The sequence below is a fragment of the Streptomyces sp. NPDC058812 genome (assembly GCF_042744565.1).
Lineage (GTDB): Bacteria > Actinomycetota > Actinomycetes > Streptomycetales > Streptomycetaceae > Streptomyces > Streptomyces thinghirensis.
The window spans coordinates 112900-170570 of sequence record NZ_JBHYOB010000007.1 but is presented as its reverse complement, the minus strand read 5'-3'; the positions used below and the strand labels follow the sequence as shown (position 1 = coordinate 170570).

45 protein-coding genes (2 of these 45 only partly in view) are annotated in these 57671 nt (G+C 71.8%); 19 read left to right on the top strand and 26 right to left on the bottom strand.

The features are described from left to right. The 16 genes from ACFW48_RS16535 to ACFW48_RS16460 all read right to left on the bottom strand — a co-directional run. A protein-coding gene (locus ACFW48_RS16535; protein ID WP_386315215.1) for a TatD family hydrolase crosses the window boundary here: on the bottom strand, window positions 1-486 show its 5' portion. The gene continues 363 nt to the left of window position 1, outside the view; 486 of the gene's 849 nt are visible here — the first part of the coding sequence; its start codon is at window positions 484-486; its stop codon lies beyond the left edge, outside the window. Further along, window positions 486-1223, bottom strand: a complete 738-nt coding sequence (locus ACFW48_RS16530) for an EboA domain-containing protein (protein ID WP_386315213.1) — start codon at window positions 1221-1223, stop codon at window positions 486-488. Before ACFW48_RS16530 ends, ACFW48_RS16535 begins: the two co-directional genes overlap by 1 nt. A gap of 16 nt (window positions 1224-1239) precedes the next feature. Further along, window positions 1240-2124: a sugar phosphate isomerase/epimerase family protein gene (locus tag ACFW48_RS16525; RefSeq protein ID WP_386315680.1), complete on the bottom strand. Its 885-nt coding sequence runs from the start codon at window positions 2122-2124 to the stop codon at window positions 1240-1242. A 326-nt stretch (window positions 2125-2450) separates the two neighbouring features. After that, window positions 2451-3530, bottom strand: a complete 1080-nt coding sequence (locus ACFW48_RS16520; RefSeq protein WP_386315211.1) for an SCO3242 family prenyltransferase — start codon at window positions 3528-3530, stop codon at window positions 2451-2453. Continuing rightward, on the bottom strand, window positions 3527-4702 hold the full coding sequence (locus tag ACFW48_RS16515; protein ID WP_386315209.1) for an inositol-3-phosphate synthase: 1176 nt from the start codon (window positions 4700-4702) through the stop codon (window positions 3527-3529). Before ACFW48_RS16515 ends, ACFW48_RS16520 begins: the two co-directional genes overlap by 4 nt. A 112-nt stretch (window positions 4703-4814) precedes the next feature. Continuing rightward, window positions 4815-8456, bottom strand: coding sequence for a ThuA domain-containing protein (locus ACFW48_RS16510; RefSeq protein WP_386315678.1), 3642 nt, complete (start codon window positions 8454-8456; stop codon window positions 4815-4817). A 359-nt stretch (window positions 8457-8815) separates the two neighbouring features. Continuing rightward, window positions 8816-9814, bottom strand: a complete 999-nt coding sequence (locus tag ACFW48_RS16505) for a sugar phosphate isomerase/epimerase family protein (protein ID WP_386315207.1) — start codon at window positions 9812-9814, stop codon at window positions 8816-8818. A gap of 16 nt (window positions 9815-9830) precedes the next feature. Further along, a complete protein-coding gene (locus tag ACFW48_RS16500; RefSeq protein WP_386315205.1) occupies window positions 9831-11108 on the bottom strand; it encodes a Gfo/Idh/MocA family protein in 1278 nt (425 codons plus the stop codon). Between the two features lie 88 nt (window positions 11109-11196). Next, the gene (locus tag ACFW48_RS16495) at window positions 11197-12240 is read right to left on the bottom strand and encodes a substrate-binding domain-containing protein (protein WP_386315204.1); all 1044 of its coding nucleotides are present in this window, start codon (window positions 12238-12240) and stop codon (window positions 11197-11199) included. 17 nt (window positions 12241-12257) lie between these two features. Beyond that, the gene (locus ACFW48_RS16490; RefSeq protein ID WP_386315202.1) at window positions 12258-13277 is read right to left on the bottom strand and encodes an ABC transporter permease; all 1020 of its coding nucleotides are present in this window, start codon (window positions 13275-13277) and stop codon (window positions 12258-12260) included. Further along, window positions 13274-14791 (bottom strand): sugar ABC transporter ATP-binding protein, encoded by a 1518-nt coding sequence (locus ACFW48_RS16485; RefSeq protein ID WP_386315201.1) that lies wholly within the window; start codon window positions 14789-14791, stop codon window positions 13274-13276. Before ACFW48_RS16485 ends, ACFW48_RS16490 begins: the two co-directional genes overlap by 4 nt. Before the next feature lie 150 nt (window positions 14792-14941). After that, window positions 14942-16123, bottom strand: a complete 1182-nt coding sequence (locus ACFW48_RS16480; protein WP_121750103.1) for an ROK family protein — start codon at window positions 16121-16123, stop codon at window positions 14942-14944. A 239-nt stretch (window positions 16124-16362) separates the two neighbouring features. Further along, a complete protein-coding gene (locus tag ACFW48_RS16475) occupies window positions 16363-17040 on the bottom strand; it encodes a GntR family transcriptional regulator (protein WP_386315200.1) in 678 nt (225 codons plus the stop codon). Between the two features lie 170 nt (window positions 17041-17210). After that, window positions 17211-18158, bottom strand: a complete 948-nt coding sequence (locus ACFW48_RS16470) for a beta-ketoacyl-ACP synthase III (protein ID WP_386315198.1) — start codon at window positions 18156-18158, stop codon at window positions 17211-17213. Window positions 18159-18304: 146 nt separating this feature from the next. After that, window positions 18305-18448, bottom strand: a complete 144-nt coding sequence (locus tag ACFW48_RS16465; protein WP_167355245.1) for a hypothetical protein — start codon at window positions 18446-18448, stop codon at window positions 18305-18307. Continuing rightward, window positions 18417-19757 carry an OFA family MFS transporter gene (locus ACFW48_RS16460; protein ID WP_386315197.1) on the bottom strand — a complete coding sequence of 447 codons (1341 nt, stop codon included), beginning with the start codon at window positions 19755-19757 and terminating at the stop codon, window positions 18417-18419. Before ACFW48_RS16460 ends, ACFW48_RS16465 begins: the two co-directional genes overlap by 32 nt. Window positions 19758-19960: 203 nt before the next feature. Between ACFW48_RS16460 and ACFW48_RS16455 the strand changes: the two genes are divergently transcribed. The 6 genes from ACFW48_RS16455 (at window position 19961) to ACFW48_RS16430 (ending at window position 28502) form a co-directional block, all read left to right on the top strand. Next, window positions 19961-20932 carry a 2-dehydropantoate 2-reductase gene (locus ACFW48_RS16455; protein WP_386315195.1) on the top strand — a complete coding sequence of 324 codons (972 nt, stop codon included), beginning with the start codon at window positions 19961-19963 and terminating at the stop codon, window positions 20930-20932. After that, window positions 20929-22851: a molybdopterin oxidoreductase family protein gene (locus ACFW48_RS16450; RefSeq protein WP_386315193.1), complete on the top strand. Its 1923-nt coding sequence runs from the start codon at window positions 20929-20931 to the stop codon at window positions 22849-22851. Before ACFW48_RS16455 ends, ACFW48_RS16450 begins: the two co-directional genes overlap by 4 nt. Then, window positions 22832-24670, top strand: coding sequence for an NADH-ubiquinone oxidoreductase-F iron-sulfur binding region domain-containing protein (locus ACFW48_RS16445; protein ID WP_386315191.1), 1839 nt, complete (start codon window positions 22832-22834; stop codon window positions 24668-24670). The genes ACFW48_RS16450 and ACFW48_RS16445 overlap by 20 nt, the downstream gene beginning before the upstream one ends. Then, complete coding sequence (locus ACFW48_RS16440; protein WP_386315189.1) at window positions 24667-25527, top strand: 2Fe-2S iron-sulfur cluster-binding protein; 861 nt, start codon at window positions 24667-24669, stop codon at window positions 25525-25527. The genes ACFW48_RS16445 and ACFW48_RS16440 overlap by 4 nt, the downstream gene beginning before the upstream one ends. A 21-nt stretch (window positions 25528-25548) precedes the next feature. Beyond that, entirely contained in the window at window positions 25549-26397 is an 849-nt protein-coding gene (fdhD, locus tag ACFW48_RS16435; RefSeq protein ID WP_386315187.1) for a formate dehydrogenase accessory sulfurtransferase FdhD, read from the top strand. A gap of 218 nt (window positions 26398-26615) precedes the next feature. Beyond that, window positions 26616-28502, top strand: coding sequence for an exo-alpha-sialidase (locus tag ACFW48_RS16430; RefSeq protein WP_386315185.1), 1887 nt, complete (start codon window positions 26616-26618; stop codon window positions 28500-28502). 16 nt (window positions 28503-28518) lie between these two features. Here ACFW48_RS16430 and ACFW48_RS16425 read toward each other — a convergent pair whose 3' ends face one another. After that, window positions 28519-29550, bottom strand: coding sequence for a bile acid:sodium symporter family protein (locus ACFW48_RS16425; RefSeq protein WP_386315183.1), 1032 nt, complete (start codon window positions 29548-29550; stop codon window positions 28519-28521). Between the two features lie 141 nt (window positions 29551-29691). Here ACFW48_RS16425 and ACFW48_RS16420 point away from each other — a divergent pair, with 141 nt between their 5' ends. From ACFW48_RS16420 to ACFW48_RS16410, 3 genes are all read left to right on the top strand, one after another. Beyond that, window positions 29692-30573: a LysR substrate-binding domain-containing protein gene (locus tag ACFW48_RS16420; protein ID WP_386315181.1), complete on the top strand. Its 882-nt coding sequence runs from the start codon at window positions 29692-29694 to the stop codon at window positions 30571-30573. Window positions 30574-30825: 252 nt separating this feature from the next. After that, window positions 30826-32652, top strand: a complete 1827-nt coding sequence (locus tag ACFW48_RS16415; RefSeq protein WP_386315179.1) for an AMP-dependent synthetase/ligase — start codon at window positions 30826-30828, stop codon at window positions 32650-32652. Window positions 32653-32735: 83 nt separating this feature from the next. Next, a complete protein-coding gene (locus ACFW48_RS16410) occupies window positions 32736-33572 on the top strand; it encodes an aldo/keto reductase (RefSeq protein ID WP_386315177.1) in 837 nt (278 codons plus the stop codon). Window positions 33573-33627: 55 nt separating this feature from the next. Here the strand turns inward: ACFW48_RS16410 and ACFW48_RS16405 are convergent, their stop codons facing one another. The 3 genes from ACFW48_RS16405 to ACFW48_RS16395 all read right to left on the bottom strand — a co-directional run bounded on the left by ACFW48_RS16405 (window position 33628) and on the right by ACFW48_RS16395 (window position 37231). Next, window positions 33628-34329 carry an SDR family oxidoreductase gene (locus ACFW48_RS16405; protein WP_386315175.1) on the bottom strand — a complete coding sequence of 234 codons (702 nt, stop codon included), beginning with the start codon at window positions 34327-34329 and terminating at the stop codon, window positions 33628-33630. A 100-nt stretch (window positions 34330-34429) separates the two neighbouring features. Next, window positions 34430-35338, bottom strand: a complete 909-nt coding sequence (locus ACFW48_RS16400) for a class I SAM-dependent methyltransferase (RefSeq protein WP_386315173.1) — start codon at window positions 35336-35338, stop codon at window positions 34430-34432. A gap of 150 nt (window positions 35339-35488) precedes the next feature. Beyond that, on the bottom strand, window positions 35489-37231 hold the full coding sequence (locus ACFW48_RS16395; RefSeq protein ID WP_386315171.1) for a glycoside hydrolase family 6 protein: 1743 nt from the start codon (window positions 37229-37231) through the stop codon (window positions 35489-35491). 510 nt (window positions 37232-37741) lie between these two features. Here ACFW48_RS16395 and ACFW48_RS16390 point away from each other — a divergent pair. From ACFW48_RS16390 to ACFW48_RS16380, 3 genes are all read left to right on the top strand, one after another. Then, a complete protein-coding gene (locus ACFW48_RS16390; protein ID WP_386315169.1) occupies window positions 37742-40663 on the top strand; it encodes a glycoside hydrolase family 48 protein in 2922 nt (973 codons plus the stop codon). A 247-nt stretch (window positions 40664-40910) separates the two neighbouring features. Beyond that, complete coding sequence (locus ACFW48_RS16385; protein ID WP_386315167.1) at window positions 40911-43565, top strand: cellulose binding domain-containing protein; 2655 nt, start codon at window positions 40911-40913, stop codon at window positions 43563-43565. 137 nt (window positions 43566-43702) lie between these two features. Beyond that, window positions 43703-43948, top strand: coding sequence for a hypothetical protein (locus tag ACFW48_RS16380; protein ID WP_386315165.1), 246 nt, complete (start codon window positions 43703-43705; stop codon window positions 43946-43948). A gap of 15 nt (window positions 43949-43963) precedes the next feature. On the opposite strand, the gene ACFW48_RS16375 is transcribed toward ACFW48_RS16380, so the two are convergent. From ACFW48_RS16375 to ACFW48_RS16365, 3 genes are all read right to left on the bottom strand, one after another. After that, a complete protein-coding gene (locus ACFW48_RS16375) occupies window positions 43964-45838 on the bottom strand; it encodes a rhamnogalacturonan lyase (RefSeq protein WP_386315163.1) in 1875 nt (624 codons plus the stop codon). Window positions 45839-45925: 87 nt separating this feature from the next. Next, complete coding sequence (locus tag ACFW48_RS16370) at window positions 45926-46666, bottom strand: class I SAM-dependent methyltransferase (RefSeq protein WP_386315161.1); 741 nt, start codon at window positions 46664-46666, stop codon at window positions 45926-45928. Window positions 46667-46671: 5 nt separating this feature from the next. Next, window positions 46672-46977, bottom strand: coding sequence for a 4a-hydroxytetrahydrobiopterin dehydratase (locus ACFW48_RS16365; RefSeq protein ID WP_386315159.1), 306 nt, complete (start codon window positions 46975-46977; stop codon window positions 46672-46674). Window positions 46978-47099: 122 nt separating this feature from the next. Between ACFW48_RS16365 and ACFW48_RS16360 the strand changes: the two genes are divergently transcribed. Beyond that, entirely contained in the window at window positions 47100-47915 is an 816-nt protein-coding gene (locus tag ACFW48_RS16360) for a helix-turn-helix domain-containing protein (RefSeq protein WP_386315158.1), read from the top strand. On the opposite strand, the gene ACFW48_RS16355 is transcribed toward ACFW48_RS16360, so the two are convergent. Next, window positions 47897-48322 carry a hypothetical protein gene (locus ACFW48_RS16355; RefSeq protein WP_386315156.1) on the bottom strand — a complete coding sequence of 142 codons (426 nt, stop codon included), beginning with the start codon at window positions 48320-48322 and terminating at the stop codon, window positions 47897-47899. The genes ACFW48_RS16360 and ACFW48_RS16355 overlap by 19 nt on opposite strands. Window positions 48323-48540: 218 nt before the next feature. Here ACFW48_RS16355 and ACFW48_RS16350 point away from each other — a divergent pair, with 218 nt between their 5' ends. The 6 genes from ACFW48_RS16350 (at window position 48541) to narI (ending at window position 56960) form a co-directional block, all read left to right on the top strand. Then, window positions 48541-49404, top strand: a complete 864-nt coding sequence (locus tag ACFW48_RS16350) for a helix-turn-helix domain-containing protein (protein ID WP_386315154.1) — start codon at window positions 48541-48543, stop codon at window positions 49402-49404. A 120-nt stretch (window positions 49405-49524) separates the two neighbouring features. After that, complete coding sequence (locus tag ACFW48_RS16345) at window positions 49525-50340, top strand: SAM-dependent methyltransferase (RefSeq protein ID WP_386315152.1); 816 nt, start codon at window positions 49525-49527, stop codon at window positions 50338-50340. Window positions 50341-50451: 111 nt separating this feature from the next. Continuing rightward, entirely contained in the window at window positions 50452-54147 is a 3696-nt protein-coding gene (locus tag ACFW48_RS16340) for a nitrate reductase subunit alpha (RefSeq protein WP_386315151.1), read from the top strand. Beyond that, on the top strand, window positions 54147-55742 hold the full coding sequence (gene narH, locus ACFW48_RS16335) for a nitrate reductase subunit beta (protein WP_386315149.1): 1596 nt from the start codon (window positions 54147-54149) through the stop codon (window positions 55740-55742). The genes ACFW48_RS16340 and narH overlap by 1 nt, the downstream gene beginning before the upstream one ends. A gap of 4 nt (window positions 55743-55746) precedes the next feature. Next, complete coding sequence (gene narJ / locus ACFW48_RS16330) at window positions 55747-56241, top strand: nitrate reductase molybdenum cofactor assembly chaperone (protein WP_386315147.1); 495 nt, start codon at window positions 55747-55749, stop codon at window positions 56239-56241. Continuing rightward, complete coding sequence (gene narI, locus ACFW48_RS16325; RefSeq protein WP_386315146.1) at window positions 56238-56960, top strand: respiratory nitrate reductase subunit gamma; 723 nt, start codon at window positions 56238-56240, stop codon at window positions 56958-56960. The genes narJ and narI overlap by 4 nt, the downstream gene beginning before the upstream one ends. A 4-nt stretch (window positions 56961-56964) precedes the next feature. On the opposite strand, the gene ACFW48_RS16320 is transcribed toward narI, so the two are convergent. Both ACFW48_RS16320 and ACFW48_RS16315 read right to left on the bottom strand, forming a co-directional pair. Further along, entirely contained in the window at window positions 56965-57390 is a 426-nt protein-coding gene (locus ACFW48_RS16320; RefSeq protein ID WP_386315144.1) for an OsmC family protein, read from the bottom strand. Window positions 57391-57476: 86 nt separating this feature from the next. Next, a protein-coding gene (locus ACFW48_RS16315) for a hypothetical protein (protein ID WP_386315142.1) crosses the window boundary here: on the bottom strand, window positions 57477-57671 show its 3' portion. The gene runs 1608 nt beyond the window's last position; the window shows 195 of its 1803 coding nt (coding positions 1609-1803); the start codon falls outside the window, past its right edge; the stop codon is at window positions 57477-57479.

The following is a 57671-nucleotide window of genomic DNA, read 5'->3' as shown; positions in this document are numbered from 1 at the left end:
CCGGTCCGTGGGCAGCGCGGACTCGCGCACCACGTCCATGGTGCGCCGCAGCCCGGCCAGCTTGTCGCGGTGCGGGGTGTGCACGAGGGCGGGCAGGCCGTGTTCGGCGGCGAGCTGGAGCTGGGTGGCCAGGGCGGTGTCCTCGGCCGGGGTCATCGAGTCGTAGCCGATCTCACCGACCGCCACCACGCGGTCCTTGACGAGATAGCGGGGCAGTTCGTCGAGGACGGGCAGGCACCGGGGGTCGTTCGCCTCCTTGGGGTTGAGGGCGATGGTGCAGTGGTGGGCGATGCCGTACTGGGCGGCGCGGAAGGGCTCCCAGCCGAGCAGGGCGTCGAAGTAGTCGCGGAAGGAGGCGGGAGAGGTGCGGGGCTGGCCGAGCCAGAAGGAGGGCTCGACGACGGCGCGGACACCGGCGGCGTGCATGGCCTCGTAGTCGTCGGTGGTCCGGGACGTCATGTGGATGTGGGGGTCGAAGATGCGCATCAGGACTCCTTGCCGTGGGGGTCGGCCGTGCCGTGCGAGGAGCGCGCGGGCTCGGTCAGGGCCAGGACGCGGTGCAGGTCTACGGGGACCGGGCGGCCCGCGGCGGTGCGTTCGGCGGCGTAGTCGGCGAGCATGCGGGCGAGTTCGGCGTCGGCGCGGGCCCGCCGGTCGAGGTCCGCCACGTGGGCCACGGGGACGCCGGTGAACAGGCACTTCAGAACGGCGTGCCGCCACTGGTGCGGATCCAGGTGCCGGGCGGCGTACGGGCCGAGGGCGGCGGCGACCAGACGGGTGTCGTTGGTGCGCAGGGCGTCCTCGACGAGCGGGAGGGCCTCGGGGCCGGGCACGAGGTGGGGCAGCGCGTACAGGACGGCACGGCGTTCGTCGGCGGTGCCCTGGGAGTAGACCCGGGCCAGCGCCTCCGGGTCGGCGTGGGCCGCGTGCAGGACGAGGACCCGGGCGGCGTCGGCGTGGGCGGGTCCGCAGCGGCGGCCCGCCTCGGCCAGGCGCAGCTCCCACACGGAGATGGGGCCGTGGCCGCCGGGGTGGGCGGCGGCCTCGTCCAGGGCCTGGTCCAGCCAGGCCCGGGCGGCTCCGCCGAGTTCGGCGGTGAGGGTGGCACGCAGGTCGGCCGGTGGGACGTGGGCGGGGGTGGTGCCCTGAATGTCCCGTCCGGCGGGGGTGCCAGCCGCGTCCTGGGTGCTCGGGGTGACGTGGGCGGCATGGGGCTGCGTCATGGGTGTGGCTCTCCCTTCAGTGGGTGGCGGAGGGCTCGCCGGAGCGGTTCGTGGGACGGGTCGCGGTCGCTGCCGCGGCCTCGCGGAGGAAGGGGAGGGAGCGTTCGGCGAAGTGGGGGCCCGCATGGGAGTGGCGCGGCAGTTCGACGACGGTCAGGCCCTGGTAGCCGGTGGCGGCTAGGGCATCGAGGACGGGCGGGAAGTCGATCTCGCCGTCACCGAAGGGGAGGTGTTCGTGCACGCCGCGGCGCATGTCCTCGATCTGTACGTGGCGCAGCCAGGGGGCGGCGGCGCGCACGCAGTCGGCGGGAGGGAGGGGTTCGAGGCACTGGCAGTGGCCGATGTCCAGGGTGAGGCCGAGGTGCTCCCGGTCGCCGAGGGTGCGCCGCAGTCGGTGGAAGTCGGCGAGGGTGGCGAGGAGGTGGCCCGGTTCGGGTTCGACGGCCAGGGGGACGCCCTCGGTGGCGGCGGCGTCCAGGACCGGGGAGAGGGACTCGGCCAGCCGCTTCCATGCCGTGTCCTCGTCCGTCCCGGCCGGCGTGATGCCGCTGAAGCAGTGCACGGCGTGGGCACCCAGGTCGGCGGCGACCCGGACGGCGCGGACGAGGAGGTCGGCGCGGCGGGCCCGGTCGTCCGGGTCCGGGTCGAGGAGGGAGGGGCCGTGCTTGCGACGCGGGTCGAGCACATAGCGGGCGCCCGTCTCCACGGTGACGCCCAGCCCGAGCGCGTCCAGCCGGTGCGCGACCCGGCGGGTGCGGGCGGCCAGGTCGTCGGCGAGCGGGTCGAGGTGCATGTGGTCGAGGGTCAGGCCGACGCCGTCGTAGCCGAGGTCGGCGAGGAGGGCGAGGGCGTCGTCGAGACGGAGGTCGGCGAGGCCGTTGGTGCCGTAGCCGAAGCGGATAGGGGGCGGAGGGTCACCGTCCGGGGTGGCCCGCGGGCCTGCGGACGCGGAGACGGATGTGGCCGTGGAGCCGCGGGCGAGCGCGGGCCCGGAGCCGTGGGCGAGCGCGGGCCCAGAGCCGTGGACGGGCGCAGGCCCGGAGCCGTGAGCGGACACAGACCCAGAGCCGTGGACGGGCGCAGACCCAGAGCCGTGAGCGGACACAGACCCAGAGCCGTGGACGGGCGCAGACCCAGAGCCGTGAGCGGGCGCAGGCCCGGACGCAGAGGCAGGCATGGACGCGAAGGCGGACGTGGCCGCGTTCGCACCCTGGTGCGGGTTCCGGCTCACGTGATGCTCACCTTCCTCATGGCCGCCCTTCGCGCGAACATCCGGCCGGCCGGGGCCAGGGCCGCGACCAGGAGGGACGTGGCGGTCGCGCCGGAACGGGCGGCGAGCGCGGCCTGGAGCGGGATCGTGGCCCGGATGCCGCCGCCGACGGCCCGTTGGGTGAGTGGGGGCGAGGGGTTGAGCGTGGCGTGGAAGTAGGGGCGGGCGGCCGTGGCGGCGTAGGCGGCACCCAAGGCGGTGGCAAGGGCGCCGCCGGTGCCTCGGGACGGACCCCCGGCGGGGCTGGAGCCCGGCAGGCCGGGGGCGGCTGCTGCCCACCGGCCTGCCGGGAGTCGGGTGCGGCGGTGGGTGACCAGCCGGGTCAGCGCCCCCGTCGTCGCGAGGGCCGCCAGCGGGGCCAGGACCGAGCCGCCGGTGGTCTCCCGGCGGGAGACGGCCGTGACCGCGAGGGTGTGGCTGCCGAGCAGTGCGGCGGAGGGCAGTGCGGCCCGGGTGCCGCCACCGGTCGCGGCCGCGCCCAGGAGCAGGTCCAGTCCGCGGGCGGCGGCCATGGCCGCGGGACCGGCCGGCGTGTGCTTCAGCCCCAGGTCGTAGGCCCAGACGGTCGCCGCCAGCGGTGCGGCCACCGCGAGGGCGGGCCGGCCGGCGCGGGCGGCGAGCAGCAGGCCGACGCCGGTGAGGCCGCAGGCCGCGGTGAGGGCGGCGGCCGGGCGGACGCGGCCGGACGGAAGCGGGCGGTGCGGGCGTTCCACGGCGTCCTCGGCGCGGTCCGCCCAGTCGTTCAGGGCCATGCCGGCCTCGTACAGGCACAGGGAGGAGCCGATGGCGAGCAGGGTGCGGGGCCCTGGGCGCGCGCCGGCCGCCGCCGCACCGGCCAGGGCGTCACCGGGGACGGTGAACAGCGCGGGCAGGCGCAGCAGTTCGGCCCAGGCACCCGCGCGGCCGGAGCCGGTCGGGCGGGGCGCGCGGGGCGTGCCGCCGCCGGGGGTCGAGGCGTCGTCCGCGCCGTCCGGGCCGCGCCCCGCGGCTCCGGCGCGTGCGGACGCGTCCCGCGCCACGGTGACCGTGCGGCTCACCGCTGCGCCCCGGGGTCGTCGGCGCCGTCCCGCAGCCGCTCGGCGAAGCCCACCAGCTCCGCGTACTGCTCGGCCAGTGACGACGGGCCATGGCCCACCGGGTCCTTGAAGTAGAAGCCCAGTTCGCCCTGCGGGCCGGACAGGCCCCTTTCGTGGGCGCGGGCGACCAGCCGCGCCAAGTCGAGTACGAGCGGCGCGGCGAGCGCCGAGTCGCAGCCCTGCCAGGTGGTCTGGAGGACCATGCGGGCGCCGAGGAAGCCGTCGAAGGCGATGTGGTCCCAGGCGGTCTTCCAGTCACCGAGCGCGGGCACGTCGTCGATGTGGACCTCGCCCTCGGGCGCGGCGCCGAGGGTGTCGGCGAGGACGCGTTCCTTGCCCGCGTTCTTGGCGGCGGCCGCCGCGGGGTCGGCGAGGGCGGCGCCGTCGCCGCCGCCCAGGAGGTTGGTGCCGGACCAGGCGCGCACGGCGAGGGCGCGTTGCAGGAACATCGGGCCGAGTACTGAGCGCAGCAGGGTCTGCCCGGTTTTACCGTCGCGGCCCGCGTAGGGCACGCCCGAGGAGTCGGCGAGCGGGGCCAGCACCGGGTGGTGCAGGCCCGTGGAGGGGGTGAAGTTGACGTAGGGGCAGCCGGCGCGCAGGGCGGCCGCCGCGTAGAGGGAGCTGGGCGGCAGCGTGCCGTCGGTGGGGACGGGTTCGGTGGAGGCGACGTTGACCACGACGGCGCCCGCGAGGCCCTGGCGCCGCACGAAGTCGCTGATGTCGGCCGCGAACACGTCGATCCACTCGTCCTGGGTGCGGTCCGGGCCGCCGTCCGCGCCCCCGGGGTGGGGGCCGCCAGGCCTGATCTCCTGGTCGGCGGCGACGAGTTCGGCGTGTACGGCGGACGGCAGGCCGTGCGGCAGGACGCCACCGGCGGCGAGGTGCTCGGCACGCTTGGGCAGCGGGCAGTCGACGGTGTCGTGACCGCCGAAGACGAGGGACGACAACGATGGCAGACCGCACGAGGCGAAGGGTGCGGTCTCGGTGACCATCCCGGTCGGCGGATGGAGCCCGGCGGCGACGGCCGCGCAGCCCGCGACAGCGGTGGTGGCCACGGAACCGCGCGCACCGATGAGCCAGACACCGAGGCGGGGGGCCGAGGAGGGGGTGGGCAGGGACGGTTCGGCGGACATGGGCAGCCTCCTTGTCGTACGCGAACCGGGTGCGAGTGCCGGAAGCGGGGCCCGGGCGCGGTGCCCGGCGAGACGGCGGGCGGAGGTCCGGCGTCCTCCGCCCGCCGCCGTTCTAGTCGCCCTTGGCGGGCAGTTCCTTCAGCTGGATGTCGCGGAAGGAGACCTGGTCGTCGGCGCCGTGGTTCTGGAGGCCGATGTAGCCGTCGGTCAGGCTCCGCTCGGGGTCCTTGTTGGTGAAGTCGTTGATCTTGACTCCGTTGAGGAACACCTGGAGGCGTTCGCCCTGGACCTTGATCTCGTAGGAGTTCCACTGGCCGGGCGGACGCAGGACCTGGTCACGGGCCTTGATGTTCGCCGACTTGAAGGAGTAGACGGAGCCCGTGGTGCGGTCGGGCGCGTCCGTGGCGTCGATCTGGATCTCGTAGCCCTTGTTCACCGCGGACCAGGGGTCGTCGGAGGCCGGGAAGCCCACGAAGATCCCGGAGTTGTCGTCCCCCCGCATCTTCCAGTCGAGCTTGAGGGAGTACGACTCCAGCTCCTTGGCCTGGTACCAGAGCAGGCCCATGCCGCCCTCGGACTCCAGGGCGCCGTCCTTGACGTCGAACGTGCCGGGGCCGGCCTGCTTCCAGCCGTCCAGGGTCTGGCCGTTGAAGATGTCCCGGTAGCCCTTGTCCGGCTTGCAGTCCGCCTTGACCTGGCCGGTGGCGTACTGCATGCCGCCGAGCAAATGGGTGCGGAAGGCCTCGTCGGCGTACGACTCCTTGGTGTGGCCGCCGCCGGTGTAGAAGGAGCGGCCGCCGCCGTAGCTCTGGCACCAGGCGATGGGGTGGTCGCCCTTCATGGTGCCGCCCTCGTAGGTGGTCTCGTCGAGGGTGGCGAGGACCTTGGCCTGCTCGCGCGGGTTGGTGCGGTAGTTGTACCACTCGTCGGTGCGCTCCCACGCGTCGTCCAGGTGCGCGGTCGACGGGTGGTCGTGGTCCTCGACGCGCACGGTGGCCTTCTGGATGGCCGGGTGCGAGGCGAAGTGGGCGCCGACGAGGCCGCCGTAGAACTCCCAGTCGTACTCGGTGTCGGCGGCGGCGTGGATACCCATGTAGCCGCCGCCGTTCTTGACGTAGTTCTCGAACGCCTTCTGCTGGTCGGCGTCGAGCACGTCACCGGTGGTGGACATGAAGGCCACCGCGTCGTACTTGGCGAGGTTGGCCGTGGTGAACTGCCTGGCCTCCTCGGTCGCGGTGACGGAGATGCCGGCCGGGGCGCCCAGCTCCTTCAGCGCGGCGACACCCTCCGGGATGGAGTCGTGCCGGAAGCCCGCCGTCTTGGAGAAGACCAGGACCTTCTTGCCCTTCTTGGACGGCTCCTTGGAGAACTCGAAGTCGTCCACGTCGTACAGCGCGCCGTCGCCGCCCCGGAAGACCAGGTAGATCTCCGTGGTGCGCTTCGGCAGCGACCGCAGCGGCACGTCGATGTTCTGGAACGTCTCCCAGCTGCCGGTCGGCGGGATGTACGCCGAGCCGTGCAGCTTGCCGGTGGGCGAGCCGGTGCGCAGTTCGACGAAGCCGCCGGCGCCGCCGGAGGAGGCCCGGACGGTCAGCTTCTTCTGCCCGTCGAACCTGTAGGGGCTGAAGGAGATCCAGTCGCCGTCGTCGATGTCGCCGACGGTCTTGCCGCCGTTGGCGCCGGTCTTGTCGTACGTCTTCACGCCCGACTGGGTGGTGAAGTGTTCGGCCTGGCGGTGCAGCGGCTGGATCACGGTGCGCGCGGTGCCGGTCAGGGCCTCCTGGCCGCCTGCCCCGCCGTCGGTGTAACTGGCGCCGACGACGCCGTAGATGTTGGCGTTGGGGTCGTGTCCGCCGTCGCCCGGCGGCGGCTTGAGGGTGCCCTCACAGCCCATCTCGCTGGTCAGCTCGTGGGCGTGGGAGTCGTGGCCGAGGCTGTAGGCGACCTTGACCTTCGAGCAGTCGACCGTCTCCTCGGGATCGGTGACGGTCACCTTGAAGGGGACGGGCTCGCCGAAGGCGGCCAGGCTGCCGTTGCCCGGTACCTCGATCTTCACCTTGGGCTCGGTGTTGCCGACCACGATGCGGACACTGGCGCTGCCGGTGTTGCCCTCGGGGTCCTTCGCGGTGAAGGTCGCGGTGTAGGTGCCGACCTTCTTGTACTTGTGGGTGGGGGTGAGGCCCTCGCCCTCGGTGCCGTCGCCGAAGTCCCAGCTGTAGGTGAGGTCCGGGGAGTCGGCGTCCTTGACGGAGGCGGTGAACTTGACCTTCAGACCGGCGGCGCCGGACGTCTTGTCGGCGCTCACCTCGGCGATCGGGGAGAAGCCGTCCTCGGCGTTCTCGATCCGGTAGAGCGCGGAGTTCTCGTCGCCCTGGAACCAGGAGACGCCGTAGTCCAGCACGTAGAGCGCGCCGTCGGGGCCGAACTCCATGTCCATGATCTGGGTGCCGGTCCACGGGAAGTCGTTGATCTTCGCGACCGTCCCGTCGGCGTTCTGCTCGATCCGCTTGATCCAGCGGCGGCCGAACTCACCCGCGAAGAAGTCGCCGTCGTACGCCTCGGGGAACTTCACGGAGGAGTCCAGCTCGGGGTCGTAGCGGTAGACCGGGCCGGCCATCGGGGACTCGGAGCCGGTGCCGAACTCGGGCACGCTGCCGTCGTCGTAGGGGATCCAGGCGGCCTGCGCGGGCGGCAGGTCGACGAGGCCCGTGTTGTGCGGCGAGGTGTTCTTCGGGGCGGCGCAGTCGAACTTCTCGCCGGAGGTCTTGGTGGCGAAGTCGTAGTCGACGTAGGCGTCGTTGTCGCCGGTGCAGAACGGCCAGCCGAAGTTGGCGGGCTTGGTCACCTTGGCGAACTCGACCTGTCCCGCCGGGCCCCGGTTCGGGTCGGCGGCACCGGCGTCGGGGCCGTAGTCACCGACGTAGATGGTGCCGGTCTTGTCGTCGACGCTCATCCGGAACGGGTTGCGGAAGCCCATCGCGTAGATCTCGGGACGGGTCTTCTCGGTGCCCGGGGCGAAGAGGTTGCCCTCCGGGACGGTGTACGAGCCGTCCTCGGCGACCTTGATGCGCAGGATCTTGCCGCGCAGGTCGTTGGTGTTGCCGGAGCTGCGGCGGGCGTCGAAGGCCGGGTTGCGGTCCGGTCGCTCGTCGATCGGCGTGAAGCCGTCGGAGGCGAAGGGGTTGGTGTCGTCGCCGGTGGACAGGTAGAGGTTGCCCTCGGCGTCGAAGTCGATGTCGCCGCCGACGTGGCAGCAGGTGCCGCGGGAGGCCGCGACGTCCAGCACCTTCTTCTCGCTGGCCATGTCCAGCGTGCCGTTGGCGCCCAGGACGAAGCGGGAGAGGCGGTTGACGCCGTCGAACTTCTCGAAGTCCTCGGCGGTGCCGGTCTCGGGGGCGTCGCCCGCGGGGGTGTCGAGCGGCGGGGCGTAGTAGAGGTAGATCGCCCGGTTGTTCTTGAAGTCCGGGTCGATGCCGACGCCCTGCAGCCCCTCCTCGTCGTGGCTGTAGACGTCGAGCTTGCCGGCGACCTTGGTGACGCCGCCCTGGTCGGTGAGGCGCAGCGTGCCGTCGCGCGAGGTGTGCAGGACGCTGCGGTCCGGGAGCACGGCGAGCGACATCGGCTCGCCCATCTCGGGTTCGCCCTTGGCGAGCGGTACCTGCTGGAACTGTCCCTCGGCGGCTGCCGGTTCATCGTGTTCCGGGTGGCCGGGGTGGGCGCCGGCGACGGTCGCCGGGGTACCCACGGCCAGCATCAGGCCGGTCAGCAGGGCGAGGGTGGTGCGAAGCCTGGTGGGTTTGGACTTTCCGAGTCTGCTTCGGTGCACGAAGTCCCTCCGGGAACGGGATGGGCCGTACGGGATGGGTGCGAAGACGTGCCGTGCGGGCGCCGGGGTGCGCCGTCACCCCGGAGGTATGGGTGTCCTGAACACTTCAGGGACGGTAACCGCGTTCTTCCGGGGCCAACACCCCTTGGGCCAGGACTGATTCAACTTTTGCCCAATGCGGGACAAAGTAGGATTCGGGCAGGTCGGACCGGGGACCGGCGGACATTCCGGCCCCCGCCCCCGACCTGCCGTGGGGCTGCGTGTATCAGCTGTCGACGCGCCCCGGCTCAGCTGTTGAACGCGGCGTCGAAGGACGCGCTGGGCGGCTCGAAGTCGAAGGCCTTGAGACGGGTGAGAGCCTCGGGGGCCCCCTGGAGCCGGTCCATGCCGGCGTCCTCCCACTCGACGGAGACGGGACCCCGGTAGTCGATGGAGCGCAGCATCCGGAAGACGTCCTCCCAGGGCACGTCACCGTGGCCGGCCGACACGAAGTCCCAGCCGCGGCGCGGGTCGCCCCACGGCAGGTGGGAGCCGAGCCGCCCGTTGCGGCCGTCGAGACGCTTGCGGGCCTCCTTGCAGTCGACGTGGTAGATCCGGTCGCGGAAGTCCCACAGGAAGCCGACGGGGTCGAGGTCCTGCCACACGAAGTGGGACGGGTCGAAGTTGAGGCCGAAGGCGGGCCGGTGGTCGACCGCCTCCAGGGCCCGCTGGGTGGTCCAGTAGTCGTAGGCGATCTCGCTGGGGTGGACCTCGTGGGCGAACCGCACGCCCTCGGCGTCGAAGACGTCGAGGATCGGGTTCCAGCGGTCGGCGAAGTCCTGGTACCCGCGCTCGATCATCGACTCGGGGGCGGGCGGGAACATGGCGACCAGGTGCCAGATGGCCGACCCGGTGAAGCCGATGACGGTGTCGACGCCGAGGCGTGCCGCGGCCCGTGCGGTGTCCTTGATCTCGGCGGCGGCGCGCTGCCGCACGCCCTCCGCGTCGCCGTCGCCCCAGATGCGGCCGGGCAGGATGGCCTGGTGGCGTTCGTCGATGATGGCGTCGCAGACCGCCTGGCCGACGAGGTGGTTGGAGATCGCCCAGCACTTCAGCCCGTACTTGTCGAGCAACTGGTGGCGGGAGTCCACGTAGGAGGGGTCCGCGAGGGCCTTGTCGACCTCGAAGTGGTCGCCCCAGCAGGCGAGTTCCAGTCCCTCGTAGCCGAAGTCGCGGGCGAGGCGGCAGACCTCCTCCAGGGGCAGGTCCGCCCACTGGCCGGTGAAGAGAGTGAAGTTGCGCGGCATGTCGCTGCCAGCCTCCTCAGAGGGCGATCGGGGTGTAGACGGAGTTCTTCTCGGCGCTCTCCTCCACCGCCGCGAGCACGCGCTGCACCTGCAGCCCGTCGGCGAAGGACGGTTCGGGCCGACGGCCCTCGGCGACGGCGTGGACGAGATCGCGCACCTGGTGGACGAAGGTGTGCTCGTAGCCGAGCCCGTGGCCCGGCGGCCACCAGGCGTCCAGGTAGGGGTGCTCGGGTTCGGTGACGAGGATGCGGCGGAATCCGGCGTGCTCCCCCGGCTCCGTACCGTCGTGGTACGACAGCTCGTTGAGCCGCTCCAGGTCGAAGGCGAGCGAGCCGCGCTCACCGTTGAGTTCGATGCGCAGGGCGTTCTTGCGGCCGGTGGCGTACCGGGTGGCCTCGAAGGAGACGAGGGCGCCGGAGGTGAGACGGCCGGTGAAGACGGCGGCGTCGTCGACCGTGACCTCGCCGGTGACGCCGTCCGCCGAGCCCGCCGACAGCCCGCGGGCGGCGCCCTCGGGCAGCGGGCGTTCCCGTACGAAGGTCTCGGTGAGGGCGGAGACGCCCGCGATCCGCTCCCCCGTCAGGTACTGCGCGAGGTCGACGATGTGCGCGCCCAGGTCGCCGAGGGCTCCGGAACCGGCCAGCTCCTTGCGCAGCCGCCAGGTCAGCGGCGCCTTCGGGTCCACCAGCCAGTCCTGGAGGTACGTCACCCGCACGTGCCGCAGCCGGCCGACGCGGCCCTCTGCCACCATCCGCCGGGCCAGCGCGGTGGCCGGCACCCGGCGGTAGTTGAACCCGACCATCGCCAACTGGCCCCGGGCGTGGGCCTCGTCGGCGGCCCGGGTCATCGCCTCCGCCTCCGCGACGGTGTTGGCCAGCGGTTTCTCGCACAGGACGTGCTTTCCGGCGGCGAGCGCGGCCAGCGCGATCTCGGCGTGGCTGTCGCCGGGGGTGCAGATGTCGACGAGGTCGATGTCGTCCCGTTCCAACAGGGCCCGCCAGTCGGTCTCGGCGCTCGCCCAGCCGTGCCGGTCGGCCGCGGTGCGGACGGCGTCGGCGTCCCGGCCGCAGATCGCGGCCAGTACCGGGTTCAGCGGCAGGTCGAAGACCCGGCCGGCGGTGCGCCAGCCCTGGGAGTGTGCGGCACCCATGAAGGCGTAGCCGACCATGCCGACGCGCAGCGGCGGTCTGGTCGCGGATGCCCCCGTCGCCCTGGTTCCGGTCCCGCTGTCGGTCCCGGTTCCGGCGGCTGATGCCTCCGCCCCGGCCCCCTCGGGCTGCTGCGGCTGTCCCATGCGGATGTCCTCCTCGTCGTGGTGGCGCGGTGGGGGGTGGGCCCCGCCCGACGGCCGGCTGGTCAGGCCGGCCATGGGGCGGCGGCCCTCACTTGAAGCCCGTGGACATGTACTGGTCGACGTTCTCCTTGTCGACGACGGCCGAGTAGCAGGTGACGGTCGAGGGGATCTCGAACTCGGCGAGGCCGCTGATGCCCTTGCCCTGGCCGAGGGCGCGGGCCAGGTCGATGGCGGAGGCGGCCATGGTCGGCGGGTAGAGCACGGTCGCCTTCAGTACGCCGCTGTCCGCCTTGATGGCCTGGAAGGCGGAGAGCGCACCCGCGCCGCCGACCATCAGGAAGTCGTCGCGGCCGGCCTGCTCGATGGCGCGCAGCGCGCCCACGCCCTGGTCGTCGTCGTGGTTCCACATGGCGTCGAAGTCCGACTGGGCCTGGAGCAGCTGGGCCATCTTGGCCTGGCCGGACTCGACGGTGAAGTCGGCGGCCTGACGGGCCACCTTCTTGATGTTCGGGTAGTTCTTCAGGCCGTCGTCGAAGCCCTTGGTGCGCTGCTGGGTCAACTCCAGGTTGTCCAGGCCGGCCAGCTCGATGACCTTGGCGTCCGGCTGGTCCTTGAGCTTCTCGCCGATGTAGTGCGCGGCGTTGAGGCCCATGCCGTAGTTGTCGCCGCCGATCCAGCAACGGTAGGCCTGGGGGCTGTTGAAGATGCGGTCGAGGTTCACGACCGGGATGCCGGCGCGCATGGCCTGCAACCCGACCTGGGTGAGCGCCTTGCCGTCGGCGGGCAGCACCACCAGGACGTCGACCTTCTTGTTGATGAGGGTCTCGATCTGGCCGATCTGCTGGGCGGTGTCGTTGGAGCCCTCGGTGACCTCGAGGGTGACGTCCGAGTACTTCTCCGCGCGCTTCTTCGCGTTGTCGTTGACGGCGTTGAGCCAGCCGTGGTCGGCCTGCGGGCCGGCGTAGCCGATGGTGACGGCCTTGCCCGGCTTGTCGTCGGCGGCCGGCTGCGTGTCCGCGGCCTTGTCGCCGCTGTCGTCGGGTTCGTTGCTCGTGCACCCGGTGAGGACGGCACCGGCGGACACGGCGGCGGCTCCGAAGAGCAGTCCTCTGCGGCTCGTGAGGTTCGTCATGACGGTGGACCCTTTCCTCAGTGCGTGCTTGCGGTACGGCGCTGGACCAGCACGGCGGCGACGATGATCGCGCCCTTGGCGATCTGCTGGACGTCGCTCTGCAGGTTGTTGAGGGCGAAGATGTTGGTGATCGTGGTGAAGATCAGGACGCCCAGCACGGAGCCGATGATGTGGCCGCGCCCGCCGGTCAGGAGCGTTCCGCCGATGATCGCGGCAGCGATGGCGTCGAGTTCGTAGAGGTTGCCGTTGGTGTTCTGGCCGGAGCCGGCCAGGACGATCAGCAGGAAGGCGGCGATGCCGCAGCACAGCCCGGACAGCAGGTAGAGGTAGAGCCGCTGGCGGCGGACGTCGATGCCGGCCAGCCGGGCGGCCTCCGCGTTGCCGCCGATGGCGACCGTGCGGCGGCCGAAGGTGGTCCGGTTGAGGACCAGCCAGCCGATGACGGTGACGGCCGCGAACACCAGGACCAGGGGCGGGATGCCGAGGATGTAGGCGTCGCGCTCGCCGAGGTCCAGGACGCTGGGCACCGTGACGACCTGGGTCCGGCCGTCGGTGATCTGTTCCGCGAGGCCGCGCGCCGAGGCCAGCATGGCGAGGGTGGCGATGAACGGCACCATCTGGCCGAACGCGATGAGCACCCCGTTGACCAGTCCGCAGCCCACACCGACCACGACCGCCGTGAAGAGGATGCCGGCGAAACCGTACTCCTGGGTGGCGACCGTGGTCGCCCACACCGAGGCCAGGGCGACGATGGCGCCGACCGACAGGTCGATGCCGCCGGAGACGATGACGAAGGTCATGCCGACGGTGACGACGCCGATCACGGACGCCTGGGTGAGCACCAGCTGGAGGTTGCGGGTGTCGAGGAACGAGTCCGGCTGGGTGATACCGCCGATCAGGACCAGTGCGGCGAGCACCCCGAGCAGGGTGAGGGTGCGGACGTCGGCACGGCCCAACTGGACCCGCCAGGGGGGCGGTCCGCCCACCGGTGCCGCCTTGCCGGTGTCGTCCCGCGGCGGGGACACGTGCTGCGTCATGACGCCGGGCTTCCTTCCATCACGAGGTCGAGTACGCGGTGTTCGTCGAGTTCACGGGCGGGGGCCTCGTGCACGACACGGCCCTCGCGCAGTACCAGCACGCGGTCGGCGAGGCCCAGCACCTCGGGCACCTCGCTGGAGACCAGCAGGACGGCGAGGCCCTCGTCGGCGAGGCGGCGGATGACCGCGTAGAGCTCGGCGCGGGCGCCGACGTCGACGCCGCGGGTGGGTTCGTCGAGCAGCAGGACCTTGCAGCCGCGCAGCAGCCAGCGGGCGAGGACCGCCTTCTGCTGGTTGCCGCCGGACAGGGTGCGCACCGGCGCGGAGGGGTTGTCGGGCCGCAGCGACAGCTCGCGGGTCGCCTTGCGGGCGGCCCCCAGCTCCGCGCCGCGGTCGATCCAGCCGCCGCGTGCGAAGCGGGACATGGCGGAGACCGACACGTTGCGGGTGACGGACTCCAGCATCAGCAGGGCCTGCGCCTTGCGTTCCTCGGGGGCGAGCCCGAGCCCGGCGCGCACCGCGGCGCGCACGCTGCCCGGGCGCAGCGGGCTCCCGTCGACGATGACCTGGCCGGCGCTCGCCTTGCGGGCCCCGTAGACCGTCTCCAGGATCTCGGAGCGGCCGGAGCCGACGAGTCCGGCGAGGCCGACGATCTCTCCGGGGCGGATCTCCAGGTCGAGGGGGGCGAACTCGCCCTCCCGGGCCAGGCCCCGCACGCTCAGGACGGGGTCGCCCCCGGGTGGTCCGGCCGGCCGGTCCGGGAAGACGTACTCGACGTTGCGCCCGGTCATCAGCGCCACCACCTCGCTGGTCGGCGTCGACTCGGCGGGCAGGCCGCCGGCGACGGCCCGGCCGTCCTTGAGGACGGTGACGCGGTCGCCGATGCGGCGGATCTCCTCCAGGCGGTGCGAGATGTAGACGACGGCGACGCCCTCGGCGGTGAGGTCGGCGACGATGCGGAAGAGGTTGTCGACCTCGTCCGGGTCGAGGGCGGCGGACGGCTCGTCCATCACGATCAGCCGTACGTCGTGCGAGAGCGCCCGCGCCATGGAGACGATCTGCTGCTGCGCCGCGGAGAGTTCGCCGACCAGGCGGCCGGGATCGACCTCCGGGTGACCAAGGCGCTTGAGGAGCTGGGCCGTTGACGCCTTGGCCGCTCTGCCCCGCACGACGAAGCCGGCGGCGGTCGGCTCGTGACCGAGGTGGACGTTCTCGGCGACCGACAGGTCCTCCACCAGGTCGAGTTCCTGGTAGATGGTGGCGATGCCGAGCCGCATGGCCGCGATGGGCGAGCGCAGGGTGACGTCCTCGCCCCGCCAGCGGATGGTGCCGGTGTCGGGCTGGTGGGCGCCGGCCAGCACCTTGATGAGGGTGGACTTCCCGGCGCCGTTCTGGCCGAGCAGGCAGTGCACCTCGCCGGCTTGGACGTCGAGGTCGACGCCGTCCAGGGCCCGGACTCCGGGGAACGACTTGGTGATGCCGGACATGCTGAGCAACGGTGGTTCTGGTGCCATGTGAGGTCCCCTCGGCGGGCATGCGGGCCGGTGTCAGGGCAGAGCGGAGCAGGGCAGGACAGGGCGGAGCAGAACAGGGCAAGGCAGGACAGGGCGCTGTGCTGATGGCGCTCAGGAACCGAATGGTGCCTACGCGGGTGAAAGGCGGTGCTACGCGGGTGAGAACAGGTGGTCGCTGATCAGCCGGGCCGCGCCGATGACTCCGGCGGTGGGACCCAACTCGCCCAGTACGATGGGCAGGTTGCCGGTCGCCAGTGGCAGTGACTGGCGGTAGACCTGGGTGCGGATCGCGGCGAGCAGGTTGTGGCCGAGGCCGGTCACCCCGCCGCCGATCACCACCAGACCCGGGTTGAAGAAGCTGACCAGGCCGGCGATGACCTGACCGGTACTGCGGCCGCCCTCCCGGATCAGATCGAGCGCGGTGGCGTCCCCCGCGGCGGCCGCGGCGGCGACATCGGCGGCACTGAGGCCCCCGTTCGCCTCCAGACGGCTCGCGAGCTCGGCCGACAGGCCCTGCTGGGCGGCCTCCGTGGCGTCACGGGCCAGTGCCGCGCCGCTGAAGTGGGCCTCCAGACAGCCCCGGTTGCCGCAGGCACACGGGCGCCCTTCGGGCACGGCCTGGATGTGCCCGATGTCACCCGCGCTGCCCGTCGTCCCGCGGTAGACCTCACCGCCGACGACGATGCCGCAGCCGATGCCGGTACCGATCTTGACGACGAGGAAGTCGTGCACGGTGCGGGCGACGCCCGCGTGCTGCTCCCCCAGCGCCATCAGGTTCACGTCGTTGTCGACCATGACCGGGCAGCCGAGTTCCTGGCTGAGCGCCTCCCGTACGGGGAAGCCGTCCCAGCCCGGCATGATCGGCGGAGCCACCGGCACACCCTCGGGGAAGCGGACCGGCCCCGGGACGCCGATGCCGGCGCCGTCGAAGCCCTCCGCGAGCCCCGAGGCCCGCAACTTGGCGGCCATGGCCAGTACTTGCTCGAAGACCGCGACCGGTCCCTCGCGTACGTCCATGGGCTGGTTGATGTGCCCGAGGATCTCCAGTTCGGCGTTGGTGACGGCGACGTCGACCGAGGTAGCGCCGATGTCGACGCCCAGGAAGCGCAGTTCGGGATTGAGACGGATGTTGTGGCTGCGGCGCCCGCCGCGCGAGGCGGCGAGCCCGTCGGCCACGACCAGTTCCGTCTCCAGCAGCCGGTCCACCTCGACGGCCAGCTTCGACCGGGAGAGGTCGACCTGGTCGCCGAGCTGGGCACGGGAGTTGGGCCCTCCGTCACGCAACAGCTGGAGCAGTCGCGCTTGGTGGGCGTTCGCGGGTCGTGCCGTCATACGTCTCACGAGCCCCTCCCCGCCTCGATCGGCCTTGAGTGTGCCGGTTCCCGGCCACGTCCGTGGCTTGCTTTCGGAGGGAACGTAGCAGTGGGCGCCGGGCGTGGGAAGAAGTCACGCACGAATTACTGCGAACTTTCTCCACTGAGTGGACAAAGAAGTGCGGAGTGCTCGGCTCCGGGACAGCCGACAAGGCCGCCCGGGCATCCCGCCGGGCGGCCTGCGGACAGCCTCCGACCTTACGATTCCTCGCGCTCGTGGTACGAGCGCCGCGTATGTTCGGTGTGCTCGCGCATCAGCCGGGTCGCCGCCTGCTCGTCCCGGCCGGTGATGGCGGCGATCAGGCCGCGGTGCTCGATCCAGGACTGCCGGCCGCGCTGCCGTGCGATCGGCGTGTAGTACCAGCGGACCCGGCGGTCGACCTGTGCGGCGAGTTCGGCGAGGACGGCGTTGCCGGCCAGCTCCATGATCTTCGCGTGGAAACGGGCGTTGAAGGCGACGGCGGCGTCCACGTCGTCGACGGCGACCGCCCGCTCCCCCTCCTCGCACAGCTCCTCCAGGGCGGCCACGCCCGCGCTGCCCGCGTTGGCCGCGGCGAGCCGGGCCGCCTCGGCCTCCAGGAGCGTACGCACCGTCAGGAGCTGGTCGGCCTCCTCCTCGGTCGGCTCGTGCACGAACGCGCCCTGCGCGGGTCGCAGATCGACCCAGCCCTCGGTGTTGAGCCGCTGCAGGGCCTCCCGCACGGGCTGCCTCGACACGCCGAGGTGACCGGCGAGTTCGCTCTCGACGAGGTGCTGGCCGGGCTGGAGGGCCCGGGTGGTGATCAGTTCGAGCAGCGCCTCGTAGACGCGGTCACGCAGCGGACCGGGCCGTTCGAGCTTGGGCACCGCACCCTGCGGCAGTCCTGCGGACAACATCGGTCCCCCTCGAAAGCGACACGAAGACAGCGACGAAGAAAGCGACACGACCGGTACGTCGAGTATCGATTGTCTTTCGTCTACAGTCTACGGCGCTCATGCGTCGCGGGGCCGGGAGTAGTCCACGTCACACAGTCCACGTCATACTCCGGGCCCGGCAGGGCCGCTGTTCAGGGACAGCGGACGACCTGGCCGGCGTAGGAGAGGTTCCCGCCGAAGCCGAAGAGCAGCACCGGGTCCCCGGTGGTGATCTCGCCGCGCTCCACCAGCTTGGAGAACGCGAGCGGGATGCTCGCCGCCGAGGTGTTGCCGGACTCGACGACATCGCGGGCGACGACGGCGTTGACGGCGCCGATCTTCGCGGCGAGGGGTTCGATGATGCGCAGGTTCGCCTGGTGCAGGACGACCGCGGCGAGGTCGGCCGGTTCCAGTCCGGACCGCTCGCAGGCCTGGCGCGCGATGGCGGGCAGCCGGGTGGTCGCCCAGCGGTAGACGCTCTGCCCCTCCTGCGCGAAGCGGGGCGGCGTGCCCTCGATACGGACCGCGTTCCCCATCTCGGGCACCGACCCCCACAGCACGGGGCCGATCCCCGCGTCCTCACCGGGCGCGCAGGCCTCCACGACGGCGGCCCCCGCCCCGTCACCGACGAGCACGCAGGTGGTGCGGTCGGTCCAGTCGGTCACCTCGGACATCTTGTCCGCGCCGATGACCAGGGCCCTGCTCGACGAGCCGGACCGCACGGCGTGGTCGGCGGTGGCCAGGGCGTGGGTGAAGCCGGCGCACACGACGTTGACGTCCAGCGCGGCGGGCCCGGGGATGCCGAGCCGGGCCGCGACGCGCGCGGCGGTGTTCGGGGAGCGGTCGATCGCGGTGGAGGTGGCGACCACGACCATGTCCACGTCCGCGGGCGTCAGCCCGGCCGACGCGAGCGCCTTGGCGGCGGCGTGCCCGGCCAGCTCGTCGACCGGCTCGTCGGGCCCGGCGATACGGCGGGAGTGAATACCGACCCGGCTCCTGATCCACTCGTCGCTGGTGTCGACCATGCCCGCCAGGTCCTCGTTGGTGAGAACCCGGGCGGGCTGGTAATGGCCGAGGGCGCTGATGCGGGAGCCGTGCATGGGTGGAGTCCTCGATGCCTCGGGTACGGGATCCACCAGTGTGATCAGTGACCGACGGGTACGACGGCAGGTGATACGACAGGAAACGGGCGCCCGGCTTGTCGGCTTCGGTCAGCATCCCGGGCGCCCTCGCCCGCGTCCTGCCCTCACCCGGTGAACAGCTGGGTCGCCTTCCGGACGAGTTCGTACAGCCCGTAGGCGAGCGGTGCGCCCACCCAGAGCCAGGTGAAGGCGATCAGCGGGCGCCGGTCGGGAAGGTCAGGCGGACTCTGGCTGCTGTCGTCGGACATCGGTGCCCTCCTTCGGTGCCGGGGCGGCCAGGACGTGGTGGCGGGCGTGGACCGGACGGACCAGCTCGTTGGCGACGAAGCCGACGGCCAGCAGCCCGATCATGATGACGAAGGACGTCCCGTACAGGGCGGAGCCGTGCCGTCCGGCCTCCTCCTGCCGGTCGGCGATCCAGTTCACGATCAGCGGCCCGAGGACGCCGGCCGTCGACCAGGCGGTGAGCAGCCGCCCGTGGATCGCACCGACCTGGTAGGTGCCGAAGAGGTCCTTGAGATAGGCGGGGATCGTGGCGAAGCCACCGCCGTAGAAGGACAGGACCACCAGGGCGCACAGGACGAACAGCGGCTTGGAGGAGTCGCCGAACAGGGCGATCAGCGCGTACATCAGCGCGCCGACGCCGAGGTACACGCGGTAGATGTTCTTGCGCCCGATCAGGTCGGAGGTCGAGGACCAGCCGATCCGGCCCGCCATGTTGGCCGCCGAGAGCAGGGCGACGAATCCCGCGGCGGCGGTCACCGACACCGGCGTCGAGGTGTCGGCGAAGAAGTCCGTGATCATCGGCGCGGCCTTCTCCAGGATGCCGATGCCGGCCGTCACGTTCATGCAGAGCACCACCCAGAGCAGCCAGAACTGGGGGGTGCGCACGGCACCGCGCGCCGAGACCTGGACCCCGTCGAGCGCGACCGCCCCGCCGTCCGCCCGTTCCTTCGGGCGCGGCACCCGTACCAGCAGGACGCCCAGCAGCATGAAGACGGCGTACGTCACTCCGTGCACGAGGAAGGCCAGGGCGATGCCCGAGCTGTCGGTGCCGAAGGACTCCAGCATCTGCGCCGACCAGGGCGAGGCGATGAGCGCGCCGCCGCCGAAGCCCATGATGGCGATGCCGGTGGCCATGCCGGGCCGGTCCGGGAACCACTTGATCAGCGTGGAGACGGGCGAGATGTAGCCGATGCCGAGACCGATCCCGCCGACGAAGCCGTAGCCGAGGACGATCAGCCAGTACTGCTCCACGGCCGCGCCTAGCGCGGAGAGCAGGAAGCCGGACGAGAAGCAGACCAGGGCGACGGTCATCGCCCAGCGCGGTCCGTGGCGCTCCACGAGCGTGCCGCCGAACGCGGCGGAGAGCCCGAGCATGACGATGCCGAGCTGGAAGGGGAGCGCGCTCTGCGTGCCGCTGAGGCCGAGCGCGGACTCCAGGGGCGGCTTGAACACGGACCAGGCGTACGCCTGGCCGATGGAGAGGTGGACCGAGAGGGCGGCGGGGGGAACGAGCCAGCGGCTCCAGCCCGGGGGCGCGACGGGGGGACTCATGAGTCCCCAACCGTAGGCAGAGGGAAAGCGGTTGAGAAGGCAGTTGAGCAGACAACCACCGTCCTTGCACAAAGCCTTGCTGGGTCAACTTCCATACTGTAGACAATATTTCGTCGACAGTAGCGCCGGAACCGACGGAAGGTCGGAGGCGGGTTCGGTCGGCAGTTCCTCGGTATCCCTCGACCGAACGGAGCTCCCTCGCCATGAAAGTCGCAGTCCTCGGCGCCGGGGCGATCGGCGCCTACGTCGGCGCCGCGCTCCACCGTGCGGGCGCCGACGTCCATCTCATCGCCCGTGGACCCCACCTGGCGGCCATGAGGCAGTACGGCGTACGGGTGCGCAGCCCGCGCGGCGACTTCACCGCGCACACCCGCGCCACCGACGACCCGGCCGAAGTCGGCCCGGTCGACTACGTGTTCCTGGGCCTGAAGGCCAACTCGTACGCGGCGTGCGGGCCGCTGATCGAGCCGCTGCTGCACGACACCACGGCGGTCGTGGCCGCCCAGAACGGCATCCCCTGGTGGTACTTCCACCGGCACGGCGGCCCGTACGACGGACGTCGCCTGCGGAGCGTGGACCCGTCCGGCACGGTCAGTGCGGTGCTCGCGCCCGAACGGGCCGTCGGCTGCGTCGTCTACGCGGCCACCGAGCTGGCGGGGCCGGGCGTCGTACGGCACCTGGAAGGCACCCGCTTCTCGATCGGTGAGCCGGACCGGTCCGTCTCGGCGCGCTGCGCGGCGTTCAGCGAGGCGATGCGTACGGGCGGCCTGAAGTGTCCCGTCGAACCGGACCTGCGCAACGACGTCTGGCTGAAGCTGCTCGGCAACATCTCCTTCAACCCGATCAGCGCCCTGGCGCGGGCCACCATGCGACAGATGTGCGCGCACGGCGGCACCCGCCAGGTGATCGGCACCATGATGGCCGAGACCCTGGCGGTCGCCGAGGCCCTCGGCTGCGAGGTCGGCGTCTCCATCGAACGCCGCCTCGCGGGCGCCGAGAAGGTCGGCGACCACCGCACCTCCACGCTCCAGGACCTGGAGCGCGGAAAGCCGCTCGAACTCGACGTGCTCCTCGCGGCCGTCGTCGAACTGGCGGAGATCACCGGCGTGGAGGTGCCCACCCTGCGCACCGTGCACGCCATCTCGGACCTGCTCGCGCTGAGGAGCGCCGCATGAGGAAACGGCAACCGAAGACCTACACCCGGCTCACCCATCCGCTGGTGCGCGACTCCCGCGACGCGCCGTTGCGCCGGGCGACCTGGGACGAGGCCCTGGACCGGACCGCCCGGGGCCTGGCGGCGGCGCGCGGCGCGTTCGGCATGTTCTCCTGCGCCCGGGCGACCAACGAGATGAACTACGTGGCGCAGAAGTTCGCCCGGGTCGTCATGGGCACCCACAACGTCGACTCCTGCAACCGCACCTGCCACGCGCCGAGCGTCGCGGGCCTGTCGGCCGCCTTCGGCTCGGGCGGCGGGACCTCCTCGTACGAGGAGATCGAACACACCGACGTGATCGTGATGTGGGGCTCCAACGCCCGCTTCGCGCACCCGATCTTCTTCCAGCACGTGCTGAAGGGCATCCGGGGCGGCGCCCGCATGTACGCAATCGATCCGCGCCGCACCTCCACCGCCGAGTGGGCGGAGAGCTGGCTCGGCCCGAACGTCGGCACCGACATCCCCATGGCGCACGCGATCGGCCGCGAGATCATCCACGCCGGGCTCGTCAACGAGGCGTTCGTCGGGCGGGCGACCACCGGCTACGAGGAGTACCGGGCCCTGGTCGAACCGTGGACGCTCTCCCTCGCGGAGAAGGTGACGGGCGTACCGGCCGCCGCGATCCGTGACCTCGCGCACGCCTACGCCCGCGCCGAGCGCGCCCAGCTGTGCTGGACCCTCGGCATCACCGAGCACCACAACGGCACCGACAACGTCCGTGCGCTGATCAACCTCTCCCTGCTCACCGGCCACGTCGGCCGCTACGGCTCCGGGCTCCAGCCCCTGCGCGGCCAGAACAACGTGCAGGGCGGCGGGGACATGGGCGCGATCCCCAACCGGCTGCCCGGCTTCCAGGACGTGCTCGACCCCGAGGTCCGGCTGAAGTTCGAGACGGCCTGGGACACGGTCGTCCAGCCGCACCACGGCCTCACCCTGACGGAGATGTTCGAGGCCATGGACGACGGCACGCTGCGCGCCGTCTACTGCGTCGGCGAGAACCCCGCGCAGTCGGAGGCGGACGGCGAACAGGCCGTACGACGGCTGCGGGCGCTGGACTTCCTCGTCGTGCAGGACATCTTCCTGACGAAGACCGCCGAGCTGGCCGACGTGGTCCTCCCGGCGACCGCCGGCTGGGCCGAGACCGACGGCACCACCACCAACAGCGAGCGGCGCGTCCAGCGCGTCCGCAAGGCCGTGACCCCGCCCGGGGAGGCACGGGAGGACGTCGACATCCTCTGCGCCCTGGCGGCCCGCCTCGGCCACGACTGGAAGTACGCCGACGCCGAGGCCGTCTGGAACGAGCTGCGGTCTCTGTCACCGGACCACCACGGAATGACGTACGCGCGCCTGGAGGAGCATCAGGGCATCCAGTGGCCGTGCCCGAGCACCGACGGACTCGAACCGACCTACCTGCACGGCCGTCTGTGGGAGCCGGATCCCGACCGGCGCGGCCCGCGCGCGCCCTTCGGCATCGTCCGGCACGACCCGCCCGTGGACCTCACCGACGAGGAGTACCCGATCAGGCTGACCACGGGCAGACGGCTCGACTCCTACAACACCGGTGTGCAGACCGGAAGTTACTCGTCCCCTCTCCGCCGTGGCGAGTCCGTCGAGCTGTGCCCGGAGGACGCCGAACGCTACGGAGTGGTGGTCGGCGAGGAGGTACGGGTGGCCTCGCGGCGCGGGTCGGTGGTCGCGCCCGTGTGGGTCGACACCGCGCTCCGACCGGGGCTCGCCTTCATGAGCTTCCATTTCCCCGACGAGGTGGACACCAACCAGCTGACCATCGAGGCCAACTGCCCGATCGCCGGGACGGCGGAGTTCAAGGCCTCGGCGATCCGGATCGAGAAGGTGAGCACCGGTGGACCTGCGCTTCGGTGACAGCAAGCCGACGGACGAGGAACGCGCGGCCGTCGACGCCCTGCTCGGCCCGCCCGAGTCGTCCTGGGAGGGCGCCGCCCGCGACGGGACGGACGCCGCCGACCTGCGCTGGGCACGCGGCGGACGGGAGGCCCGGGACCGCCGCGACCTGCTGCTGCCGGGGCTGCACGCCCTCAACGACCGGGTCGGCTGGCTCAGCGAGGGCGCCCTGGACTACCTGTGCCGGCGCCTGACGGTGCCGCCGGCGGAGGCGTACGGGGTCGCCACGTTCTACGCGATGTTCTCGGTCCGCCCCCGCCCGGCAACGGTGCTCCACCTCTGCACCGACCTGGCGTGCGCGGCGGCCGGGGCGAGCGACCTGTGCGCGGCCGTGGAGAGGCGACTGGGGCCGGGGAGCGGGGTGCGGGCCGAGCGCGGCCCGTGCCTGGGCCTGTGCGAACGGGCACCGGCGGCTCTGGCGATACGCGCGGGCCACTCAGGGCTGCGGGCCACCGCCGTATGCGCCCCCGCCACCCCGGACACCGCCGTCCACGCCGCCACCGCCCCCGAATCCGCCCCAGCCGAGCCCCCACCCGCCGCAGCGGTCCCCCAGACCGGCGAGCCCACCCTCGCCCTCCTGGCACGCGTCGGCACCACCGACCCCGCCTCCCTCGACGACTACCGCGCCCACGGCGGCTACACGGCCCTGCGCCGCGCCTTCGAGCTGGGCCCGGCCGGCGTCATCCGCGAGGTCACCGACGCGGGCCTGGTCGGCCGCGGCGGCGCCGCCTTCCCCACCGGACGCAAGTGGCAGGCGACGGCCGCCCAGCCCGACCATCCGCATTACCTCGTCTGCAACGCCGACGAGTCCGAGCCCGGCACCTTCAAGGACCGCGTACTCATGGAGGGCGACCCGTACGCGCTCGTCGAGGCGATGACGATCGCCGCGTACGCCACCGGCGCGCACAAGGGCTACCTCTACCTCCGCGGCGAGTACCCGCGCGCCCTCGCCCGCCTCACCCACGCCATCACGCGGGCCCGCACCCGCGGCCTGCTCGGCGACGACGTCCTCGGCCAGGGCTACGCCTTCGACATCGAGATCCGGCGGGGCGCGGGCGCGTACATCTGCGGTGAGGAGACGGCCCTGTTCAACTCCATCGAGGGCTACCGGGGCGAGCCCCGCTCCAAGCCGCCGTTCCCGGTGGAGAAGGGCCTGTTCGGCAAGCCGACGGTGGAGAACAACGTCGAGACACTGGTCAACGTGCTGCCGATCCTGACCACGGGCGCCCCGGCGTACGCGGCGATCGGCACGGCGACGTCCACCGGCCCCAAGCTGTACTGCGTGTCGGGAAGCGTGGACCGCCCCGGCGTCTACGAACTCCCGTTCGGCGCCACACTGGGCGAGCTGCTCACGCTCGCCGGAGTGCGCAAGGGGCTGCGGGCGGTACTGCTCGGCGGCGCGGCCGGCGGCTTCGTACGCCCCGACGAACTCGACATCCCCCTCACCTTCGAGGGCACCCGACAGGCCGGCACGACGCTCGGCTCCGGTGTCGTCATGGCCTTCGACGACACCGTCCCGCTTCCCCGGCTGCTGCTGCGCGTCGCGGAGTTCTTCCGCGACGAGTCGTGCGGGCAGTGCGTGCCGTGCCGGGTCGGGACCGTGCGCCAGGAGGAGGCGCTGCGCCGGATCCTGGAGCGCACGGGTGCCGCCGCGGCCGACGACATCACCCTGCTGCGCGAGGTCGGCCGCGCGATGCGGGACGCCTCGATCTGCGGTCTCGGGCAGACCGCGTGGAACGCCGTGGAATCCGCCATCGACCGTCTGGGGGCGTACGAATGACCGCGATACCGCTCGGAGTGCCGCGCCGGCTGGTGGAGTTCACCCTCGACGGTCAGGACGCCCGGGTCCCCGAGGGGTCGACGGTCCTCGACGCCTGCCGGACCGCAGGAAAGGACGTCCCGACCCTGTGCGAGGGCGACACCCTCACCCCGAAGAACGCCTGCCGGCTCTGCGTGGTGGAGGTCGAGGGCGCCCGGACCCTCGCGCCCGCCTGCTCACGCAGGGCCGAGCCGGGCATGGTGGTGCGGACGGACACCGAGCGCGCCCGGCACAGCCGCAAGGTCGTCCTCGAACTGCTCGCCTCGTCGGTCGACCTCTCCACGACCCCTGCGGTCGCGCGGTGGATCAAGGAGTACGAGGCGAAGCCCGACCGCTTCGGCCCGGACGCCGCCCGCGTCGACGAGGAACCCAGGATCGACAACGACCTGTACGTACGCGACTACGGCAAGTGCATCCTCTGTTACAAGTGCGTGGACGCCTGCGGCGAGCAGTGGCAGAACACGTTCGCGATCTCCGTCTCCGGCCGCGGCTTCGACGCCCGGATCTCGGTCGAGCGGGACGCCCCGCTGACCGACTCGGCGTGCGTCTACTGCGGCAACTGCATCGAGGTCTGCCCCACGGGGGCCCTGTCGTTCAGGTCGGAGTTCGACATGCGCGCGGCGGGCACCTGGGACGAGGCGCGGCAGACCGAGACGACCACGGTCTGCGCGTACTGCGGAGTGGGCTGCAACCTCACGCTCCACGTGCAGGACAATGAGATCGTGAAGGTCACCTCGCCGCACGACAGCCCGGTGACCCACGGCAACCTCTGCATCAAGGGCCGCTTCGGCTACCAGCACGTACAGAACCGGGACTGACCGGCACAAGGGGCACGGACAATGGGACGAGTCACGGAACGACGCAACGTGATCCGCATACGGGACGGCGCGGTCTCCACCCGCCCAGACACGCTCGTCGCCGAGGAACCGCTGGAGATCCGGCTGAACGGCAAGCCCCTCGCGATCACGATGCGCACTCCGGGCGACGACTTCGCGCTCGCGGCCGGGTTCCTGGTCAGCGAGGGGGTGCTCGCCGAGCGGGGCGACCTGCGGAACATCGTCTACTGTGCGGGCGCCACGGCGGACGGAGCCAACACGTACAACGTCGTCGACGTGCGGACCACCCCGGACGTGCTGATCCCGGACATCACACTGGAGCGGAACGTCTACACGACCTCGTCCTGCGGCCTGTGCGGCAAGGCCAGCCTGGACGCGGTGCGTACGACGGCCCGCTGGCCCATCGCCGACACTCCCCCGGTCCGCGTCACCCCGGAACTGCTGGCGGACCTGCCCGACCGGCTGCGCGCCGCCCAGCGGGTCTTCGACCGGACCGGCGGCCTGCACGCGGCGGCCCTGTTCACCGAGGACGGCGAGCTGGTGGACGTACGGGAGGACGTGGGCCGGCACAACGCCGTCGACAAACTGGTCGGCCGCGCCCTCCAGAACGGAGACCTGCCGCTGTCCCGGTCGGTCCTGCTGGTCTCGGGCCGGGCCTCCTTCGAGCTGGCGCAGAAGGCCGTGATGGCGGGCATCCCGGTGCTCGCCGCGGTGTCGGCGCCGTCCTCGCTCGCGGTGGACCTGGCCGCCGAGACGGGGCTGACACTGGTGGGCTTCCTGCGCGGCAGCTCCATGAACGTGTACGCGGGTGAGGACCGCGTCGCCCTGCGGGCCGCGGCCGCCCAGGGCTGACCCGGTTTCCGCGACACGGCGGCGGGGCCCCGACCGGCGGGGAGCGCCCCCTGCGCCGCAGGGGCCCCGTCTCGATTCCCTTTCCCACGGCGTCCTCCGATGCGCCCTCGGGCGACACGCGCGTGGATCACACGGGACGTATCGGGCGGGGAACGTCCTGATGTACTGATGTCCTGACGACCGGCTCCCGACCAGCCGCCTGAAGGGCAGACCGTTCCATGCCGTCACCTCCCCGCACGCTTCCGCGCTCCCCCCTGCTCGCCCTCGCCGCCCTCTGCGCCCTGGCCGCCTCCTCGCTCCCCGCCCACGCCGAATCCGGGAGCCGGGCGCCGGAGTTCGAGCAGCGGGTCCTCTTCAGGGCGGACCAGGACCCGGGCGGTTACGCCTGCTTCCGCATCCCGGCGATCGTGCGGACGACGGACGACACCCTGCTGGCCTTCGCCGAGGGCCGCGTCCTCAACTGCGGGGACGCCGGTGACATCGACATCGTCGTCAAGCGCTCCACCGACGGCGGACGCACCTGGGGACCGCTCCAGGTCGTCAACGACGGCGGCGGCGACACCCACGGCAACCCCGCCCCGGTCGTGGACCGCACCACCGGCCGGATCCTGCTGGTCGAGACGTACAACGCCGGCCGTACGGACGCCGCCGGCTGCGCGGTGCCCTGTGCCCGCACTCCCCACCTCCAGTACAGCGACGACGACGGCCGCACCTGGTCCGCGCCCCGCGACCTGAGCGCCGACATCCTGCCGCCCGGCTGGAACTCCTGGTACGCGACCGGCCCCGTGCACGGCATCCAGCTCACCGGCGGCAGCCACCCCGGGCGGCTCGTGGTCGGCGTCAACGCCGAGACCTGGGACGGCGAGAGGGTCACCGCCAACCACGCGGCGCTCGCGGTCAGCGACGACGGCGGCGAGCACTGGAAGGTCGGGGCCACCGACACCTGGCCCGTCGCCGCCGACGGCACGTTCCGGCAGAAGCCGTCCGAGGTCACGCTCACCGAACGCGCCGACGGTTCGCTCCTGGTCAGCGGTCGGGAGGAGAACGGCACCGACCTCGGCCACCGCACTGTGGCCGTCAGCCGCGACGGCGGCGACAGTTTCGCCGCGCCCTTCCAGGCCCTCCCGGACCTGTACACCCCGCAGGTGCAGGGTGCCGTACTCCGCCTCGGTGACCGGATGCTGCTGTCCGCCCCCGCCGACCCCGACCGCCGCCGGACGATGACGGTCCGCTCCTCCTACGACGGCGGCGCGACCTGGGACAGCGTGGACCGCGGCACGGTCGTCACCCGGGACTGGTCCGGCTACTCCGACATGGTGGCCGCGGGCGACGAAACGGTGGGCCTGCTGTACGAGGCCGGGGCGGTGGACGCCCGCGACGAGATCCGCTTCGCGCGCTTCACCGAGGACTGGCTCCAGCCGCGCCGGGCCGCCGATCCCACCACCCCCGACCTCGCCGCGGGTGCCGCGCCCGCGGCCGTGCTCGGCGGCGCCGGTACGACGGACGGCGCGGTGAGCGGCGCGGCGGGCGGCGCGCTCTCCTTCGACGGCGCCGACGACGCCGTACGGCTGCCGTACGACGAGCGGCTTCCGCTCGGGTCCGGGGACTTCACGGCGTCGCTGTGGTTCCGGTACTCGGCGGACGACGGGGAGCAGCCGCTGCTGTGGATGGGCGGGGTCGGCACCACACAGCCCCAGGTGTGGCTGCGCGCCGAGCCCGGCAACGGCCGCGTCCAGGGGCTGATCACCACGCGCGAGGGCGGGGCGGCCCCCCGCTCGGCGTGGGTACGCACCGACCACGCGCACAACGACGGCCGCTGGCACCACCTCGCGCTGCGGCGCGGCGGGGGCCGGCTCACCCTGTTCGTCGACGGTACGACGGCCGGCGCGGCGGACGTGCCGGGCTCGGTCAGCCGGAACTCTCCGTTCGGCGTGCACATCGGGGAGCGCGTGGACGGCCGGGCCCGCTTCACCGGCGCCATCGACGAGGTGCACGTCTGGAACCGGGCACTGACCGACGAGGAGATCGCCGCCGGAAACCCGCCGTCGGCCATCGGGAACACCGTGCTGCACCTGCCGATGGACGGTGTGGCGGCGGGTGGCTGAGGGGGCCCTCGCCGGCTCAGCGGCTCCCCGTGCCGGTCCTGGTGCGCGCCGGGGCCGCGGGCTCGTCGGAGGCGACCGCCTCCGGGTCGTGCGACCGGCGCTTGGCGATGACCGCGCACACCATCAGCTGCATCTGGTGGAACAGCATCAGCGGCAGCACGGCCAGTGAGGCCTGGGCGCCGAACAGGACGCTCGCCATCGGCAGCCCGGCGGCGAGGGACTTCTTCGACCCGGCGAACTGGATCGCGATCCGGTCCTCCCGGCCGAAGCGCAGCGCCTTCGCCCCGTACCAGGTCAGCAGCAGCATCACGGCGAGCAGTACGGCCTCCACGGCCAGCAGACCGGCCAGCCGGACCGGGCTGACCTGATGCCAGACGCCCTGGACCATGCCCTCGCTGAACGCCGTGTAGACGACGAGGAGGATCGAGCCGCGGTCGACGAGCCCGAGGACCTTCTTGTGCCGGGCGACGAAGCCCCCGATCCAACGGCGCAGCACCTGCCCGGCGACGAACGGCGCCAGCAGTTGCAGCACGATCTTGACGACCGAGTCGGCGGAGAACCCGCCCCCGCCGCTGCCCAGCAGGGCGGCGGCCAGCAGCGGCGTGACGACGATGCCCACCAGCGAGGAGAAGGAACCCGCGCAGATCGCGGCGGGCACGTTGCCGCGGGCGATGGAGGTGAAGGCGATCGACGACTGGATGGTCGACGGGACCAGGGTGAGGAAGAGCAGCCCCTGGTAGAGGGGGTCGGTCAGGAAGACCGGGACGAGTCCGCGGGAGGCGAGGCCGAGCAGCGGGAAGACGACGAAGGTGCAGGCGAGCACGGTGGCATGGAGCCGCCAGTGCCGCAGGCCGTCCATCGCCTCACGGGTGGAGAGCCGGGCGCCGTAGAGGAAGAAGAGGAAGGCGATCGCGGCGGTGGAGGCACCGGAGGCGACATCCGCGCCCGTGCCGCGGGCCGGCAGCAGCGCCGCGAGGCCCACCGTCCCGAGCAGCAGCAGGATGTACGGGTCGATCGGCAGCCAACGCGGCCATCGCAGGCGTTTCACGGCGCTCCACTTGCTCGTTCATGTCGTCCGGAGGTCGGGGACGTGGTCACGGGTCCCCGCTCCATCGTGCTCTCTCACCGCGCGATCGGGAATCCGGTATACCGCTCTGACTGTCATCACGTCCGGCGATAGGCTGTAGGGGTGTACGACCCTTCCCACCTGCGCACCTTCCTGTCGGTGGCCCAGACGCTGAGCTTCACGCAGGCCGCCCGGCGGCTCGGGCTGCGCCAGTCGACCGTGAGCCAGCACGTGCGGCGGTTGGAGGACGCCACCGGCCGGCAGCTGTTCAGCCGCGACACGCACTCCGTGGAGCTGACGGAGGACGGGGAGGCGATGCTCGGGTTCGCGCGCCGGATCCTGGAGGTGCACGAGCAGGCGACGGCCTTCTTCACCGGCACCCGGCTGCGCGGGCGGCTGCGCTTCGGGGCGTCCGAGGACTTCGTGCTGACCCGGCTGCCGGAGATCCTGGAGGGCTTCCGGCACGACCACCCCGAGGTCGACCTGGAGCTGACGGTGGAGCTGTCGGGCACGCTGCACGAGCAGCTGGCCGCCGGGAAGCTCGACCTGATGCTGGCCAAGCGGCGGCCCGAGGACCCGCGGGGCGAGCCGGTCTGGCGCGACCGGCTGGTGTGGATCGGCGCGGAGCGGCTGCGCGTCGACCCGGACCGTCCGGTGCCGCTCATCGTCTATCCGCCGCCGGGCATCACGCGCGCGCTCGCGCTGGAGGCCCTGCAGCGGCAGGGCCGCGAGTGGCGCGTCGCGTGCACCAGCGGCAGCCTCAACGGCCTGATCGCGGCGGCCCGCGCGGGCCTCGGCGTGATGGCGCACTCGCGCGGGCTCGTCCCGCCCGGCCTGGTACGGGTGCCGGAGCGGGCCGGACTGCCGGAACTGGGCCGTGTCGACTTCGTGCTGGTGCACGGCCGGCGCCACCCCTCGGCGCGGGGCGCGGCCGACGCCCTCGCGTCGGCGATCCTGGCGGGCGGCGACCGGCTGCACCGGCCCCGGACCGCGGGCCTCGGATAGCCCGGACAGCCGTCGGAGCCGCCCACCGAACCGTCGGTAAGCGGGTCGTACAGATTCCGTGGAGATTACGGCACCGAAACTTACTCAATGGTCAGGAATGTGTCCGACCCTTCCCCATGTGAGCGCATTTTCCCTTGCTGACCAGCGCGAACATGAGTTCTGTTCGATTGTGGCACCCCTCCCGTCCCCGCGCCGGGTGGGGTAGCTTTCACCGCGCTGTGCGGGGGCGTCACCAGAAGCGGGGAGCGGGGTTTGCGCGAGTTCACCAGTCCTCCGTCGACGTCGGCACCACCGGTGGGCGGTCTGGCCGACGTCGTCTTCCGGCATGCCCAGGAGGATCCGCGGCACATCGCGCTCGGCCGCAAGGACGACGCCGGGCGGTGGCGGGACGTGACCGCCGGCGCGTTCCGCGACGAGGTACTGGCCCTCGCCAAGGGGCTGCTCGCCCAGGGCATCCGCTTCGGCGACCGGGTCGCCATCATGTCCCGCACCCGCTACGAGTGGACACTCTTCGACTTCGCCCTGTGGACGATCGGTGCCCAGGTGGTGCCCATCTACCCGACCTCGTCGGCCGAGCAGTGCATGTGGACGCTGTACGACGCCGAGGTGACGGCCGCGGTCGTCGAGCACGAGGACCACGCGATGACGATCGCCACCGTCATCGACCGGCTGCCGCGCCTGCGCGGTCTGTGGCAGCTCGACTCCGGTGCCGTCCAGGAGCTGTACGACGCGGGCGCCCACCTGGACGACGAGGTGGTGCACCGGCACCGGCAGGCGGTCACGCCCGACACGCCCGCCACCGTCATCTACACCTCGGGCACCACCGGCCGCCCCAAGGGCTGCGTCATCTCGCACGGCAACTTCATGTACGAGGCGGACACCGTCATCGAGCGCTGGGAGCCGGTGTTCCACTCCAAGAAGGGCGACGAGGCGGCCACCCTGCTCTTCCTGCCGCTCGCCCACGTCTTCGGCCGGATGGTGGAGGTCGCGGCGATCCGCGGCCGGGTCCGCTTCGGCCACCAGCCGCAGCTGAACGCCGCCGCCCTGCTGCCCGACCTGGCGGCCTTCAGACCGACCTTCATCCTGGCCGTGCCGTACATCTTCGAGAAGGTGTTCAACGCGGCCCGGCGCAAGGCCGAGAAGGAGGGAAGGGCCGGTCCCTTCGAGAAGGCCGTCGACGTGGCCGTGAAGTACGCGGAGGCGGTGGAGGCGAAGGCCTGGGGCATCGGCCCCGGCCCGTCGGCGGGGCTGCGCATGCAGCACCAGCTCTTCGACAAGCTCGTCTACACCAAGGTGCGGGCCGCGATGGGCGGACGCATCCGCAACGCCATGTCGGGCGGCTCGGCGATGGACCGGCGACTGGGACTGTTCTTCGCGGGCGCGGGCGTGCAGATCTACGAGGGCTACGGCCTGACCGAGTCCACGGCGGCCGCCACCGCCAACCCGCCCGAACGCACCCGCTTCGGCACCGTCGGGGTGCCCGTCCCCGGTGTCACCGTGCACATCGCGGACGACGGCGAGATCTGGCTGAACGGCGACAACGTCTTCCAGGGCTACCTGAACAATCCCAAGGCCACCGACGAGACCCTCCGGGACGGCTGGCTGGCCACCGGCGACCTGGGCGCCCTGGACGAGGACGGCTACCTCACCATCACCGGCCGCAAGAAGGAGATCCTGGTGACCTCCGGCGGCAAGAGCGTCTCCCCCGGCCTCCTGGAGGAGCGGGTGCGCGACCATCCGCTGGTCAACCAGTGCATCGTCGTCGGCAACGACCGGCCCTACGTCGCCGCGCTCATCACCCTCGACCAGGAGGCGGTCGAGCACTGGCTGACGATGCGCAACAAGCCGCAGCTGCCCCCGGCCGAGCTGGTGCACGACGCGGACCTGGAGACGGAGGTGCGGCGCGCGGTCGTCGCCGCCAACACGCTGGTGTCGCAGGCCGAGTCGATCCGCACGTTCCGCATCCTCGCCCAGCCGTTCACCGAGGAGCACGGGCTGCTGACGCCCTCGCTGAAACTGAAGCGCAAGGCCATCGAGAAGGCCTACGACGGCGAGGTCGAGGCGCTGTACACGGCGTGAGTTCGCCGGTCAGGAATGCGTCGGCGGCCGTGATCGTTGACGATATGAGTACCACCTGACCACAACCGAAGGATCAAGAGCTCGTGAGCAGCAAGGTCCCCCCGATCATCCTGAACAACGGCGTCGAGATGCCCCAGCTGGGCTTCGGCGTCTGGCAGGTGCCGGACGACGAGGCCGAGACGGCCGTCGCCCAGGCGCTGGAGGCCGGGTACCGCAGCATCGACACAGCGGCGATCTACGGCAATGAAGAGGGCACCGGCAGGGCGATCGCCGCCTCCGGCATCGCCCGCGAGGACCTCTTCGTCACCACCAAGCTCTGGAACAAGGACCAGGGGTACGACTCCACCCTCCGCGCCTTCGACACGTCGCTGGCGAAGCTGGGCCTGGAGTACGTCGACCTGTACCTGATCCACTGGCCCATGCCGGCCAAGGAGCGGTACGTCGACACGTACAAGGCGTTCGAGAAGCTGCACGCCGACGGCCGGATCCGCGCCATCGGCGTCTCCAACTTCTACCCGGAGCACCTGGAGCGGCTGATCGGCGAGACGTCGGTCATCCCGGCCGTCAACCAGATCGAGCTGCACCCGCACCTCCAGCAGCACGCCGCCCGGGAGTACCACGCGGAGCAGGGCATCGCCACCGAGGCGTGGTCCCCGCTCGGCTCGGGCAAGGGCATCCTGGAGATCCCGGCGATCATCGCGATCGCCCAGAAGCACGGCCGCACCCCGGCCCAGGTCGTGCTGCGCTGGCACCTCCAGACCGGCAACGTGGTGATCCCGAAGTCCGTGACGCCGTCCCGGATCAAGGAGAACATCGACGTGTTCGGCTTCACCCTGGACACCGAGGACCTCGCGGCGATCAGCGCGCTGAACGAGGACCGGCGCCTCGGCTTCGACCCCGCGGAGTTCAACGGGGAATGAGACGTCGTCTCGCGCGAAGGGGCCCGGTCGCGGCGACCGGGCCCCTTCGCGGCTCTCAGTTGGGCTGCCCCAGCGGCCGCACGACCACGGTGTTGACGTCGACCCCGGCGGGCTGGGTCATGGCCCAGACCACCGAGTCGGCGATCTGGTCGGCGGTGAGCAGCTCACCGGGCGGCAGGCTGCCGTAGGCGTCCCAGAACGGGGTCTCCACCCGGCCGGGCGCGACCAGCGTCACGCCGACACCCCACTGGGTGACCTCGCGCCGGGCGTTCTCGGCGAGCCCCGTCACCGCCCACTTGGTCGCCCCGTAGATGTTGCCCGGCGTGGGCACGAAGCCGGCGACGCTGCCGACCAGCACGATCCGCCCGCGCGTCTCCTTCAGGGCGTCGATCGACGCCCTGATCAGCAGGGCCGGGCCCAGCACGTTGGTCAGCACCATCTCGGTCCAGCCCGCGGGATCGCCCTCGGCGACCGAGTCGTGGGTGGCGGACCCGGCGTTGGCGACGACCGTGTCGAGCCTGCCGAACTCCTTCAGCGTGGTCTCGACGGCGGAGGCCACCTGCGCGTGGTCGGCCGCGTTGCCCACGATCGTCAACAGGCCCTTCGGGTCACCGAGTTCCTCGCCGAACGCGCGCAGCCTCGCCTCCCCGCGCCCGGTGACGGCCACCCGCTGTCCCGCGTCCAGCAGCCTCCGGGCGACGGCGGCTCCGATTCCGCTGCCGCCGCCGGTGATGAGCGCGACCGGTGAGTCGGTCATGGTCCCCCCTGTGTCTGTGCCTGATCCCGGTTCGCTTCCGGGCGGTGGGGAGTCCATCACTTGGAGCACTCTCGAAGTCAAGTGCCCGGGTCAAGAGGGCTCAGGAAGGCCGCTGGGCCGTGTAGACCGTGTGCGCCAGCAGCACGAACACGTCCTGGCGCCGGTGCACGCTCGCCTCGTCCCCGGGGTCGAGCAGCCGGTCGAGCGTGGCCCGGTCGACGGCGTCGAGGCCGTCCCCGACCCGGTCGCGCAGCCGGGAGAGGGAGGTGGTGACGTACGCGCGGGCCTCGTCCGTGAGCGGCGCGGGCAGGTCCAGCAGGAAGCTGCGGGTGCCGGTGTGCTTCAGGCCCGCCGAGGTCAGCATCGCGGGCCAGTCCTCGGTCTCGGCCACGGTGCCGGACAGGCTCGCGCGCATCTCGGCGAACGAGTCCTCCTCCACGGCGTGCATCCTGGCCTGCAGCCCGGGACGCCCGATGCCGATGTCGCGGGGCAGGAACCGCGCGGGCAGTCCGCCCTCCAGGATCGCCAGCGTGCCGCCGGGCGCTAGGTGCCCGGCGAGCGCGGCGAGGGCCGCGCGCTGGTCGCCGAGGTGGTGCAGGCTCTGGCTGGCCCACATCAGGTCGGCCGGGTAGTCCAGCTCGCCCAGTGCGCCGGGCAGGTCGCCGGCGAGGGTGGAGAAGCGGTCGCCGACACGGAGCCGGGCGGCACGGTCGCGGGCCCGGTCCAGCAGCGGTCCGGCACCGTCGGCGGCGACGACGCGTGCGCCGGGGAAGGTGTCGGCGAACAGGCAGGAGACGACGCCGGGGCCGCTGCCGACGTCGACGATCAGGCCGGGCTCGGTCACCTCCCGCGCCAGCCAGGTCATGGCCTGCCGGTACAGCGGCGTGTACAGCTCCGCCTGCGCCTCCAGCAGCGGGGCCATGTCGGCCCAGTCGACGTCGGCGTGGTCGTGGCCGTGCTCGGGTCCGGGGTGGTCGTGCTTGTGCTGGTGGTGGTGGTCGTGCGCCATGATGGTCAGCCTCCCGTTCGCGATGCCACCAGCGTGCGACGACTCACCGCGACGGGGCAAACTCTGTTGCCGTAACCGCAAAAAACTGGGCACCACCGGGGCCCGGCCCGAAGGCCGGACCCCGACGGCGTCACCTACGCGGGAACCCACTCACGAAAGCGGCGGGTAGGCGTTCTTCATCAGCTCCTGGAACTGCGCGGAGAACCAGTGCCCGGACACCGGGGCGTCGCCCAGGGCGCCCGACGGGTTGTTGCCGTTGCGCGGGTTGCCCTCGTACGTGGGGTCGCACATCCGGTCGAAGCCCTTGCCCTCGTCGTTGTCGATCGGCTCGCTCGCGCCGTCGGACTCGCCCGGGGGCTTCATCCACACGTACGCGTCGATCCCGGCGGCGGGAGAGGCCTGCGGGCGCTCGCCGAGGCCGGCTCCGGACTGGTTGCACCAGTTGCCGAGGTGGATACGGCGGTCGTAGCGCCCACCGTCCACGTACGTGTTCACGTCGGTCGTCGCGCCCGGTCCGGTGGGCCGGTCGGCGCCGCCCCAGCCGTTGCGGGAGGTGTCGATCAGCATGCCGAGGTTCTGGTCGAAGCCGATCGAGACCAGCTTGTCGCGCATGGCCTGGGCGTAGGACAGCTCGTCGGTGTACTGGTTCCAGTCGACCCAGTCGGACTGGCGCACGGAGGTTCCGTTCACCGAGTCCGTGATCTTGAAGTTCTCCTCCTTCAGGGCGCTGTAGTTGGCGGTGTTGACGATGAAGCCGTGCACGTCGCCGACGGTCGCCCCCTCGGTGGTGGCGGCGGTCTTGAACATGTCGGCGGAGGGGCCGAAGTTGCTGTCCCAGCCGAGCCAGCCGTGGTGGCCGGCGTCGACGTAGTTGTAGACGTTGCCGATGTCGCCGAGCTTGTTCAGGGCGTAGCCGACGCCCTTCTGGTAGTTGCCGTTGGCCTTCATCACATCGCAGTTCTCCGTGGCGGTCGGCCGCCCGGAGACGTTGGTGACGAGGTTGGGCAGCGAGTCGATCTCCACCGTGGTGACGATCCGGAGATCCGCGTACTTCGGGTCGGCGAGGATGGCGGCGATCGGGTCGATGTACTCGGTCTTGTACTTGTCGATCTCCGTCGGGCCCAGCTCGCCGTTGGAGGCGAGGGCCGCGCAGTCACGGCCGGGCAGGTTGTAGATGACGAGCTGGACGGCGAGTTCGCCGGAGCCCTTCTGCGTCAACGCCTCGTCGAGGTGGTCGCGCAGCCCCATGCCGCCGTTCACGCCCTCGATGGCGGCGATCCGGTCGAGCCACACGCCGGTGGGCTGGTCGGCGATCCGGTCGCCGCCGGGCTCGGCGGCGGCCTTGTCGGACCACTCCGGGTTCACGTAGACCTTGGCACCGTCATAGGGGTTGTCCACCCGGTCGGAGGGACCACCGGGGTCCGGCGGGTCGGTCGGGTCCGGGTCGGTCGGACCCGGGTCGGTCGGGCCGCCGTCGTCGACGTTGCAGGTCACGCCGTTGAGGGTGAAGGTGGCCGGGATCGCGTTGCTGCCGCTGTAGGTGCCCTGGAAGCCGAAGCTCGCCGAGCCGCCCGTGGACAGGGTCCCGTTGTAGGACTCGTTGGCCGCGGTGACGGCGGCACCGCTCTGACTGACCTTCGCGTTCCAGCTGTTGGTGACCTTCTGGCTGCCGGCGTACGTCCACCCCAGCGACCAGCCGGAAGTGGCGGCACCGTTGTTGGTGACGGTCACGGCGGCGGTGAAGCCGCTGCCCCAGTCGTTCTGTACCTCGTAGTCGACGGTGCAGGGGACGGCCGCCGCGCCGGCGTTCGCGGACTGGGCGGCGAAGGCCGTGCCGGAGGCCCCGGCGACCAACGCCAGGGCGGCGAGCATCGCGGTTCTGCTACGGGTCATGAGTGCGGGTTCCTTCTTTCGTGGGGGTGCGGGTGCTGTCGTCCGGGGCCGCGCGCGTGCCGGGCGCGGCCCACTGCCTGACGGCATGGGGGTGCCGTCGCGTTCGGAGGTCAGGAACGGCCCGCGGGCACGGTGGAACCGCCCGGGGGATGTGCATGCCGGCACGCCGGCCGAGGACGCGTCGGACAGACCGCGACGGCGGCTAAAAGTCCTGAACGCGGAGGGTGGAGCTGGGGGTGTCGCATGAGCGACTCCTTGCAGTTCGGGCGCGCCGTGACGAACGCGTCGACTGATGGAACCGCTCCCACTGGTGCCAGCGAAGGTAGCGCCAAGTGACGGCGAAGAACAGGGGAGTCACTGACTTTCTCTCAACGGCACCTGTCGAATCTTTTCGACTCGCCACACATCTTGACCGCTCTGCACCCCTTCATCACTATGGGAGCGCTCCCACTGGTTCAAGGCTTGTTGCTCCTCCCCCACCCTCCCCGAGCCGCAGGAGGAACCAGCACCATGCAACCCCGACTCAGACGCAGACGCCGCACCGCGCGACGGCTGTGGACGGCCGCGCTGGCGGCCCTCGCGTTACCCCTCACGATGCTGGGCACCGGGTCGACTCCCGCCCAGGCAGCGGCACTTCAGTGCAGCGTGGACTACCGGACCAACGACTGGGGCTCCGGCTTCACCGCGGAGCTGACGCTCACCAACCGCGGCAGCGACGCCATCGACGGCTGGACGCTGACGTACGACTACGCGGGCGACCAGAAGCTGACCAACGGCTGGAACGGCACCTGGTCCCAGTCGGGCCGGACCGTCACCGTGAAGAACGCCTCGTACAACGCGCGGATCGCCGCCGGGGCCGCCGTCTCCACCGGTGGGCAGTTCACCTACAGCGGCACCAACGCCGCGCCGACGAGCTTCGCGGTCAACGGCACCGCCTGCGCCGGCGCGCACCAGCCGCCGATCACCGTGCTGACCAGCCCGGAGGCGGGCGCGGTGTACTCGCAGGGCGAGGCGGTCCCACTGGCGGCCACGGCGGCCGCGGCCGACGGCGCCACCATCAGCAAGGTGGAGTTCTACGACGACACCAGGCTGCTGGGCACCGACACCAGCTCGCCCTACTCGTACTCCGCCTCCGGCTTGACTGTGGGCAGTCATTCGCTGGTGGCCAAGGCGTACGACAGCATGGGCGCCTCCGCGAACTCCACGCCGGTCGGCATCACGGTCGCCTCGGGACCGACCGTGGTGGCCACACCCACCCAACTGGGCGTTCAACAGGGTGAGTCGGGGACGTACGAGGTCAAGCTCTCCAAGCAGCCGACCGCGAACGTCGCGGTGACGACGGCCCGCGCGAGCGGCAACACCGGCCTCACCGTCTCCGGCGGGGCGAGCCTCACCTTCACCCCGTCGAACTGGAACACCGCCCAGCAGGTGACCATCGCGGCCGACGCCTCCGGCACCGGCTCGGCGGTCTTCGAGTCGACGGCCCCCGGCCACGGCAAGGCCACGGTCAACGTGACCCAGCTGGCCGCGGCGAAGGACTACGACGCCCGCTTCCTGGAGCTGTACGGGAAGATCACCGATCCGGCGAACGGCTACTTCTCGCCGGAGGGCATCCCGTACCACTCGGTGGAGACGCTGATCGTCGAGGCGCCGGACCACGGGCACGAGACCACCTCCGAGGCGTACAGCTACCTGCTGTGGCTCCAGGCCATGTACGGCAAGGTGACCGGCGACTGGGCGAGGTTCAACAACGCCTGGGAGATCATGGAGACGTACATGATCCCCACGCACGCCGACCAGCCGACCAACTCGGCCTACAACGCCTCGAAACCGGCGACCTACGCACCCGAGCTGGACACACCGAACGAGTACCCGGCGCCCCTGGACGGCACGGTCTCCGTCGGCCCCGACCCGATCGCCGCCGAGCTGAAGTCGGCGTACGGCACGGACGACGTCTACGGCATGCACTGGCTCCAGGACGTCGACAACACCTATGGCTACGGCAACTCGCCCGGCAAGTGCGAGGCGGGCCCGTCGGACACCGGCCCCTCCTACATCAACACCTTCCAGCGCGGCGCGCAGGAGTCGGTGTGGGAGACGGTGCCGCAGCCGACCTGCGACGCCTTCAAGTACGGCGGCCCCAACGGCTACCTGGACCTGTTCACCGGTGACGCCTCCTACGCGAAGCAGTGGAAGTTCACCAACGCGCCGGACGCCGACGCGCGGGCCGTGCAGGCCGCGTACTGGGCGGACAAGTGGGCCGAGGAGCAGGGCAAGGGCGACCAGATCGCCGGCACCCTGGACAAGGCCGCCAAGATGGGCGACTACCTGCGCTACGCCATGTTCGACAAGTACTTCAAGAAGGTCGGCGACTGCGTGGGTCCGACGAGCTGTCCGGCCGGCACCGGCAAGGACTCCTCGCACTATCTGCTGTCCTGGTACTACGCCTGGGGCGGCGCCGTGGACACCTCGGCGGGCTGGGCCTGGCGCATCGGCTCCAGCCACACCCACGGCGGCTACCAGAACCCGCTGGCCGCGTACGCGCTGAGCACGTACGACGACCTGAAGCCGAAGTCGGCGACGGGTGCGTCGGACTGGGCCAAGTCCCTCGACCGGCAGGTGGAGTTCTACCGCTGGCTGCAGTCCGACGAGGGTGCCATCGCGGGCGGCGCGACCAACAGCTGGGCGGGCCGGTACGCGACCCCGCCGACCGGCACGCCGACCTTCTACGGCATGTACTACGACGAGAAGCCGGTCTACCACGACCCGCCGTCCAACCAGTGGTTCGGCTTCCAGGCGTGGTCCATGGAGCGGGTCGCCGAGTACTACCAGCAGAGCGGCGACGCCGACGCGAAGGAGGTCCTGGACAAGTGGGTCGACTGGGCGCTGTCGGAGACGACGGTCAACCCGGACGGCAGCTTCCTGATGCCCTCGACGCTGAAGTGGTCGGGGCAGCCGGACACCTGGAACGCGGCCTCCCCCGGTGACAACGGCGACCTGCACGTCACCGTCGCGGACTACACCAACGACGTCGGTGTGGCGGCGGCCTACGCCAAGACCCTGACGTACTACGCCGACCGCTCGGGCGACACGGAGGCGGCAGCGACCGCGAAGGCGCTGCTGGACGGCATGTGGGAGAACAACCAGACCGCGCTCGGCATCGCCGTCCCGGAGACCCGCGCCGACTACAACCGCTTCGACGACCCGGTGCACGTCCCCAGCGGCTGGACCGGAACCATGCCGAACGGCGACACGATCGACGCGTCGTCGACCTTCTCCTCGATCCGCTCCTTCTACCAGGACGACCCTGCCTGGTCGAAGATCGAGAGCTATCTCGCGGGCGGCGCCGCGCCCACGTTCACGTACCACCGGTTCTGGGCGCAGGCGGACATCGCCCTCGCCATGGGTTCGTACGCGGAGCTTCTCGAATAGCCCCCGCGGAGCGCTCCGCGAGTTGGGCGGTTCTTCGGCTGCGGGCCGGTACGTGGTTGGTCGCGCAGTTCCCCGCGCCCCTTCGGGGCGCGGTGGGCACCGCCTTCTTTCGCGGTGGCGCTTGACGGCTCCGTGTGCACGGTCCTGCCACCGGACGGCGGGACCACCGCCGGGCGGCCCTCGTCCACGCCGAGGGTCGCCCGGCCTCGCATGTGTTCTGCTCCTGACGGAAGGACGGTTCCCCACCGTGCGAAGAACCAGGATCCTCACAGCTCTGCTGGCCCTGGCGGCCGGACTCCTCACGGGCGGCCCGCCCGCCGCCCTGGCCGCCGAGTCACCGAAGGCGGCGGCCGTCGCCGCCGACACCTACTCCTGGAAGAACGCCCGCATCGACGGCGGCGGCTTCGTCCCCGGCATCGTCTTCAACCGCTCCGAGAAGGACCTGGCCTACGCCCGTACCGACATCGGCGGCGCCTACCGCTGGCAGGAGGGGACGCGGACCTGGACGCCGCTGCTGGACCACGTCGGCTGGGACGACTGGGGCCACACGGGCGTCGTCAGCGTCGCCTCCGACGCCGTCGACCCGGACCGGGTGTACGCGGCGGTCGGCACGTACACCAACGACTGGGACCCGGGCAACGGCGCGGTGCTGCGCTCCGCCGACCGGGGTGCGAGCTGGGAGAAGGCCGACCTGCCGTTCAAGCTGGGCGGCAACATGCCGGGCCGCGGCATGGGCGAGCGCCTGGCGGTCGACCCGCACGACAACGACGTGCTGTACCTGGGCGCGCCCAGCGGGAACGGCCTGTGGCGGTCGACCGACGCGGGCGCGACCTGGGCCGAGGTGACGGCCTTCCCGAACCCCGGGAACTACGTGCAGGACCCGAGCGACACGAGCGGCTACGCCTCCGACAACCAGGGCGTCGTGTGGGTGACCTTCGACGAGTCGACGGGCACCGCCGGGACGCCCACGAAGACGGTCTACGTCGGGGTCGCCGACAAGGAGAACGCCGTCTACCGCTCGACCGACGCGGGCGCGACCTGGCAGCGCGTCGCCGGACAGCCCACCGGCTACCTGGCCCACAAGGGCGTACTGGACGCGGAGAACGGCTACCTCTACCTCGCGTACAGCGACACGGGCGGCCCGTACGACGGCGGCAAGGGCCGGCTGTACCGGTACGCGACGGCGACCGGCACCTGGACGGACATCAGCCCGGTCGCGGAGGCGGACACCTACTACGGCTTCAGCGGCCTGACCGTCGACCGGCAGAACCCCGGCACGGTGATGGCGACGGCGTACAGCTCCTGGTGGCCGGACACGCAGATCTTCCGCTCCACGGACAGCGGCGGCACCTGGACACAGGCGTGGAACTACACGTCGTACCCCACCCGCGAGAACCGCTACACGATGGACGTCTCGTCGTCCCCGTGGCTGACCTGGGGCGCGAACCCGTCCCCGCCCGAGCAGACACCGAAGCTGGGCTGGATGACGGAGGCGCTGGAGATCGACCCGTTCGACTCGGACCGGATGATGTACGGGACGGGCGCCACGATCTACGGCACGGATAACCTCACGAACTGGGACGACGACGGCGGCAGGTTCACCATCGAACCCATGGTGCGGGGCCTGGAGGAGACTGCGGTGAACGACCTGGCCGCTCCCCCGTCGGGCGCCCCGCTGCTCAGCGCGCTGGGCGACATCGGCGGCTTCCGGCACACGAGCCTGACCGAGGTGCCGTCGATGATGTTCACCTCCCCGAACTTCACGTCCACCACGAGCCTGGACTTCGCGGAGAGCGACCCGGACACGGTCGTCCGGGTCGGCAACCTCGACGCGGGCCCCCATATCGCGTTCTCCACGGACAACGGCGCCAACTGGTTCGGCGGCACGGACCCGGCCGGGGTGAGCGGCGGCGGCACGGTCGCGGCGGGCGCGGACGGCAGCGGCTTCGTATGGAGCCCGCAGGGCGCCGGCGTGCACTTCACGACGGGCTTCGGCACGTCCTGGCAGGCGTCGAGCGGCATCCCGGCCGGTGCGGTCGTCGAGTCCGACCGGGTCGACCCGAAGACCTTCTACGGCTTCAAGTCCGGCACGTTCTACGTCAGCACGGACGGCGGCGCGACCTTCACCGCGTCGGCGGCGACCGGCCTGCCCGCCGGTGACAGCGTCCGCTTCAAGGCACTGCCGGGCGAGGAGGGCGACATCTGGCTGGCCGGCGGCGCGGCGGACGGCCCGTACGGTCTGTGGCACTCGACGGACGGCGGCGCGACCTTCACCAAGCTCGAAAACGTCGAGGCGGCCGACACGATCGGCTTCGGCAAGGCGGCACCGGACGCCTCGTACCAGACCCTCTACACCAGCGCGGAGATCGGCGGCGTGCGCGGCATCTTCCGCTCGACCGACCAGGGCGCCACCTGGACCCGCGTCAACGACGACGCCCACCAGTGGGGCTGGACGGGTGCGGCCATCACGGGCGACCCGCGGGTGTACGGGCGGGTGTACGTCGCGACGAACGGCCGGGGCGTCATCTACGGCGACCCGGCCGGCACCGACCCCGGGCCGGGCCCGGACCCGACGCCCACGGGCACCTGCGCGGTGGCGTACACGGTCACGAACCAGTGGTCCGGCGGCTTCCAGGCGGACGTCCGGCTCACCAACACCGGCACGTCCCCCTGGAACGGCTGGTCCCTCACCTGGCCCTTCACGAACGGCCAGAAGGTGACCCAGCTGTGGAACGCCGACCACACCCAGTCGGGCACGACGGTGACGGCGAAGAACGCCGGCTGGAACGCCAACGTGGCGCCGGGCGCGTCGGTGAGCTTCGGCTTCACGGGGAGCTGGTCCGGGGCGAACGCGGAACCGGCGTCGTTCAAGCTGGGGGACCAGGTCTGCGAGCAGGCATGACCGTCCGGGAGGGCGCGTGCCGGCGGCGCGTCCTCCCGTCTCCGTGACCAGTGCGCCCGTTTCACGCCCTTGTGGCCCTGCTGCACTTCTTCGACCGTTGTGTCAGTGGGAGTGGTGGCGAGGACAGGGGGCGCCGCATGGCGCGAACGTGGGAGGGCGCGGCAGGGCGGTTGCTGCTCGCGCTGGCGGTGCTGCTGCACCGGACGGTCACGGGACAGGCCGCGAAGAGAAGACTCCAGCACTGGCGGGACGCCGCCCTGCGTGCCGCGTACCGGCGGGGCGTACCGGTGGAGGTGCTCGCCTCCCGGACGCGGCTGACGCAGGGGTGGGTCAGGAGGGTGGTCACCGGCGGGAAGCCCCCGCCGGTGGACGAGGCCGCCTGAAGAGGCGGACCTGGATCAGGGCGTGTACACCGTCGGCCTGGGCGCCGTCGCCATCCCGCCGCCGATGAAGAAGCTCGGGTGCGGGGGCTGGTTGTAAGCGGTGTTCTGCCAGGCCAGGGCCGCGCGGTACTGGGTGTCGTGGAGGAGGGTCGTGATGCGGGTGTCCGTGTCGTGCGGGGTGGAGTAGATCCGCAGGGCCGTGTTGTTGCTCGTGCGCCAGACGACCTCCTCGCGCCAGTCGCCGAGGATGTCACCGGCCAGGACCGGCGTGGCCTTCGTGCCGTTGTTGGAGGCGACGCCGGAGCCGGTGAGGAGGCGGGTGTCGCCGGAGGTGCCGTACTTGTCGATGCGGGTGGCGTCGAGCAGTTCGCGGACGGGGTCGCCGTCCCACCAGGACAGGAAGTTGGCGCTGGAGGGCTTGCGGCCGCTGACGACCGTGCCCTTCGGGTTACGGATGCCGCTCTCCGCCGACGACCAGGACTCGGCGCCCGCGCTGCCGGGCCAGATGTCGGCCGAGACGCCCCGGCCGTTGTCGCCGCTCGCGCCGGTGGACCAGATGATCTGGCCGGTGCGCGCGTCCGCCATCCACGACGAGGGCTTCGAGCTGTCCTCGTCGACCTTGAACTCCTCCAGGCCCGCGCGGGACGGGTCGAGGTCGCCGACGTGCATGGCGTCGCCGTGGCCGTTCCTCGTGGTCCACAGGCCGTGGCCGTTGTCGTCGACGGCCATCGCGCCGTAGACGATCTCGTCCCTGCCGTCGCCGTCGACGTCGGCGACGGACAGCTGGTGGTTGCCCTGGCCGTCGTAGCCCTTGCCCGCGTTGGTGGAGGAGTTGGTGTCGAAGGTCCAGCGGCGGGTGAACCGTCCGTCGCGCCAGTCCCAGGCGGCGATCACCGAGCGCGTGTAGTAGCCGCGCGCCATGATCAGTGAGGGACGGGAGCCGTCCAGGTACGCGGTGCCCGCCAGGAAGCGGTCGACGCGGTTGCCGTAGGAGTCGCCCCAGGAGGAGACGTTGCCCCGGGCGGGGACGTAGTCGACGGTGCCCATGGCCTTGCCGGTCCGCCCGTTGAACATGGTCAGGTACTCGGGGCCGGACAGGATGTAGCCGGAGGAGTTGCGGTGGTCGGCCGAGGAGCTGCCGATCACCGCGCCGGTGCCGTCCCTCGTGCCGTCGGCGGTCTTCATGGCGACCTCGGCCTGGCCGTCACCGTCGTAGTCGTAGACCTGGAACTGGGTGTAGTGGGCGCCGGAGCGGATGTTGCGGCCCAGGTCGACCCGCCACAGCCGGGTGCCGTCGAGCTTGACGCCGTCGACGATCGTGTTGCCGGTGTGGCCGGACTGGGAGTTGTCCTTGGCGTTGGTCGGCTGCCACTTGAGGACGATGTCGAGTGCGCCGTCGCCGTCGAGGTCGCCCACGGAGGCGTCGTTGGCCTCGTAGGTGTAGGAGACGCCGTCGGGGGTGGTACCGCCGGAGGGCGGGCTGATGGGGACGTCCTTGTAGCCGGCCCGGAACTGGATGGCGTGGACCGAGTCGCCCTGCTCGGTGCCGTTCACGACCGCGCGGACGGTGTAGTCGGCGTGGGAGGGGGCGCCGGAGTGGAAGTAGGTGGTGGAGCCGGTGACCGGGCTGGGGTTGACCTTCGTGCCGGCCCGGTAGACGTTGAACGAGACGTTGTCCGGGTCGGTGCCGAGCCAGCGCCAGCCGACCAGGTTGCCGTCGCCGGTGTGGACGCTGACCACGCCCCGGTCGAGGGCCTCGACCTGCCGGGCCGTGGCGGCCTCGGCGGTGTCGGGGGTGAGGGCCGTCAGCGCGGTGCCGGCCAGAGCCACCGCGGCGGCGAGGGCGGGCAGGACGACGCGGTGTCTGCGGTGGGGGTGCGGGAGCTTCATGTGGGGTGCCTCCTGAGAGGGCGGGGGGAGTCTCCGTCTCTCAGTCGCCCCCGGTGGCGCGGAGGTTGCCGCCCCGTGGCCGCCTGTTCACGGCTTGCTGAACGCCCTCAGCGTGAACACCGGGTCGGGGCGCGGCCGGTCCTGGTCGGGGAGGGACGCGAGCCGGGTGGCGAAGTGCTCGGCGCGCGGGTCGCCCGGCGGCAGCGTGACGAACCAGCCGCGCCGCAGGTCGGCGACCGTGCGGCGCGGGCTGCGGCCCTGGCCGTGGCCGGTGAAGCGGGCCTGTCCCGCCGGGGCCAGGCCGTGCGCGCGGGCATAGGCCTCGACGAGGTCGGCGGCGTCGTGCGCGGTGCTCGGCGGGCGGGAGGCGAGCACCGCGTCGATGTCGCTGCCCACGTTGTGCGAGGCGCCCTTGTCGACCGTGGTCACGTACACTCCGCCGGGTCGCAGGACGCGTGCGCACTCGCCGATGATCGCCCGCACGTTCTCGTCACCGCCGGCGAGGTGCAGCAGCCACACGCTGCTGACCGCGTCGAACTCCCCGTCCCGGAAGGGCAGTCGGCGGCTGTCGGCCAGCACGACGGCGCCGGGCAGCCGGGCGGCGGCGTAGCGGGCCATGGCGGGGGCGAGGTCGGCGCCGGTCACGCGCATGCCCTCCCGGCCGGCGGCGAGGCGCCGGGTGACGATGCCGGTGCCGCAGGCGACGTCGAGCAGGCTGCGCGCCTGCCGCGGTACGAGGCTCAGTAGGGCCTGCGCGGCGGCCGCGGCGCGGGGTTCGCCGCCACGGGAGGCGTCGTACCGTTCCGCTTCCCTGTCGTAGTCGAGCACGTCCGTCAGTGTGCCCCATGGCCGGCGGCCAGGTCCTCCACCCTGCGGGCGAGCTCGACGTCCTTCTCGGTGACGGCGCCGCCCGCGCTGTGGGTGTGCACGGCCAGGGAGACCGTGTTGTACCCGAGGGCCAGGTCGGAGTGGTGGTCGAGTTCCTCCTGCACCTGGGCGATGTGGACGACCATGGCGGTCGCCGCGAAGTGCGAGGCGAGCCGGTAGGAACGGGTGAGGCGGCCGTCGTCGAGGGACCAGCCCGGCAGCTCGGCCAGCCGCTCCTCGATCTCCTTCCGCGACAGCGGTTCGACGGGCATGGGCTGCGCTCCTGTCCTGGGCGGTGGTTGCCTCTCCAGCCTGCCACAACGCGGCCGTCGGGGCCCTGGTCAGGAGCGCCGACCGGTCCCGGCGCGAACGGCCGTCGGCTACCGTTCTGAGTATGACCGCACTCATGTCCCCCACCGCCCCCACCGCCCAGGGCGTGGGCCCGCTGCTGCGGGCCTGGCGGGTGCGGCGTCGGGTCAGCCAGCTGGAGCTGGCGCTGCGCGCCGACTCCTCCGCGCGGCACGTCAGCTTCATCGAGACGGGCCGTTCCCGGCCGAGCGAGGAGATGGTGCTGCGGCTCGCCGAGCACCTCGACGTCCCCGTGCGGGAGCGCAACGCGCTGCTGCTCGCGGCCGGTTACGCCCCGCACTATCCGGAGACGCCGTTGGACGACCCGGCGCTGGACGCCCTGCGCGAGGGCATGGAGCGGCTGATCCGGGGTTACGAGCCGTATCCGGCGCTGGTCGTGGACGCGACGTACCAGGTGCTCGCCGCCAACCGGGGCATCCTGCTGCTGATGGACGGCGTACCGGAGCATCTGCTCGAGCCGCCGCTGAACGCGATGCGGCTGACCCTGCACCCGGAGGGCCTCGCGCCGCGCATCCGCAATCTGCCCGAGTGGCGCGGGCACCTGCTGGAGCAGATGGAGCGGCAGATCGCCCTGCACCGCTCGGAGCCGCTGCGGGCGCTGTACGAGGAGGTGGCGGCGTATCCGGTGCCGGACACCGCGCCGGGTGAGGAGCCGGCCGAGCCGGTGCCGTACTTCGCGCTGCCGATGCAGATCGAGCACGAGGGCCGGACCCTGTCCTTCATCTCGTCCATCTCCACCTTCAACACGCCGATGGACGTGACCGTCGCCGAGCTGGCCATCGAGACGCTGCTCCCGGCCGACCCGTCGACGGTCAAGTACCTTCACACGCTGCTGTCCTGACGCCGCCTGAGCGCGGTGTACTGGAGCAGCGCGAACCCGGTGACGGTGAGCGCCTGGAGCACCGTCCACACCGCGCCCGCCGTGGTGGGCGTCAGCCACAGGCCGATGGCGACGAAGCTGACCGCCGCCCAGGCGAGGTTGGCGTCCACGACCGCCCGTACCCCGAGGGCCGACGGCCGGGGTCGCGCGGCCAGCAGGGCCACGCATCCGGCGTACACCGCGAGGAACGCGCCGAGGCCGAGCAGCAGCCCCGGACCGGCGCCGAGGAAGCGGCCCAGCGGCCCGGAGAACGCGAGGTAGGCGAGCGCGTTGGCGCCGGTCACCACCGCGTCGAGGGCGAGGAAGCGGCGCAGCATCGGCTGCGGTTCGGCGGTGCGGGCGAGTGCGGTCGGCTGGTTCGTGGTCATGACGAGTCACCCTCCGTCGGGTCGGGGCAGGGCTGCGTGGAGCCGGGTGCCGGGCCGGAGTGCGCCGGTCCGGCACCCGGTGACTCCACGATCCCGCCCCGGCCGTGCCCGGTCGATTACCCGGCGGGTAATGACGTTGACCCAAGACCACCCCTGTGAGACCGGCGGCGGGACATGACAGACTGCGGTGAGTCTTGGGCGCGTTGGGGAGGCGTGGCGTGAGTGAGCGGCGGGCCGCACCCACCGTGGGCCAGGTGGTCCTGGGCAGACGGCTGCAGGAACTCCGGGAGACGGCGGGCCTCAAACGCGAGGCGGCCGCCAAGGTGCTCCGGGTGGCCCCGGCGACCGTGCGGCGCATGGAAATGGCCGAGGTCGCCCTGAAAATACCGTACGTCCAGATCCTGCTGACGGCGTACGGGGTGCCCGCGGACGAGGTCTCGGCGTTCGTGGCGCTGGCCGAGGAGGCGAACCAGCCGGGCTGGTGGCAGCGGTACCACGACGTGCTGCCGGACTGGTTCAGCATGTACGTGAGCCTGGAGGGAGCGGCACGGATCGTCCGCTCCTACGAGCCGCACTTCATCCCGGGGCTGCTGCAGACCGAGGACTACGCACGCTCGGTCCTGGAGGCCGGGACGATCGGCAACGCGGGCCGGGACGCCGTCGAGCGGCACGTGTCGCTGCGCATGGAGCGGCAGCGGCTGCTGGAGGGCGCGGAACCGCCCCACCTGTGGGTGGTCATGGACGAGACGGTGCTGCGGCGCCCGGTGAGCATCGACGGCCGGGTGATGCGCGACCAGTTGGACAAGCTGCTGGAGTTCTCGACACGGGACCGGGTGACGTTGCAGGTCGCCGAGTTCGAGGACGGGCCGCACCCCGGAACGTACTCGCCGTTCACGCTCTTCCGGTTCGCGGAGCCGGAACTGCCCGACATGGTCTTCACCGAGTATCTGACCGGTGCCCTGTACCTGGACTCCCGCGCGGAGGTCTCCGCCCACCTGGAGGTCCTGGACCACATGACGGCACGTGCCGGCTCGACCCAGCGCACCGAGAAGGTCCTGCGCGAGTACCGCGAGAACTTCTGATCCGGCGCCCCGGACACACCAGGCCCCGCACACACCAGGCCCCGCACACACCAGGCCACAGCGCACCAGGCCCCGGCACAGCAGGCACCAGCCCACCAGGCCCAGAGGAGACGACACCGCATGACCGGATCCGACGCCACCCCCGCTCCCATCGACACCAGCCGGCCGCATCCGGCCCGCGTCTACGACTGGTGGCTGGGCGGCAAGGACAACTACCCGGTGGACGAGGAGCTGGCCCGCAGGATCCTCGCGGCGGACGGCACGGCGGTGCGCGGGGCGCGCGCCAACCGCCGGTTCATGCACCGGGCCGTCCGCACGCTCGCCGAGGCCGGGATCCGCCAGTTCCTGGACATCGGCACCGGCATCCCCACCGAGCCGAACCTGCACCAGGTGGCCCAGGCGGTGGCGCCCGAGGCGCGGGTCGTCTACGCCGACAACGACCCGATCGTGCTCAGACACGCCGAGGCGCTGCTGCACGGCTCGGCGGAGGGGTCCACCGAGTACGTCCACGCCGACGTCCGCGATCCGGACCGGATCCTGCGGCTGGCGGGCGAGTCCCTGGACTTCGGCCGCCCGGTCGCCCTGTCCCTGGTGGCCCTGACGCACTACCTCGGCGACGCGGTCGACGGCGACGACGTGCACGGCCTGCTGGGGCGGTACGTCGATGCCCTCGCGCCCGGCAGCTACCTGGTCCTGTCGCAGGTCACGCCCGATCTGAACCCCGAGGCGGTGGGCAAGGCCGCCGGTCTGTTCACTCGCAACGGCACACCGTTCCACCCGCGCTCGCTGACCGAGTTCGCGCGCTTCTTCGACGGCCTGGAGCTGCTGGGCCCGGGCGTCATCCCGGTCACCGGGTGGCGGCCGGACCCGGAGGACGTGGCGGCCCAGGCGGAGGGCATCGTGCCGGTGTACGCGGGGGTGGCGCGCAAGGTCTGACGGGGCCTTGGAGCCGTCGCCCCCTGACCCGTACGGGCCCCGCGAACGGGTGCGCTCCCGCGCCCGCCCCTAGGTTCGAAAGCCAGGGCCTGGGCGATCAAGGGAGCGCACGTGACCGACACGCGGACACCGCCCACCGAGCCGGGCGCGGCGCTGCTGCGTGCGGGACGGTTCTTCCGGCCCGGCACCGCGGCGCCCGACCTGCACAGCATCGGGCTGGTCGGCGGCCGGGAGGCGGACGCCTTCTACCGGGACCGCTGGAGCCACGACAAGGTCGTGACCTCCACGCACGGCGTGAACTGCACCGGCTCCTGCCGCTGGAACGTGTTCGTCAAGGACGGCATCATCACCTGGGAGACCCAGGCGACGGACTACCCGTCGGTCGGCCCGGATCGCCCCGAGTACGAGCCGCGCGGCTGCCCCCGGGGGGCGGCGTTCTCCTGGTACACGTACTCGCCGACCCGGGTGCGCTACCCGTACGTGCGCGGGGTGCTCCTAGAGATGTACCGGGAGGCGAAGGCGCGGCTGTCGGATCCGGTGCTGGCCTGGGCCGACATCCAGGACGACCCGGAGCGCCGGCGCCGCTACCAGCGGGCGCGGGGCAAGGGCGGCCTGGTGCGGGCGAGCTGGGACGAGGCGGTCGAGATGGTCGCCGCGGCCCACGTCCACACCATCCGCACCCAGGGCCCCGACCGCATCGCGGGCTTCTCCCCCATCCCCGCGATGTCGATGGTGTCGCACGCGGCGGGCGCCCGCTTCCACTCCCTCATCGGCGCCCCGATGCTGTCGTTCTACGACTGGTACGCCGACCTGCCCGTGGCGTCCCCGCAGGTCTTCGGCGACCAGACGGACGTGCCGGAGTCGGGCGACTGGTGGGACGCGGCGTACCTGATCATGTGGGGCTCCAACGTGCCGGTGACGCGGACCCCGGACGCGCACTGGATGGCGGAGGCCCGCTACCGGGGCCAGAAGGTCGTGGTCGTCTCCCCCGACTACGCCGACAACACCAAGTTCGCCGACCAGTGGCTGCACCCGCACCCGGGCACGGACGGCGCGCTGGCCCTGGCGATGGGGCACGTGGTCCTCAAGGAGTTCTTCGTCGACCGCGTCACCCCCTTCTTCGACGACTACGTGCGGCGCTTCACCGACCTGCCGTTCCTGGTGACGTTGACCGAGCGGGACGGGGCGTACGTCCCGGCGAAGTTCCTGCGCGCGGCCGACCTGGGGCAGGAGGGTGAGGACGCCCGCTGGAAGACGGTCGTGCTGGACGAGGCGTCGGGCCGCGCGGTCGTCCCCAACGGCTCGCTGGGCTTCCGCTGGAACGAGGCGGACCAGGGGAAGTGGAACCTGGACCTGGGCGACGTACGGCCCCGGCTGAGCCTGCACGGCCACGAGATGGCGTCGGGCGTCGAGGTGCTGCTCCCCCGCTTCGACACCGAGGGCGGCGCGCACGCGCAGGGCCGCGGGGAGATCGTCACACGGGGCGTGCCCGCGACACGGCTGGGCGGGGCGACCGGACCGCTGGTGACGACGGTGTTCGACCTGCTGCTGGCGCAGTACGGCGTGGCGCGGCCCGGGGTGCCGGGCGACTGGCCGGAATCGTACGAGGACGCGGACGCGCCCGGCACCCCCGCCTGGCAGGAGACGCACACCTCGGTACCTGCTGCGGCCTGTGTGCGGATCGCCCGGGAGTTCGCGCGGACCGCCGAGCGCTCCAAGGGCCGCTGCATGATCCTGATGGGCGCGGGCACCAACCACTGGTTCCACTCCGAGACGATCTACCGCGCCTTCCTCGCCCTGCTCCAGCTGACCGGCTGCCAGGGCCGCAACGGCGGCGGCTGGGCGCACTACGTGGGGCAGGAGAAGTGCCGTCCGGTGACCGGCTGGGCGTCGCTGGCCGCCGCGTCGGACTGGTCGCGCCCGCCGCGCCAGATGATCGGCACCGCGTACTGGTACCTCAACACCGACCAGTGGCGCTACGACCGGTTCGGCTCCGACGTGCTGGCCTCCCCGCTGGGCGAGGGACGGTTCGAGGGCATGACGGGCGCGGACTGCCTGGCGCTGTCGGCGCGTACGGGGTGGATGCCGTCGTACCCGACCTTCGACCGCAGCCCGCTGGAGCTGGGCGAGACGTTCGGCGACCCGGTGGCGAACGCGGTGGCCGAACTGCGGGCGGGCACGCTGAGGTTCGCCTGCGAGGATCCGGACGCGCCGCGGAACTGGCCGCGCGTCCTGACCCTGTGGCGGGCCAACCTGCTCGGCTCGTCGGCGAAGGGCGCCGAGTACTTCACCAAGCACCTGCTGGGCACGCACTCCTCGCTGCGCGCCGAGCAGGCCGGGCCCCACGAGCGCCCCCGGGACGTGGTGTGGCACGACGAGGCGCCCGAGGGGAAGCTCGACCTGCTGCTGTCGCTGGACTTCCGGCACACCTCGTCCACATTGCTGTCCGACGTGGTGCTGCCCGCCGCGACCTGGTACGAGAAGCACGACCTGTCCAGCACGGACATGCACCCCTACGTGCACGCCTTCTCCCCGGCCGTGGATCCGCCGTGGCAGACGCGGACCGACTTCGACACGTTCAAGGTGCTGGCGGAGAAGCTGAGCGAGCTGGCCGTCGGTCATCTCGGGGTGCGCAAGGACCTGGTGGCGGCGCCGCTCCAGCACGACACCCCGGGCGAGATCGCCCAGCCGGGCGGGGTCGTACGGGACTGGCGGCGCGGGGAGTGCGCTCCGGAGCCGGGGAAGACCCTGCCGAACCTCGTCGTCGTGGAGCGGGACTACACGGCGATCGGCGCGAAGTTCGCGGCGCTGGGCCCGCTGGTGGAGGCCAAGGGCCTGCCCGCCAAGGGCATCACCCTGAAGCCTGATGAGGAGGTCGACCGACTGCGGCAGATGAACGGCGCGGTGCGCGGCGGCCCCGCCGACGGGCGTCCGGCGCTGGACACGGCGGTGAAGGCCGCCAACACCATCCTGGCCCTCTCCGGCACGACCAACGGACACCTGGCCGTCCAGGGCTTCCACACGCTGGAGGCGAAGACCGGGCAGCGGATGGCCCACCTGGCCGCCGAGCACGAGGGCAAGCGGATCACGTACGCGGACACCCAGGCGGCGCCCGTACCGGTGATCACCTCGCCGGAGTGGTCGGGCAGCGAGGCCGGCGGACGCCGCTACACGGCGTTCACGCTGAACACCGAGCACCTCAAGCCCTGGCACACCCTCACCGGCCGCCAGCACTTCTTCCTCGACCACGACTGGATGCACGAGCTGGGCGAGGCGCTGCCGGTGTACCGGCCGCCGCTGGACATGAGCCGGCTGTTCGGCGAGCCGCAGCTCGGCCCGGACGGGCACCGGGAGGTGACGGTCCGCTACCTCACCCCGCACAACAAGTGGTCCATCCACTCCGAGTACCAGGACAACCTGTTCATGCTGGCGCTGTCCCGGGGCGGCCAGACCATCTGGATGTCGACGAAGGACGCGGACGCGATCGGCGTCGCCGACGACGACTGGATCGAGGCCGTCAACCGAAACGGCGTGGTCGTCGCCCGCGCGATCGTCTCGCACCGCATGCCGCCCGGCACGGTCTACATGCACCACGCGCAGGAACGCACGGTCAACGTGCCGCTCGCGGAGACGACCGGCAAGCGCGGCGGCATCCACAACTCCCTCACCCGCCTGATCCTCAAGCCGACCCATCTCATCGGCGGCTACGCCCAGTTGTCCTGGGCGTTCAACTACCTCGGCCCGACGGGCAACCAGCGCGACGAGGTCACCGTGATCCGCCGCCGCAGCCAGGAGGTCGAGTACTGATGCGCCCGATGGCCCAGGTCGCCATGGTCATGAACCTCGACAAGTGCATCGGCTGCCACACCTGCTCGGTCACCTGCAAGCAGGCGTGGACCAACCGGCGGGGCATGGAGTACGTCTGGTTCAACAACGTCGAGACCCGCCCCGGCCAGGGCTACCCCCGCCGCTACGAGGACCAGGAGAAGTGGCGGGGCGGCTGGGAGCTGAACCGGCGGGGCGCGCTGAAGCTCAAGGCGGGCGGCCGGTTCAGGAAGCTCGCCGGGATCTTCTCCAACCCGAGGCTCCCGGAGATCAAGGACTACTACGAGCCCTGGACGTACGACTACAAGAACCTCACCGACGCCCCGCTCGGCAGCGACTACCCCGTGGCCCGGCCCGTCTCCCAGCTCGACGGCAAGCCGATGAAGATCGGCTGGTCCTCGAACTGGGACGACGACCTGGGCGGCGCCCCCGCCTACGGCGACCTCGACCCGATGGTGGAGCGCACCCGCGAGCAGGCCTCTCAGAAGGTGCGGTTCGCGTACGAAGAGACCTTCATGTTCTACCTGCCGCGCATCTGCGAGCACTGTCTCAACCCGTCGTGCGTGGCGTCGTGTCCGTCCGGGGCGATGTACAAGCGCTCGGAGGACGGCATCGTCCTGGTCGACCAGGACCGCTGCCGGGGCTGGCGGATGTGCGTGACGGGATGCCCGTACAAGAAGGTGTACTTCAACCACCGCACCGGCAAGGCCGAGAAGTGCACCTTCTGCTACCCGCGCATCGAGGTCGGGCAGCCGACGGTCTGCTCGGAGACCTGCGTGGGACGGCTCAGGTACCTGGGGGTCGTGCTGTACGACGCCGACAAGGTGACCGAGGCGGCCTCCACGCCCGACGAGCAGGAGCTGTACGAGGCACAGCTGGGGGTCTTCCTGGACCCCGAGGACCCCGGGGTGCGGCGGGCGGCGGAGGAGGCGGGGATCCCGTTCGACTGGCTGGAGGCGGCCCGGCGCTCCCCCGTGCACGCGCTGGTGAGCAAGTACCGGGTGGCGCTGCCGCTGCATCCGGAGTACCGCACCATGCCGATGGTCTGGTACATCCCGCCGCTGTCGCCGGTGGTGGACGCGCTGACGGAGACCGGGCACGACGGCGAGGACCCGGGCAACCTGTTCGGCGCGATCGACACGCTGCGGATCCCGCTGGAGTACCTGGCGGAGGTGTTCACGGCGGGCGACGTCGGCCCCGTGCGGGCGTCGCTGGAGAAGCTGGCGGCGATGCGCTCCCACATGCGGGCGATCAACCTCGGCGAGGACCCCGACCCGGCCGTCTGCGCGGGCGTCGGGATGCGTCCCCAGGAGATCGAGGACATGTACCGGCTGCTGGCGATCGCCAAGTACGAGGAGCGGTACGTGATCCCGACGGCGGCCGTCGGGGACGCGCACCGGCTGGAGGCGTCGGCCCTCCCGGACACGTGCAGCCTGGACACGGACGGCGGGCCCGGCATGGGCGGCGACGGGCCGTTCGGCCAGGACTCGGGACGCAAGAGGCTGCCGCTGGTGCCGGTGGAGAACTTCCACATCCTGCGCAGGCGGCAGACCACGGACGACGAGAGGGAGGTCTGATCCGATGCCCGGGTTCGAGGTGCTCTACCAGGCGGCGGCGCTCTGTCTGACGTATCCCGACGACGACTTCCGCGCCCGGCTGCCCCTGCTGCGCGAGGCCGCGCCGCAACTGCGCGGCTTCACCGACCACGCGGCCATGACACCGCAGGGCGAGCTCCAGGCCCACTACGTGGAGGTCTTCGACTTCAAGAACCGGCACAGCCTGTACCTGAGCTGGTGGACCGACGGCGACACCCGCAACCGAGGGATGTCGCTGGTCCGCTTCAAGGAGCTGTACCGCGCCCACGGCCTGGAGTTCACCGACGAGGAACTCCCCGACTTCCTCCCGGCGGTGCTGGAGTTCGCCTCCCGCACCGGGGACATCGGCATGCTCACCGAGCACCGCGACGCCCTGGACCAGCTCCGCTCCCGGCTCACCGCCTTCGGCACGCCCTACGCGTGCGTCCTGGACGCCGTGTGCGCCACCCTGCCGCCCGCACCCACCGGAGCCCGCCCGTGACCGCCTTCCTCTGGGGCGTGCTGCCCTACGCCGCGTTCGCCCTGCTGGTCGCCGGTCTGATCTGGCGGCACCGCTACGACCGCTTCGGCTGGACGACGCGGTCCTCGCAGCTCTACGAGTCGAAGCTGCTGAACATCGCCTCGCCCGTGTTCCACTACGGCATCCTGTTCGTGCTGGTCGGCCATCTCGTCGGGCTGTTCGTCCCCGAGTCGTGGACGGACGCGGTGGGCGTGAGCGAGCACGCGTACCACCTTCTGTCGCTGTACGGCGGCACGGCGGCCGGGGTGCTGGCGGTCGCCGGCATCCTGATCCTCATCTACCGGCGGCGCACCAACGCGCCCGTGTTCCGGGCGACGACCGCCAACGACAAGGTCATGTACGTCTTCCTGCTCGGCGCGATCGTCCTCGGCATGGTGGCCAAGCTCGCGCACTCCTCCGGCACCGGCTACGACTACCGGCACACCATCGCGCCGTGGTCGCGCAGCCTGTTCACCCTCCAGCCGAAGACGGAGCTGATGGTGGGGGTGCCGGTGCTGTACCAGGTGCACGCGGTGATCGGGATGGCGCTGATCGCGCTGGTGCCCTACACCCGGCTCGTGCACATGTTCAGCGCGCCGGTGCGGTACCTGGTCCGGCCGTACGTGGTGTACCGGTCGCGCGACCCCAGGCAGCTGGGGCCGCGCCCGGACCGGCGGGGCTGGGAGCGCGCGGGCTCCTGACCGGCTAGGCCAGCTTCGCCGTGAGGGTGATGGTCGTGCCGGTCAGGGCCTGGCTGACCGGGCAGTTCTTCTTGGCGTCCTCGGCGGCGGCGGTGAACGCGTCCTCGTCGAGACCGGGGACGGTGCCCTCCACGGTGAGGTGGATGCCCTTGATGCCCTCACCCGGCTGGAAGGTGACGTCGGCGGAGGTGGTGAGCTTGGTGGGCGGGGTGCCGGCGCCGGCCAGGCCGTGCGACAGCGCCATGGAGAAGCAGCTGGAGTGGGCGGCGGCGATCAGCTCTTCCGGGCTGGTCTTGCCGTTCGCCTGCTCGGCGCGCGACGGCCACGACACCGGCTGCTCGCCGATGCCGGACGAGTCGAAGGTGACGACACCGTTGCCCTCGAGCAGGTTGCCTTCCCAGACGGTGTGTGCGGAGCGCGTGGTTGCCACGGCGGGTCCTCTCGAATTCGCTTGCTGTACCTGGGCGGTGGGAGCCCGGCGGGCGGGTTCCCACCCCCATCCGATCACATTCCGGCTCAGCTCACGCGGAACACCGGTCCCCGGGCGGTGAACGGCAGCCGCGCCCCCTGCGGAATCAGGTAGGCGTGCTCGCGCCGCACCCGCAGTACGTCGCACCAGCCGTCGGTGATGACGAGGACCGGCGCGGTGGGCGGGAAGTCGTCGGCGCGCAGCAGCAGGTCGACGCCGGGCTGGAGCACCGTGCCGCCTCG

Bases quoted from the DNA above. Each gene is read 5' to 3' on its own strand.
- ACFW48_RS16530 (WP_386315213.1), bottom strand. From the start codon at position 1,223: ATGACGCAGCCCCATGCCGCCCACGTCACCCCGAGCACCCAGGACGCG.
- ACFW48_RS16515 (WP_386315209.1), bottom strand. From the start codon at position 4,702: ATGTCCGCCGAACCGTCCCTGCCCACCCCCTCCTCGGCCCCCCGCCTC.
- ACFW48_RS16510 (WP_386315678.1), bottom strand. From the start codon at position 8,456: ATGCTGGCCGTGGGTACCCCGGCGACCGTCGCCGGCGCCCACCCCGGC.
- ACFW48_RS16505 (WP_386315207.1), bottom strand. From the start codon at position 9,814: ATGCCGCGCAACTTCACTCTCTTCACCGGCCAGTGGGCGGACCTGCCC.
- ACFW48_RS16500 (WP_386315205.1), bottom strand. From the start codon at position 11,108: ATGGGACAGCCGCAGCAGCCCGAGGGGGCCGGGGCGGAGGCATCAGCC.
- ACFW48_RS16495 (WP_386315204.1), bottom strand. From the start codon at position 12,240: ATGACGAACCTCACGAGCCGCAGAGGACTGCTCTTCGGAGCCGCCGCC.
- ACFW48_RS16490 (WP_386315202.1), bottom strand. From the start codon at position 13,277: ATGACGCAGCACGTGTCCCCGCCGCGGGACGACACCGGCAAGGCGGCA.
- ACFW48_RS16485 (WP_386315201.1), bottom strand. From the start codon at position 14,791: ATGGCACCAGAACCACCGTTGCTCAGCATGTCCGGCATCACCAAGTCG.
- ACFW48_RS16480 (WP_121750103.1), bottom strand. From the start codon at position 16,123: ATGACGGCACGACCCGCGAACGCCCACCAAGCGCGACTGCTCCAGCTG.
- ACFW48_RS16475 (WP_386315200.1), bottom strand. From the start codon at position 17,040: ATGTTGTCCGCAGGACTGCCGCAGGGTGCGGTGCCCAAGCTCGAACGG.
- ACFW48_RS16470 (WP_386315198.1), bottom strand. From the start codon at position 18,158: ATGCACGGCTCCCGCATCAGCGCCCTCGGCCATTACCAGCCCGCCCGG.
- ACFW48_RS16465 (WP_167355245.1), bottom strand. From the start codon at position 18,448: ATGTCCGACGACAGCAGCCAGAGTCCGCCTGACCTTCCCGACCGGCGC.
- ACFW48_RS16460 (WP_386315197.1), bottom strand. From the start codon at position 19,757: ATGAGTCCCCCCGTCGCGCCCCCGGGCTGGAGCCGCTGGCTCGTTCCC.
- ACFW48_RS16455 (WP_386315195.1), top strand. From the start codon at position 19,961: ATGAAAGTCGCAGTCCTCGGCGCCGGGGCGATCGGCGCCTACGTCGGC.
- ACFW48_RS16450 (WP_386315193.1), top strand. From the start codon at position 20,929: ATGAGGAAACGGCAACCGAAGACCTACACCCGGCTCACCCATCCGCTG.
- ACFW48_RS16440 (WP_386315189.1), top strand. From the start codon at position 24,667: ATGACCGCGATACCGCTCGGAGTGCCGCGCCGGCTGGTGGAGTTCACC.
- fdhD (WP_386315187.1), top strand. From the start codon at position 25,549: ATGGGACGAGTCACGGAACGACGCAACGTGATCCGCATACGGGACGGC.
- ACFW48_RS16430 (WP_386315185.1), top strand. From the start codon at position 26,616: ATGCCGTCACCTCCCCGCACGCTTCCGCGCTCCCCCCTGCTCGCCCTC.
- ACFW48_RS16405 (WP_386315175.1), bottom strand. From the start codon at position 34,329: ATGACCGACTCACCGGTCGCGCTCATCACCGGCGGCGGCAGCGGAATC.
- ACFW48_RS16400 (WP_386315173.1), bottom strand. From the start codon at position 35,338: ATGGCGCACGACCACCACCACCAGCACAAGCACGACCACCCCGGACCC.
- ACFW48_RS16395 (WP_386315171.1), bottom strand. From the start codon at position 37,231: ATGACCCGTAGCAGAACCGCGATGCTCGCCGCCCTGGCGTTGGTCGCC.
- ACFW48_RS16390 (WP_386315169.1), top strand. From the start codon at position 37,742: ATGCAACCCCGACTCAGACGCAGACGCCGCACCGCGCGACGGCTGTGG.
- ACFW48_RS16380 (WP_386315165.1), top strand. From the start codon at position 43,703: ATGGCGCGAACGTGGGAGGGCGCGGCAGGGCGGTTGCTGCTCGCGCTG.
- ACFW48_RS16375 (WP_386315163.1), bottom strand. From the start codon at position 45,838: ATGAAGCTCCCGCACCCCCACCGCAGACACCGCGTCGTCCTGCCCGCC.
- ACFW48_RS16365 (WP_386315159.1), bottom strand. From the start codon at position 46,977: ATGCCCGTCGAACCGCTGTCGCGGAAGGAGATCGAGGAGCGGCTGGCC.
- ACFW48_RS16360 (WP_386315158.1), top strand. From the start codon at position 47,100: ATGACCGCACTCATGTCCCCCACCGCCCCCACCGCCCAGGGCGTGGGC.
- ACFW48_RS16355 (WP_386315156.1), bottom strand. From the start codon at position 48,322: ATGACCACGAACCAGCCGACCGCACTCGCCCGCACCGCCGAACCGCAG.
- ACFW48_RS16345 (WP_386315152.1), top strand. From the start codon at position 49,525: ATGACCGGATCCGACGCCACCCCCGCTCCCATCGACACCAGCCGGCCG.
- narH (WP_386315149.1), top strand. From the start codon at position 54,147: ATGCGCCCGATGGCCCAGGTCGCCATGGTCATGAACCTCGACAAGTGC.
- narJ (WP_386315147.1), top strand. From the start codon at position 55,747: ATGCCCGGGTTCGAGGTGCTCTACCAGGCGGCGGCGCTCTGTCTGACG.